General features: G+C 66.5%; 44 protein-coding genes and 2 pseudogenes. 23 read left to right on the top strand and 23 right to left on the bottom strand.

Going from position 1 to position 47,222, the window contains the following annotated elements:
• From A9W95_RS01705 to A9W95_RS28340, 3 genes and pseudogenes are all read right to left on the bottom strand, one after another.
• Positions 1-519: Ig-like domain-containing protein (locus tag A9W95_RS01705; RefSeq protein WP_253851523.1), on the bottom strand; the 519-nt coding region annotated here is incomplete at its 3' end.
• A gap of 121 nt (positions 520-640) precedes the next feature.
• Positions 641-1,222 (bottom strand): annotated as a pseudogene (locus A9W95_RS28335) (beta-xylosidase); the annotation flags it as partial.
• 171 nt (positions 1,223-1,393) lie between these two features.
• Positions 1,394-1,606: pseudogene (locus A9W95_RS28340) on the bottom strand (beta-xylosidase); the annotation flags it as partial.
• A gap of 451 nt (positions 1,607-2,057) precedes the next feature.
• Here A9W95_RS28340 and gap point away from each other — a divergent pair.
• Genes gap through tpiA form a run of 3 tightly spaced genes read left to right on the top strand, consistent with a single transcriptional unit; the run spans position 2,058 to position 5,107 of the window.
• Positions 2,058-3,077, top strand: coding sequence for a type I glyceraldehyde-3-phosphate dehydrogenase (gap, locus tag A9W95_RS01715; protein ID WP_067408924.1), 1,020 nt, complete (start codon positions 2,058-2,060; stop codon positions 3,075-3,077).
• A gap of 12 nt (positions 3,078-3,089) precedes the next feature.
• Positions 3,090-4,325: a phosphoglycerate kinase gene (gene pgk, locus A9W95_RS01720; protein ID WP_067408925.1), complete on the top strand. Its 1,236-nt coding sequence runs from the start codon at positions 3,090-3,092 to the stop codon at positions 4,323-4,325.
• Entirely contained in the window at positions 4,322-5,107 is a 786-nt protein-coding gene (gene tpiA / locus A9W95_RS01725; RefSeq protein WP_067408926.1) for a triose-phosphate isomerase, read from the top strand. The genes pgk and tpiA overlap by 4 nt, the downstream gene beginning before the upstream one ends.
• Positions 5,108-5,137: 30 nt before the next feature.
• Here the strand turns inward: tpiA and A9W95_RS27600 are convergent, their stop codons facing one another.
• The 5 genes from A9W95_RS27600 to A9W95_RS01750 form a co-directional block, all read right to left on the bottom strand.
• Positions 5,138-6,208, bottom strand: coding sequence for an MAP_0585 family protein (locus A9W95_RS27600; protein WP_253851524.1), 1,071 nt, complete (start codon positions 6,206-6,208; stop codon positions 5,138-5,140).
• A gap of 58 nt (positions 6,209-6,266) precedes the next feature.
• Positions 6,267-6,734, bottom strand: coding sequence for a lipoprotein LpqH (locus A9W95_RS01735; RefSeq protein ID WP_067408927.1), 468 nt, complete (start codon positions 6,732-6,734; stop codon positions 6,267-6,269).
• Positions 6,735-6,980: 246 nt separating this feature from the next.
• Positions 6,981-7,268, bottom strand: coding sequence for a hypothetical protein (locus A9W95_RS01740; protein ID WP_067408962.1), 288 nt, complete (start codon positions 7,266-7,268; stop codon positions 6,981-6,983).
• 47 nt (positions 7,269-7,315) lie between these two features.
• Positions 7,316-10,081, bottom strand: a complete 2,766-nt coding sequence (locus A9W95_RS01745; protein WP_067408928.1) for an AAA family ATPase — start codon at positions 10,079-10,081, stop codon at positions 7,316-7,318.
• Between the two features lie 542 nt (positions 10,082-10,623).
• On the bottom strand, positions 10,624-11,019 hold the full coding sequence (locus A9W95_RS01750) for a VOC family protein (protein WP_067408929.1): 396 nt from the start codon (positions 11,017-11,019) through the stop codon (positions 10,624-10,626).
• A 133-nt stretch (positions 11,020-11,152) separates the two neighbouring features.
• On the opposite strand from A9W95_RS01750, the gene A9W95_RS01755 reads away from it, so the two are divergent.
• Positions 11,153-11,719 carry an FKBP-type peptidyl-prolyl cis-trans isomerase gene (locus A9W95_RS01755; RefSeq protein WP_067408930.1) on the top strand — a complete coding sequence of 189 codons (567 nt, stop codon included), beginning with the start codon at positions 11,153-11,155 and terminating at the stop codon, positions 11,717-11,719.
• A gap of 13 nt (positions 11,720-11,732) precedes the next feature.
• On the opposite strand, the gene A9W95_RS01760 is transcribed toward A9W95_RS01755, so the two are convergent.
• Entirely contained in the window at positions 11,733-12,209 is a 477-nt protein-coding gene (locus tag A9W95_RS01760; protein WP_067408931.1) for a hypothetical protein, read from the bottom strand.
• A gap of 7 nt (positions 12,210-12,216) precedes the next feature.
• The gene (secG, locus tag A9W95_RS01765; RefSeq protein ID WP_067408932.1) at positions 12,217-12,450 is read right to left on the bottom strand and encodes a preprotein translocase subunit SecG; all 234 of its coding nucleotides are present in this window, start codon (positions 12,448-12,450) and stop codon (positions 12,217-12,219) included.
• Between the two features lie 70 nt (positions 12,451-12,520).
• On the opposite strand from secG, the gene ppc reads away from it, so the two are divergent.
• Positions 12,521-15,328 carry a phosphoenolpyruvate carboxylase gene (ppc, locus tag A9W95_RS01770; RefSeq protein ID WP_067408933.1) on the top strand — a complete coding sequence of 936 codons (2,808 nt, stop codon included), beginning with the start codon at positions 12,521-12,523 and terminating at the stop codon, positions 15,326-15,328.
• Positions 15,329-15,344: 16 nt separating this feature from the next.
• Complete coding sequence (locus A9W95_RS01775; protein WP_067408934.1) at positions 15,345-16,160, top strand: DUF1206 domain-containing protein; 816 nt, start codon at positions 15,345-15,347, stop codon at positions 16,158-16,160.
• Between the two features lie 6 nt (positions 16,161-16,166).
• On the opposite strand, the gene A9W95_RS01780 is transcribed toward A9W95_RS01775, so the two are convergent.
• The 6 genes from A9W95_RS01780 to tkt all read right to left on the bottom strand — a co-directional run bounded on the left by A9W95_RS01780 (position 16,167) and on the right by tkt (position 23,077).
• Positions 16,167-16,565, bottom strand: coding sequence for an ATPase (locus A9W95_RS01780; RefSeq protein WP_067408935.1), 399 nt, complete (start codon positions 16,563-16,565; stop codon positions 16,167-16,169).
• Positions 16,566-16,581: 16 nt separating this feature from the next.
• Entirely contained in the window at positions 16,582-17,325 is a 744-nt protein-coding gene (pgl, locus tag A9W95_RS01785) for a 6-phosphogluconolactonase (protein WP_067408936.1), read from the bottom strand.
• Positions 17,322-18,233 (bottom strand): glucose-6-phosphate dehydrogenase assembly protein OpcA, encoded by a 912-nt coding sequence (opcA, locus tag A9W95_RS01790; protein ID WP_067408937.1) that lies wholly within the window; start codon positions 18,231-18,233, stop codon positions 17,322-17,324. The genes pgl and opcA overlap by 4 nt, the downstream gene beginning before the upstream one ends.
• 78 nt (positions 18,234-18,311) lie before the next feature.
• Entirely contained in the window at positions 18,312-19,856 is a 1,545-nt protein-coding gene (zwf, locus tag A9W95_RS01795) for a glucose-6-phosphate dehydrogenase (protein ID WP_067408938.1), read from the bottom strand.
• Complete coding sequence (gene tal / locus A9W95_RS01800) at positions 19,853-20,971, bottom strand: transaldolase (protein ID WP_067408963.1); 1,119 nt, start codon at positions 20,969-20,971, stop codon at positions 19,853-19,855. Before tal ends, zwf begins: the two co-directional genes overlap by 4 nt.
• A gap of 15 nt (positions 20,972-20,986) precedes the next feature.
• Complete coding sequence (tkt, locus tag A9W95_RS01805; protein WP_067408939.1) at positions 20,987-23,077, bottom strand: transketolase; 2,091 nt, start codon at positions 23,075-23,077, stop codon at positions 20,987-20,989.
• A gap of 261 nt (positions 23,078-23,338) precedes the next feature.
• Between tkt and A9W95_RS01810 the strand changes: the two genes are divergently transcribed.
• Entirely contained in the window at positions 23,339-24,274 is a 936-nt protein-coding gene (locus A9W95_RS01810; RefSeq protein ID WP_067408940.1) for a heme o synthase, read from the top strand.
• 4 nt (positions 24,275-24,278) lie between these two features.
• Here A9W95_RS01810 and A9W95_RS01815 read toward each other — a convergent pair whose 3' ends face one another.
• Positions 24,279-25,256: a quinone oxidoreductase gene (locus A9W95_RS01815; RefSeq protein WP_067408964.1), complete on the bottom strand. Its 978-nt coding sequence runs from the start codon at positions 25,254-25,256 to the stop codon at positions 24,279-24,281.
• A 19-nt stretch (positions 25,257-25,275) separates the two neighbouring features.
• Between A9W95_RS01815 and A9W95_RS01820 the strand changes: the two genes are divergently transcribed.
• The 4 genes from A9W95_RS01820 (at position 25,276) to A9W95_RS01835 (ending at position 28,264) form a co-directional block, all read left to right on the top strand.
• Positions 25,276-26,130 carry a hypothetical protein gene (locus tag A9W95_RS01820; RefSeq protein WP_067408941.1) on the top strand — a complete coding sequence of 285 codons (855 nt, stop codon included), beginning with the start codon at positions 25,276-25,278 and terminating at the stop codon, positions 26,128-26,130.
• Positions 26,131-26,320: 190 nt separating this feature from the next.
• Positions 26,321-27,160, top strand: a complete 840-nt coding sequence (locus tag A9W95_RS01825; protein WP_067408942.1) for an SH3-like domain-containing protein — start codon at positions 26,321-26,323, stop codon at positions 27,158-27,160.
• Positions 27,161-27,177: 17 nt separating this feature from the next.
• Positions 27,178-27,882 (top strand): thiocyanate hydrolase subunit gamma, encoded by a 705-nt coding sequence (gene scnC, locus A9W95_RS01830; protein WP_067408943.1) that lies wholly within the window; start codon positions 27,178-27,180, stop codon positions 27,880-27,882.
• A 100-nt stretch (positions 27,883-27,982) separates the two neighbouring features.
• Positions 27,983-28,264: a thiocyanate hydrolase gene (locus A9W95_RS01835; RefSeq protein WP_253851527.1), complete on the top strand. Its 282-nt coding sequence runs from the start codon at positions 27,983-27,985 to the stop codon at positions 28,262-28,264.
• A gap of 21 nt (positions 28,265-28,285) precedes the next feature.
• On the opposite strand, the gene A9W95_RS01840 is transcribed toward A9W95_RS01835, so the two are convergent.
• Positions 28,286-29,203 (bottom strand): heme A synthase, encoded by a 918-nt coding sequence (locus A9W95_RS01840; protein ID WP_371328011.1) that lies wholly within the window; start codon positions 29,201-29,203, stop codon positions 28,286-28,288.
• Between the two features lie 196 nt (positions 29,204-29,399).
• Between A9W95_RS01840 and A9W95_RS01845 the strand changes: the two genes are divergently transcribed.
• Complete coding sequence (locus tag A9W95_RS01845; protein ID WP_067408946.1) at positions 29,400-30,248, top strand: aldo/keto reductase; 849 nt, start codon at positions 29,400-29,402, stop codon at positions 30,246-30,248.
• Positions 30,249-30,254: 6 nt separating this feature from the next.
• On the opposite strand, the gene A9W95_RS01850 is transcribed toward A9W95_RS01845, so the two are convergent.
• The 3 genes from A9W95_RS01850 to mptB are packed head-to-tail and all read right to left on the bottom strand — an operon-like array spanning position 30,255 to position 33,711.
• Entirely contained in the window at positions 30,255-31,037 is a 783-nt protein-coding gene (locus A9W95_RS01850) for an ABC transporter permease (RefSeq protein ID WP_067408947.1), read from the bottom strand.
• Positions 31,034-31,975, bottom strand: a complete 942-nt coding sequence (locus tag A9W95_RS01855; protein WP_067408948.1) for an ABC transporter ATP-binding protein — start codon at positions 31,973-31,975, stop codon at positions 31,034-31,036. Before A9W95_RS01855 ends, A9W95_RS01850 begins: the two co-directional genes overlap by 4 nt.
• Positions 31,972-33,711, bottom strand: coding sequence for a polyprenol phosphomannose-dependent alpha 1,6 mannosyltransferase MptB (gene mptB / locus A9W95_RS01860; RefSeq protein WP_067408949.1), 1,740 nt, complete (start codon positions 33,709-33,711; stop codon positions 31,972-31,974). The genes A9W95_RS01855 and mptB overlap by 4 nt, the downstream gene beginning before the upstream one ends.
• A gap of 81 nt (positions 33,712-33,792) precedes the next feature.
• Between mptB and A9W95_RS01865 the strand changes: the two genes are divergently transcribed.
• From A9W95_RS01865 to A9W95_RS01895, 7 genes are read left to right on the top strand one after another with little or no spacing between them, the layout of a single operon-like run.
• Positions 33,793-34,599: a metalloregulator ArsR/SmtB family transcription factor gene (locus A9W95_RS01865; protein ID WP_067408950.1), complete on the top strand. Its 807-nt coding sequence runs from the start codon at positions 33,793-33,795 to the stop codon at positions 34,597-34,599.
• Positions 34,596-36,044 (top strand): Fe-S cluster assembly protein SufB, encoded by a 1,449-nt coding sequence (sufB, locus tag A9W95_RS01870; RefSeq protein WP_067408951.1) that lies wholly within the window; start codon positions 34,596-34,598, stop codon positions 36,042-36,044. Before A9W95_RS01865 ends, sufB begins: the two co-directional genes overlap by 4 nt.
• Positions 36,041-37,213 (top strand): Fe-S cluster assembly protein SufD, encoded by a 1,173-nt coding sequence (sufD, locus tag A9W95_RS01875; protein ID WP_067408952.1) that lies wholly within the window; start codon positions 36,041-36,043, stop codon positions 37,211-37,213. Before sufB ends, sufD begins: the two co-directional genes overlap by 4 nt.
• A complete protein-coding gene (gene sufC, locus A9W95_RS01880) occupies positions 37,210-37,992 on the top strand; it encodes a Fe-S cluster assembly ATPase SufC (protein ID WP_067408953.1) in 783 nt (260 codons plus the stop codon). The genes sufD and sufC overlap by 4 nt, the downstream gene beginning before the upstream one ends.
• 1 nt (position 37,993) lies before the next feature.
• A complete protein-coding gene (locus A9W95_RS01885; RefSeq protein WP_172826525.1) occupies positions 37,994-39,247 on the top strand; it encodes a cysteine desulfurase in 1,254 nt (417 codons plus the stop codon).
• Positions 39,244-39,732, top strand: coding sequence for a Fe-S cluster assembly sulfur transfer protein SufU (sufU, locus tag A9W95_RS01890; RefSeq protein ID WP_067408954.1), 489 nt, complete (start codon positions 39,244-39,246; stop codon positions 39,730-39,732). Before A9W95_RS01885 ends, sufU begins: the two co-directional genes overlap by 4 nt.
• Positions 39,707-40,054, top strand: a complete 348-nt coding sequence (locus tag A9W95_RS01895) for a metal-sulfur cluster assembly factor (protein ID WP_067408955.1) — start codon at positions 39,707-39,709, stop codon at positions 40,052-40,054. The genes sufU and A9W95_RS01895 overlap by 26 nt, the downstream gene beginning before the upstream one ends.
• Positions 40,055-40,087: 33 nt before the next feature.
• Here A9W95_RS01895 and A9W95_RS01900 read toward each other — a convergent pair whose 3' ends face one another.
• Together A9W95_RS01900 and A9W95_RS01905 are read right to left on the bottom strand one after the other, a co-directional pair.
• Positions 40,088-40,831, bottom strand: a complete 744-nt coding sequence (locus tag A9W95_RS01900) for a DUF5666 domain-containing protein (protein ID WP_067408956.1) — start codon at positions 40,829-40,831, stop codon at positions 40,088-40,090.
• Positions 40,832-40,902: 71 nt separating this feature from the next.
• Positions 40,903-42,732 carry an acyl-CoA dehydrogenase gene (locus tag A9W95_RS01905; protein WP_067408957.1) on the bottom strand — a complete coding sequence of 610 codons (1,830 nt, stop codon included), beginning with the start codon at positions 42,730-42,732 and terminating at the stop codon, positions 40,903-40,905.
• A 242-nt stretch (positions 42,733-42,974) separates the two neighbouring features.
• Here A9W95_RS01905 and A9W95_RS01910 point away from each other — a divergent pair, with 242 nt between their 5' ends.
• The 4 genes from A9W95_RS01910 to A9W95_RS01925 all read left to right on the top strand — a co-directional run.
• Positions 42,975-44,939, top strand: a complete 1,965-nt coding sequence (locus tag A9W95_RS01910) for a heavy metal translocating P-type ATPase (RefSeq protein WP_067408958.1) — start codon at positions 42,975-42,977, stop codon at positions 44,937-44,939.
• 151 nt (positions 44,940-45,090) lie between these two features.
• Positions 45,091-45,462, top strand: coding sequence for a thioredoxin (gene trxA / locus A9W95_RS01915; RefSeq protein ID WP_067408959.1), 372 nt, complete (start codon positions 45,091-45,093; stop codon positions 45,460-45,462).
• A 10-nt stretch (positions 45,463-45,472) separates the two neighbouring features.
• Positions 45,473-46,300 (top strand): enoyl-CoA hydratase, encoded by an 828-nt coding sequence (locus A9W95_RS01920; RefSeq protein WP_256388881.1) that lies wholly within the window; start codon positions 45,473-45,475, stop codon positions 46,298-46,300.
• A gap of 19 nt (positions 46,301-46,319) precedes the next feature.
• The coding region (locus A9W95_RS01925; protein WP_156745953.1) for an ATP-binding cassette domain-containing protein at positions 46,320-47,222 on the top strand (903 nt) is incomplete at its 3' end.

The following is a 47,222-nucleotide window of genomic DNA, read 5'->3' on the forward strand; positions in this document are numbered from 1 at the left end:
GCCCATCGAAGCCGGCATCACGCCGTCTTCACCCCAATGCGGCCGGTGGTGCGGTGCAGGCAGCGAGGGCGGCGGACCCTCCGGTGCGCCGTCGACGCTCACGGTGAAGGTGTGATTGGAGATGCTGGCGACGCCGATGACCGCTGGACCGGTTTTGAAGTCCGTCGCCACGGTGCCCACCGAAAGAGCCACCGTGCCGTGTGCGGGCCAGAATCGGTCGGGAACCCACTGCACGACGTGGTTGTCCAGCCATTCGAACCTGCCGGTCAGCCCGGGCGAGGAGGTGACTTGGATGGCCCGCTCGGCAGCGCGACGGTTGGCCGGGTCGGTCATGGGCGCTTTGAACGTCACTATGACGGGGTGCGCCACCCCGACTGTCTCACCGCGCCTCGGTAGGACCGACGCGACGGCAAATGCGTACGGGTTACTTGCAGCCGTCAGGCTTACCCCGCCCTGACTCGAAAGCACCGTCGCAGCAATTGCGATGACCGTGAGAAAACATCGAATAACCGCACGCATGACTCCGATTCCTTTATTAACGAAGTGCTGAATAGGAAAGTGACCGGGGAGCGTCGACGACGCTTTCGGCGCGCCCGCCGGCGCAGTGCGTGCGGCAGACGTCGGTGCGGCGGCGGCTGGTTCAGCTCGCGCCACCGCCGGCCGGGCCGGGCCGGAACGGCTGGCCGGGCACCGGGCCGCCGGCCGGTGCCGGACCGGTGGGGTCACCCTTGCCCGTGTAGCTCCCCGACATGTCGGTGATGGGAGCACCGGCCGGTACCGGCGCACCCGCCGGCACAGGCCCCAGCGCGATCAACGGAACCCCAGCCGGCATCGGCGCGACGACCGGCGCACCCACCGGCACCGGAGCACCGACGGGAACGGGGGCACCGACGGGAACGGGGGCGCCGACCGGCACGGGGGCGCCGACCGGCACGGGGGCGCCGACTGGAACTGGGGCGCCGACGGGGACGGGGGCGCCGACCGGGACCGGGGCACCGACCGGCACGGGGGCGCCGACCGGGACGGGGGCGCCGACTGGGACCGGGGCGCCGACCGGGACCGGGGCGCCCACCGGGACCGGAGCGCCCACCGGGACCGGCCCGGCAAGGTCAATGAGTGGCGCACCGGCCGGCACCGCGGGAACCGGACCCGGCACCACCACGGGCACCCCGGCCATGTCATTGAGCAGAGCGCTGGCCGTGCATACCTGGCCGCTGGCAGCCGGTGCAGGACCACCGGACGGTGTCGAACCACCACCTGGAGCAGGTCCTCCCGCTGGTGCGGGTCCGCCGGCGCCTCCCGGCGTGCCGGGCCCGCCGGACGCCGGTGCGGTGGCGGTGTCGCACGGGTAGCAGCCCGGGTGTGCCGGTGCGCCCGCCGCTCCCGCGCCGCCCGCTGCTCCAGCGCCACCGGCGGCGGCCGGTGCGCCGGCCGCTCCGGGTCCGCCGGCTGCCGGCGCCAGCTCGCCTGACTGCCCCTGATAGCAGGCGTAGCCGCCGCCGGTTTTGAACGGGCTGGCCGCAGCTTCCGGGCTCAACGCTAAGGCGATCCCACATAACCCAACGGTGGCAACAACTTTGATGTGCAACCGATCAAAGACCGTCATCAGCGTTGACTCCTCTTTATTCGCGCTCGGGTATCCGCAGTCGGTGCAGCAAACACGCATATGCCTTACTGAACTCGTGTCTAGCCGACCGAGACGATTGTCAGGAGCAAATGTGGAAGACATGCCGCGGCGCACCGCGTCGTTTCAAATTGTTACGTTTGGCCGGCCTCGGCAGCGGATAGCGGGCGCGAAACAGCCCGCGACACAGCCCTGGATGTGGATGTGACGGAGGGCACTTCAAATCTGCCGCAATCGGCCCCGACGGTCCTTTAATCTTCCAGGTGGAAGGGCATCACGGATGGTTGTCACACACGTCCGTCGGTGCCCTTCAACCATTCCGCGGACGTGCGCCACGTCACCCCCGTTGACCGGCCCGGCAAGGGTTTGCCGTACTCAACTAGGCTGACCACGAGCGGTTCTTTAGCCGAGTAATACGACAAGGGAGAAAGACGTGACGGTCCGAGTAGGCATTAACGGCTTTGGTCGAATCGGACGCAACTTTTACCGGGCCTTGCTGGCCCAGAAAGAGCATGGCGGCGCCGACCTCGAGGTGGTGGCGGTCAACGACATCACCGACAACAACACCCTGGCGCACTTGCTCAAGTTCGACTCGATCCTGGGCCGGTTGCCCTTTGACGTCAGCCTCGACGGTGAGGACACCATCGTCGTGGGTAACAACAAGATCAAGGCGCTGGCGTTGAAAGAGGGCCCGTCGGCGCTGCCCTGGGGAGACCTCGGCGTCGACGTCGTCGTCGAATCCACCGGTCTGTTCACCAATGCGGCCAAGGCCAAGGGGCACTTGGAGGCCGGCGCCAAGAAGGTGATCATCTCCGCCCCGGCGACCGACGAAGACATCACCATCGTGCTGGGCGTCAACGACGACAAATACGACGGCAGCCAGAACATCATTTCCAACGCCTCGTGCACCACCAACTGTCTGGCGCCCCTGGCCAAAGTGCTCGACGACGAATTCGGCATCGTGCGCGGCCTGATGACCACGATCCACGCCTACACCCAGGACCAGAACCTGCAAGACGGCCCGCACAAGGATCTGCGCCGCGCTCGTGCCGCCGCGCTGAACATCGTGCCGACCTCGACCGGCGCGGCGAAAGCGATCGGCCTGGTGATGCCCAACCTCAAGGGCAAGCTGGACGGGTACGCGCTGCGCGTGCCGATCCCCACCGGCTCGGTCACCGACCTGACCGCCGATCTGTCCAAGTCGGCCAGCGTGGAAGACATCAACGCAGCGTTCAAGGCCGCCGCTGAGGGCAAGCTCAAAGGCATTCTGAAGTACTACGACGCGCCCATCGTCTCCAGCGACATCGTCACCGATCCGCACAGCTCGCTGTTCGACTCGGGCCTGACCAAGGTGATCGACAGCCAGGCCAAGGTGGTCTCCTGGTACGACAACGAGTGGGGTTACTCGAACCGCCTCGTTGACCTGGTCGAGCTGGTCGGCAAGTCCCTGTAGGACAGGGCAGCCGTGGCTATTCCGACGCTGGAAGACCTGCTGTCCGACGGTGTTTCGGGTCGCGGCGTGTTGGTGCGCTGCGACCTGAACGTCCCGCTCGACGACGGCAAGATCACCGATCCCGGCCGGATCACTGCATCGGTCCCGACGCTGCGGGCGCTGGTGGAAGCCGGCGCCAAGGTGGTCGTCACCGCGCACTTGGGCCGCCCGAAGGACGGGCCAGACCCGAAGCTGTCGCTGGCACCGGTCGCCGCGGCGCTGGGGGAGCAGCTGGGTCGGCATGTGCAGTTGGCCGGTGACGTCGTCGGCGGCGACGCGTTGGCCCGCTCCGAGGGTTTGACCGACGGTGACGTCCTGTTGCTGGAGAACGTCCGCTTCGATGCGCGAGAAACCAGCAAGGACGACGGGGAACGCTTGGCACTGGCCCGGCAGCTGGCCGAATTGGTCAGTCCTGGTGGCGCATTCGTATCCGACGGCTTCGGTGTCGTGCACCGCAAGCAGGCGTCGGTGTACGACGTCGCCACTTTGTTGCCGCACTATGCCGGCACCTTGGTCGCCGACGAGGTGCGGGTGCTCGAGCAGTTGACCAGCTCGACCGAGCGGCCGTATGCGGTGGTGCTCGGCGGATCGAAGGTGTCGGACAAGCTGGGCGTCATCGAGTCCCTGGCGACCAAGGCCGACAGCATCGTCATAGGCGGCGGAATGTGCTTCACATTCCTTGCCGCACAGGGACATTCGGTCGGCAAGTCGCTGCTGGAAGAGGAGATGATCGACACCTGCCGCCAGCTGCTGGAGACTTACCACGACGTGCTGCGGTTGCCTGTCGACATTGTCGCGACCGAGAAGTTCGCCGCCGACTCCCCGCCCCGGACGGTGGACGCCGACGCCATCCCGGACGACTTGATGGGATTGGACATCGGGCCGGGCTCGGTCAAGCGGTTCACCAACCTGTTGTCCAATGCCAGGACCGTCTTCTGGAATGGGCCGATGGGCGTCTTCGAATTCCCGGCTTACGCCGCGGGCACCAAGGGGGTCGCGGAGGCCATCGTCGCCGCCACCGGCAAGGGTGCGTTCAGCGTGGTCGGCGGGGGAGACTCGGCGGCCGCGGTACGCGCGCTCAATATCGGCGAGGACGCGTTCTCCCACATCTCCACCGGAGGTGGCGCGTCGCTGGAATACCTTGAGGGCAAGACACTTCCGGGCATCGCAGTGCTCGGGGAGCCGCAGCCGACCGGAGGAGACTCGTGACGCGCAAGCCGTTGATCGCCGGCAACTGGAAGATGAATCTCAACCACTTCGAGGCGATCGCGCTGGTGCAGAAGATCGCGTTCTCGCTGCCGGACAAGTACTACGACAAGGTCGACGTCGCGGTGATCCCGCCGTTCACCGATCTGCGCAGCGTGCAGACCCTGGTGGACGGGGACAAGCTACGCCTGACCTATGGCGCACAAGACGTCTCGCAACACGACTCCGGTGCCTACACCGGTGAGATCAGTGGGGCATTTTTGGCCAAGCTCGGCTGCACCTACGCCGTGGTCGGCCACTCCGAGCGGCGCACCTATCACCACGAATCCGACTCCCTGGTCGCCGCCAAGGCCGCCGCGGCGCTCAAGCACGAACTGACCCCGATCGTCTGCATCGGCGAGCACCTCGAGGTCCGGGAAGCCGGAAATCACTTAGAGCACAACCTCGAACAGCTACGCGGCTCGCTGGGCGGCCTGTCCGCCGAGCAGATCGGCCACGTCGTCATCGCCTACGAACCGGTCTGGGCCATCGGCACCGGACGGGTAGCCAGCTCCGCCGACGCCCAAGAGGTGTGTGCGGCGATCCGCAAGGAACTGGGCTCGCTGGCCTCACCGCAGATCGCCGACAGTGTCCGGGTGCTCTACGGCGGCTCGGTGAACGCCAAGAACGTCGGCGACCTGGTGGCCCAAGAAGACGTCGACGGCGGCCTCGTCGGTGGTGCGTCCCTGGACGGGGAGCAGTTCGCGACGCTGGCGGCTATCGCCGCCGGGGGGCCCCTGCCCTAGCGCGACCGGAGCCCGACCGGCCCTTCCCGTTCAGTACAGCGGGGCCCAAATGCCGTCGAACCAGTAGCCCCAACCACCGTATTGCCAGTTAAACACCGGAATCACGGTGTAGGTGTTGTAGGTGAACGGTGCGAAGAAGCGCTGTCCGTAGCTCACGTCGCGCGGCGGTCCGACCCAGGGACGGTTCCAACCACCGGGAGGCGGCGGGCCGTTCCAGCCACCAGCGGGCGGCGGACCTTCCCAGTTGGGCGGGGGATAGCCAGGCGGCGGGCCGTCGTTCCAGCCGTAGCCACTCGGCCGCGGTGGGGTGGGTGCTCCGCGCCCCGGGATCCAGAAGCCGGTTGGCAAGTCGACGGGGCCGCCATACTGCGGGTTGCCGCGAGGGATGTCACCGCGCGGCGGATAGTACGGCGGGTGGTCCGGCTGCTTGGGCGGCGCGTCGAGCACCGGTGTCCCATAGCCGCCCTGGCCGGTGGGTTGCGGTGTGCCGCCGCCCCATGGTCCGGCTCCGGTGGGTTGCGGTGTGCCGCCGCCCCATGGTCCGGCTCCGGTGGGTTGTGGCGTGCCGCCACCCCACGGTCCGGCTCCGGTCGGCTGCGGCGCGCCGCTGCCCCACGGCCCGGTCGGCGACGGTTGCGGCGTGCTGCCGCCCCATTGCCCGGTAGGCGATGGCTGGGGCGTGCTGCCACCCCATTGCCCAGTCGGCGACGGTTGCGGCGTGCTGCCGCCCCAGGTTGAGGTCGCCGTCGGCTGCGGCGCCATCGTCGTCGTCCACCCGGTCGTCGGGGGAGTGGTGGGTTGCGGCGCGCCGCTCCACGTCGTCGGCGGTGCCGAGGCGGTCGGCTTTGGCGCCGGACTGGTAACTGTCGCTGTCGCCGAGGGTCTGCCCGCTCCGGGAACACTCGAACTCGGCGGCGGCACGGTACCGGTACCTCCGTAACCCGGGCCGGGATTGGCCGGACTGGTGCCGCCGCTACAGGCTTTGTTCCAGTTCGGGCAGGGCGACGGGTCGGAGCTGGCGAAGCCCGCATCCAACGCCGTCGCATACATCCCCAGGCCCGCGGCAACGGCCGCCGCTGCGGCCAGGCGTTTCATGGTCATTGGTTACATCCCCCTCTAGGGCTTCTACCCGAACGCTGTGTGTGGGCGTGCGCTCCCACTACGGGCACGTGACGGAAAACTCGAACGACTTCGATACCTGCTTTGGCTCCTGCGGATTGCTCAAGTCGGGCCCCACTGCGGTGCCCTTGATCTGCAACGACTTGCCGCTGGCCGCGGCTCCGGCGTTGCCGCCTTGGCCTGGCGCGGCGTCGGAGAAACCGAGCGTGACGCCGTCGACGGTCCCCAGTCCGACCGCATGCACGATCGGCGGGTTGTCCTTGCTGACCACCGCGCCAATACCGTTGGCCGCGTCGCCGATACCGACGTTGATGTTGTCGCCGTTCGGGTTGCAAGTCACCGGACCGGTGACGTTCAGGTTCTTGCCGTCGACGATGACCTGCGGTGGGGCGGCCGCCGGCGCCGGCGGGTTCGATGCTCCCTGGTTCGACTTGTTACTCGAACAACCGGCACAGCTCGCCACCACGATGCCTACGCTGGCTACGCCGACGACGATCCCACGCTTCACCGCTGCTCTCCTCTGTATCGGGGGTGTCTGCTCTCGCGACACCTCAACATCGGCAAAAGTCACTTGCGGTCCGACCCTTTTTGTTCCGGATGAATGTCGCCACCTCGACGTCGATCTCACGCGCCGACGACGCCACACCACCCGCACGATGGCTATCAGCTAAGGCCCGGACGGCCAGCCGATCAATTAGGGATTTCCCTACACTTTCGGTAACGCGGGTCTTGTCTGCGTTTGCAGCCGTGCCGGCTACGTGTGCACCCAGCCGATGGCTTTGCTGATGCGTTCGGCTGGCGCGTTGGCGTCGTTGCATACCTGCGCGACAGTGTTCGCCGATTCCGCGGCGAAGACGCCGAATGCGTATTCGTCTGCCGGTATGGCCATGGCCATCAGCAGTCGCACCTCGGCGCCGCGGGCCGAGATCGCGGTGGCATGGTCGGCGAGGAGTCCGGCGATGTCGACGATGGTCTGCACGGGCGCTTGCGGTCCGTACCATTCGACCAGGAACTGCTCCGGGTGCGCGCCACTGTTCGCCATCGTCATGACGTTAACCAGGTCGGTGGGCCCTCACATCAGGGATTTTCCTACTCATATGGAATCTCAACCTCCGCACGGAGCACTCGGTGCAATTCCGTACGGGAGCGGATCTTCAGTTTGCGATAGACGTGAGTGAGGTTGACCTCGACGGTTTTCGGACTGATGAACATCGCCGCGGCGATGTCCTGGTTGGTCATGCCGGAAAGCGCCAGATCGGCGACCCGCTTCTCGGTCGGCGTGAGCGAGGTGGAAGGGCGTTTACCCGAGCGACATCGCGCCAGTTCGGCTTGGGCGCGCTCAGACCATGCCCGCGTGCCGAGTTGCTCGAAAGTTCGTAGCGCCTCTTGCAAGGTGGCAACGGCATTGTCGCGCTGGCGTTGTCGTCGTTGCAGTTGGCCCAGCAGCAGTTGGGTCCGGGCGTGTTCGAACGGCATGGGCAAGCGCTGGTGTTCGGCCAGCGCGACCTCGGCGGTCGCGGTTGCTGCGGCGAGTTCGCCGCGACCGGCTTGCAGCATGGCTCGGCAACGCGCAGCCAGCGCCAGTGTCCAGGCGCGGTCCAGCCGGCGGCCATTGCGTTCCAGCGTGTCAATCAGCGGCTCGGCGTCGTCGAGCCGACCCAGGCCGACCATCGCCTCAACGGCTTCCGGCACGAACGAGGAGGTGATCACTTCGCTGGCGTCCGGGAATATCTGCACCATCGGCAGCAGGGGTTCGAGTGCACTGAGCGCTTCGTGGTAGTCCCCACAGGACACACCGATGAATCCGGCGAGGGTGGCGGGCCATTCCGCCAGCCGCCTAGAGCCGCAGCGTTGAGCAGCCGCAATGGCATCGTCGAGGTCGCGGCGAGCCTCGTCGAAGCGACCGGCGTGCGCGGCCACCGCGGCCCGCAGGGTCAGTGCGATGAACAAAGGCAAGTCCCCGCCGAGCTGCGTTGCCCGTTCCATCGTCTCGTCGGCGAGTTGGGCCGCGCTGGGCAGATCGCCGAGCCAGATGTCGATCAAGGTGCGGTGGAACCCGACGAAGATCAACTCGCCTTCTTCACCGGAAATGGTGCATTGGTGGTGCAGCGCCGCAAGCCCCTCGCGTCCGGCGTGAAGTTCACCCGTCCACGCGCGCAACAGAATCACTTGCACCTGCGGTCGAAAAGGCACCGGAAGCCGGCGGTTGGGGACCCCTGCGGATACGGCGCGTTCCAAGGCCGCATGATCGACGCCGCGGCCGGCCATGAAATCCATCATCGCCCGCATCCCAAGGGCGGAGCTGCACAATTCTGCCAGGTCGAGCTCATCGGCCTCGGCGACGGCGCGCTGCACGTGCTCATAACCTTGAGCGAGCTGTCCGGCATTGAGCAGTGCGTAGGACGATGAGATCAGGGTGCGCACCCGCAGGCTGGGGTCGAGGTCGGCGTCGGCCAGCGCCGACGCGAAGATCTCCGCCGCTTCGGGGAAGCTGTCGTCGTAGAGGCGAACCAGACCCAGTTGATGCAGAGCCTCGGCACGCGCGGCGCCCTGCGGGAGCCCGTCGAGCACCTCTTCGAGCATCTGCCGTGCCGAACCGGGGTTGCTCGCATCGAAATGGTCAGTGGCGCAACGAATCCGGCGCGCCGGATCATCGGCGCCCAGTGCGATGGCGAGCTCGAGCAGTTCGGCGGCGGCGGCGGGCGCTCCGCGTCGGCGCGCGATGTCGGCGGCCATGTCGAGCGCCGCCACGGTCGCTGGTTCGGCGGTGGTGCTGGACAGGGCCAAGTGCCGAGCCTTCAATTCGGGATCGTCGACCAGCTCGGCCAGCCGGCGATGCATGTCGCGACGGCGACGCGGCGACGCCTCGCTGTAGACGCCGTGCGACAGGATCGGGTGGGTGAAGCGCAACCGGTGGCCGTCGATGGCCACCACGCGGTGGGCTTCGGCTTCACTGAGGGATTCGGCGAGGCGGTCCGGGGTGGTGCGGGCGGCGCGGGCCACCACCGAGGTCGTGGGATCAGGCAAGCTGGCCATGGCCAGCAGCGCTTCTTCCGCGCCGGCACTGACTCGCCGGACCCGCCCGCTCACCACCTCGTCGAGACTGTGCGGCAAGCCCGCTGCCGAACTGTCGAGTGCCGGACCCATTTGTCGCGCCAGCTCCAAGGCGAACAGCGGATTGCCATCAGAGATCTGGTGCAGACGCAGCAGCGTGGGCCGTGGGAAAGACGTACCCAGGCGAACCAGCAACACCTGCCGCAGCTCGGCTAAGGTCAACGGCTGCAAACGAATCCGATGTACGTCGTCGAGTTTTGGCAGCCGCAGCTGCGGTCCAGGCTCTTCGGTACGAACGGTGCACAAGAGGGCGGCTCCCACGGGAAGTCGTCGCGCCGCGAAGGACACCGCGTTCGCGCTGGAGGCATCCACCCATTGCAGGTCGTCGATCGCAATCAACACGGGTCGGTCAGCGGCAAGGTGGCGGATGACGGACACAAACGCCGCTGCCACCGCTCGCGGGTCGATGTCGTCACCGTCGAGGCGGCGACGCAGCAGCGCACCGTCCAAGGCATGTTGTTGTGGCTCAGGCAGGTTCGCCCAACTAGATTCGTCGATTTCGCTCAGCAAATCCGCTAGCACGCTGTAAGCCATTACCGACTCGGCGCCGGCGGCTCGACAACTCAGGGTTTGAATGCCGTTCCGTCGGGCGCATTCCAGGGCTTCCAGCCACAACGTTGTCTTTCCGATGCCTGCGTCGCCTTCGAGGATCAGCGCCCGAGGCTCGCGTGGGACTGCGCCGATGAACTCGCGTAGCGCCTGCTCTTCTGCTTGCCGGCCGACGACGTGTCCCAGCACCATCCCGAACCCCCGGTCCCCTCTTAGCCGGCCGCATCGGGCAAAGGCCCGCTCAGGCCGCCAGTAACCGGTAGGTTGAGCGCGCCCGACACCCTTGTACTGTGACATCTTTCCCGGCCACCGGCAATAATTGCGGCGCAGTACGTCCGCTATTGACGATTCGCACTGGTATGGCACCGGCCGGCCGAACCGCCGTCACCGACTTCGGGCAAACATAGAAATCCGTCCGGGAATGACGCGAGCAAAGTTGCGCGGCCTGTCGAACGGGCGGTTGGACGCACAGTTGGCATCGCCGAGAGGGCTGGCGCCGCACCGCAGCACTCCCATGATCCGGTCAACGGTCCTGCGGCAGACGGGGCTTGCCTTGGGTGAATCGGACGCCACGGGATCCGCGAATCTCAAGATCAAGGGTCACCGGAACCGACCAGCGTGAGACCAGCACCCCGCGGCGAGCCAAGTCACTCCCGAACTGGTGTCAGAGCTACTTGATCAACCTTCGCCAACGTTTCGACTCTTGTTAGCCGGAATGCACCTGTGCGGGGGTTCTAGGCGGCTTGCGGGTCCATCCAGAAGATCTGCCAAGAGTGGCCATCCGGGTCGTCGTAACTGCGGCCGTACATGAACCCCTCATCCTCGGTGTCACCGGCGGTGCCGCCGGCGGCAATAGCGCGGTCCACCAGTGCGTCCACCGCGGCACGGCTTTCGACGCTCAGACACACGACGCACTCTTTGGCCTTGGACGCGTCGGTGGTTTCGACGGGATGGAAGCTGTCGAAGAATGCGGTCTGAGTCAGCAAGGCGAACTGATTCTCGCCCAGCACCAGCGCGAGGGCTCGTTCGTCGCAGAACGCCTCGTTGAACGTGTAACCGAGGTCGGTGAAGAAGGTTCGCGAGCGCTCGATGTCGGCGACGGGCAGGTGGACGAAGATGGTGGCGTGCATCGGTGGCTCCTGTGGTCCGCGGCACTCGCTCTCGACTGCCGTCCCACGGTTGGACCGGCCAGGCCGCCGAAACTCATCGGCTGAGCGGCGACAGACCGGCCGCCATCAGAGGAAGGCAATCGGCATCTGTAGCGTGACGGCCGTGACTTTCTCGCGGAACTACTCCTTCGTCGCGCTGGCAGCCTGTGTCGCGGCAACCTTGCTGCCTTTCGCCGCGCCGGGCCCGGCGGCCGCGGCCGGTTCCTGCCCAACGGCGGCACCACAGAACGGCGCAGCGCCGGACTGGACGCTGAACGGCACCACCGGCAGCGTCGCGATCACCGGGTCCACCGACACGACAGCACCGCGGGTAAACGTCACCACCCCGTTCAGCGTCAACCAGACCCAAGTGCACACCTTGCAGGCCGGAAACGGGCCGATCGTCTCGAACATCGCCCGGGTCTCCGTCTGCTACATGGGCGTCAACGGACGCGACGGATCGATCTTCGACAACAGCTACGAACGGGGCGCCCCGGTCGACTTCCCGCTCACCGGCGTCATCACCGGCTTCCAGAAGGCCATCGCCGGACAGAAGGTCGGGTCCACGGTCGGGGTTGCAATGACGCCGGCGGACGGCTACCCCGAAGGCCAGCCCAGCGCCGGAATCCGACCGGGCGACTCGCTCGTGTTCGCGATCAAAATCCTCAGCGCCGCCGGCTGAGCGGCGCCATCGGTCAGATGGCGATCAGCACCAGCAAGAACAGCAAGAGGAACGGCACGGCCACCAAGATCGCCAGCACCGCGAGCAGGATGCTCACGCCGTTGTAGGGCTGCGGTGGATAACCCAGCGCGCCGGGGCTGAAAGCCCACACCGGCGCCTTGTACTCCAGTTCGGTCAGACGACCCGGATAGACGTCCACCACGGTGTCGGCCGCCCCGATTTTCGAAGGCAGCAGATACGGCACATGCACGTGGACGCGGTGTCGGCCAGGCTGGGCCGGCAGCACGGCGCGGCCCCAGCCGGTGACCGGTGCCTCGTAGCCGTCAATCAAAACCTTGGGCTTGAACAGCGCCAGCATGAAGGACAGCGGCGAAAAATGCGTGGTGACGGCGATGCCGGGGTGCGGCTGCCCAAACTGCTGCGGTCCGGGAACCCGCGCGCCGAAGGGCTGCTGGGGCCGGTACGGCTGGCCGTACAGCGGGTAGTTCAAGAGCCGATCAGCGGTACTTGATCAGCAGGGCCATGCCGATGATGGACACCAGCCAGATACCAGTGATGAACAGCGTCAACCGGTCCAGGTTCTTCTCCACCACCGTCGACCCGGACAGGCTGGACTGCACCCCACCGCCGAACAGCGTCGAGAGGCCGCCACCCTTCGCCCGGTGGAGCAGCACCAGCAACACGACCAGCACGCTGGTGACCACCAAGGTGATCTGCAGGGCCAATTCCATGACCGGCAGCCTACCGAACGCGAAGGGAGACGACAGGCGCCGGGCAGGAAGGTCGCTAATACTGGGACGCATGGTTGAGGTATCCGACACCGCACTCGAGCCCATCGGCGACGTCCATCGGACCAAGCTGGGCCGTGATGCGACCGAGCCGATGCGGGCCGACATCAGGCTGCTGGGCGCCATCCTGGGTGACACCGTGCGCGAACAGAACGGCGACGAGGTGTTCGAGCTTGTCGAGCGCGCGCGGGTGGAGTCGTTCCGGGTGCGGCGGTCGGAGATCGACCGCTCCGAGGTGTCACGCATGTTCGAAGGTATCGACATCCACCAAGCCATCCCGGTCATCCGGGCGTTCAGCCACTTCGCGCTGCTGGCCAACGTCGCCGAAGACATCCACCGGGAGCGGCGCCGCGCCATTCATGTCGCCGCCGGTGAACCGCCGCAGGACAGCAGCCTGGCCGCGACCTACCGCAAACTCGACGCCGCGCAGCTGGATCCGGCCACGGTGGCCGAGGCGCTGACCGGTGCCGTGGTGTCCCCGGTCATCACCGCTCACCCCACCGAAACCCGTCGGCGCACCGTGTTCGTCACCCAGCGCCGCATCACCGAGTTGATGCGGCTGCACGCCGAAGGGCACACCCAAACCGACAACGGCCGCAGCATCGAATCGGAGTTGCGCCGCCAGGTCCTGACCCTGTGGCAGACCGCGCTGATCCGGTTGTCGCGCCTGCAGATCGACGACGAGATCGCCGTCGGGCTGCGGTTGTACTCATCGGCTTTTTTCGAGGTGCTTCCGATAGTCAACGCCGAAGTCCGCCAAGCGCTGCGGCAGCGGTGGCCCGATGCCGATCTGCTTTCCGAGCCCATCCTGCAGCCCGGCTCCTGGATCGGTGGGGACCGCGATGGCAACCCCAACGTGACCGCCGAGGTGGTGCGGCTGGCCACCGGCGGCGCCGCCTACACCGCCTTGGCGCACTACCTGGCCGAACTCACCGCCCTGGAGCAGGAGCTGTCCATGTCGTCCCGGCTGCTCAGCGTCACCCCTGAGCTGGAGGCGCTGGCCGAGGCCTGCCAGGAGAAGGCTCGCTCCGACGAACCGTATCGACGGGCGGTCCGGGTCATCCGGTCCAGGCTCAGCGCGACGGCCGCCGCCATCCTCGACGAAGAACCCCAGCACACACTTGACCTCGGTCTGCCGGCTTACGACACCCCGGCCGAGCTCCGAGCCGACCTCGACACCATCGATGCGTCGCTGCGGACCCACGGCAGCGCGCTGCTGGCCGATGACCGGCTCGCGTTGCTGCGCGAAGGGGTGCACATCTTCGGTTTCCACCTGTCCGGCCTGGACCTGCGGCAGAACTCCGATGTGCACGAGGAAGTCGTCGCCGAGCTGCTGGCCTGGGCAGGTGTGCACCACGACTACACCTCGTTGCCCGAAGACCAACGGGTCGAGCTGTTGGCCGCCGAACTCGCCACCCGACGCCCCTTGGTGCGAGCCGGGGCGAAACTCTCCGACCTGGCCCGCAAAGAGCTGGACATCGTCAAGGCCGCCGCCCACGCGGTGCACAGGTACGGCCCGGCCGCGGTGCCCAACTACGTCATCTCCATGTGCCGGTCGGTGTCCGACATGTTGGAGGCCGCGATCTTGCTCAAGGAAGCCGGGCTGCTGGACGCCTCCGGCGACGAGCCGTACTGCCCGGTCGGTATCTCGCCGTTGTTCGAGACGATCGACGACCTACACAACGGTGCGGCGATCGTGCAGGCGATGCTCGATCTCCCGGTGTATCGCGGCATGATCACCGCCCGCGGTGACATCCAGGAAGTGATGCTCGGCTACTCCGACTCCAATAAGGACGGTGGCTATCTGGCTTCCAGCTGGGCGGTCTACCGCGCCGAGCTGGCCCTGGTCGAGGCGGCCCGCAAGGCCGGGATTCGGTTGCGGCTGTTCCACGGTCGCGGCGGTACCGTGGGGCGCGGCGGCGGGCCAAGCTACCAGGCCATCCTCGCCCAGCCGCCCGGGGCGGTGAACGGCTCGTTGCGGCTGACCGAACAGGGCGAAGTGATCGCCGCCAAGTATGCCGAACCCCAGATGGCCCGTCGCAACCTGGAGAGCCTGCTGGCCGCCACCCTGGAATCGACCCTGCTCGATGTCGAGGGCCTCGGTGACGAAGCCGAGCCGGCCTACGCGGTGCTCGACGAGGTGGCCGGCCTGGCGCAGCGCGCCTACGCCGAATTGGTGCACGACACACCGGGATTCGTGGAGTACTTCAAGGCGTCCACACCGGTCAGTGAGATCGGCTCGCTCAACATCGGCAGCCGCCCGAGCTCACGCAAACCCACCGAGTCGATCTCCGACCTGCGGGCCATCCCATGGGTCCTGGCGTGGAGCCAATCGCGGGTGATGCTGCCTGGCTGGTATGGCACCGGCACGGCCTTCGAGCAGTGGATCGCGGCGGGGCCGGAAAGCCGTGAGGAGCGCCAGCAGACCCTGCATGACCTGTATCAGCGCTGGCCGTTTTTCCGCAGCGTGCTGTCCAACATGGCGCAAGTGCTGGCCAAGAGCGACTTGGGCCTGGCCGCCCGGTACGCCGAGTTGGTGGACGATGAGTCGTTGCGGCACAGGGTTTTTGACAAGATCGTCGACGAGCACCACCGCACCATCACCATGTACAAGCTGATCACCGGTCAAGACGATCTGCTTGCCGACAATCCGGCGCTGGCCCGCTCGGTGTTCAACCGGTTTCCTTACCTGGAGCCGTTGAACCATTTGCAGGTCGAGTTGTTGCGCCGGTACCGCTCGGGTGAGGACGACGAGTTGGTGCAGCGCGGCATCCTGTTGACGATGAATGGGTTGGCCAGCGCGTTACGCAACAGCGGATAACGGGCATCCGGGCCAGATGTCCGACAACGCGACGTCTGTCTCCCCGGCCGACTTGGCCCAGAACAGGGTCTTCGAACGATTGGCTCGGGCGGGCTTTGTCGCGAGCGGGCTGTTGCACCTGATCGTCGGCTACCTGGCCATCCGGGTCGCCTTCGGTGACAGAAGCAGTGCGGATCAGTCCGGGGCGCTGGCGGCCTTGGCGACCAAACCGGGCGGGACCTTCGCCTTATGGATCGCCGCCATCACACTCCTGACGTTGGGTATGTGGCGATTGATCGAAACCTTTCTGGGCCGCGCGACCGATCGAGCGCGCGACGGCTCGTCGTCGTCGGGAGTGCTGGACCGGGCGAAGGCGTTCGGGGTCGCGGCGGTCTATCTGGCATTCGCCTACTCCACGTTCGGATTCGCCCGCGGCACAGGCAAGTCCGCCAGTGAGCAGAATTCGACGGTCAGTGCGCGGCTGATGCAGAACACCGCGGGCACTGTCGCGCTCATCGCCTGCGGCTTGATCGTCGTCGGCGTCGGCGTCTACCACATCCACAAGGGCGCCAGCCGCAACTTCCTCGACGACTTGCACGGCCGGTCCGGAAACCTGGTGCGACGACTGGGCACGGTCGGTTATATCGGTAAGGGTGCAGTGATCGCCGCCGCCGGTGCGCTGGTCGTGGTCGCCGCGCTGCGCTCGGAGCCCAAGAAGGCCACCGGACTCGATGGCGCCCTGAAAACGCTTGGCGCACAACCGTACGGAGTGGCGCTGTTGATTGTCGCCGGACTAGGGATCATCACCTACGGGCTGTACTGCTTTGCGTTGGCCCGGCGCACCAAGATGTGAGGCGGACTACCGCACGGTGCGATTACGCAACCGGTCCAGCACGCCCCGGACCGCATGCTCGGTGACCGAGATCGGCGACATCAACGTCTCGCTCATGGTCACGATGTCGTCGATGCGCGCGACAATCGCTTCCACCGGCTCGACGAGGACGATCAGCCGCTTGGCCAGGTCGTCCAGGCTCGACAGTGTTCCGTCCAGGTGATCCAGGCCGGTCTCCATCCGCTCGACCGTGGCGTTGAGGTTCGACAGTGACTGGTTGAGCTGCTGCATGGTGCTGCTCAGACCGTCGAGCACGTCTTCAACCTGCTCCACCGTCTTGTCAGCGTTCAACGCGGCCTGAGTCAGAGTCTTGAGTCGGCTTCGCTCGGGCCCGCCGCGCATGGTTCTGTCTGCCATGGGGGTCATTATGACCCCGACGCGTTCAGCCAGGAAGCTTGGCCGCGGCGTCCTGGTCGAGCAGCCACAGCGTCGCCTCGCGGCCCACCGCTCCGGCCGCCGGCAACGACACCGGGTCGGCCCCGCCGATCGCGGCGGCCACCGCGTCGGCTTTGCCGCCGCCGGACACCAACAGCCATACCTGTCGAGACCGCTGAACAGCGGGCAGCGTCAATGTAATTCGCTGGGGCGGCGGCTTGGGCGAGTCGTCGACTGACACCACCATGCGGGTGGTCTCGCGCACCGCCGCGGTGTCGGGGAACAACGAATTGATATGACCTTCCGGGCCCACACCCAGTAGGTGCACGTCGAAGTTCGGGACCGGTTCGCCGCCGTCGGCGTTGGCGGCCAGCAATTGCTCGTAGGCCAGCGCCGCCGCATCGAGGTCGCCGCCGAACTCACCGTCGCTGGCGGCCATCGGGTGCACCTGGCTGGCGGGAATGTCCACGTGATCCAGCAACGCCTCCCGGGCCTGCTTTTCGTTGCGCTCGTCGTCGTCTTCGGAGACGTAACGTTCGTCCCCCCAGAACAAGTGCACCCTCGACCAGTCGATGTCGGTCGACCGGGAGCGCAGGTACTTCATCAGGGCGTTGCCGTTGCCGCCGCCGGTCAGCACGATGAGCGCCCGCCCCCGATCCGCGATGGCGGACCGGATGACTTCGATCAGGCGGTCGCCGGCCGCCGATACCAAGGCGTCGCTGTCCGGGAACACTTGCACGTCGGGGCTCACACGTACTCCACTTTCTTGATGCCTTCGAGCGCGTCGTGGTAGATCTCGTCGGCGTCGAGCCGACGCAGGTCCTCGGCCAGGCACTCGCCGGTTTCCCTGCGCGCCAACGGAACCAGGGCGTCTGGCCGGGCCGTACGGCTCAGGGTGGCCGTCACCCCCTCCTGGGGGCGGCTCAACACGATGGTTTCGCTCTTGCGCGCCAGTTCGACCTTCAGGTCTCCGACCGCCCGGCGCACCGGACCGTCGATCCGGCTGGCCAGCCAGCCGGCCAACACGTCAAGCGCCGGTTCGGTTTTCAAGCCCGACACCAGTGCGGATTCGATCGGCTCGTGCGGCGGCTGGTCGACGGCAGAGGTCAGCAACGCCCGCCAGTACGTGATACGGCTCCAGGCCAGATCGGTGTCCCCGTCGGTGTAACCGGGCAACCGGCTCTTGATCGCCGACAACGGGTCGGTGCCGTTGGTGGCATCGGTTATCCGGCGAATAGCCAACTTGCCCAGGGGATCCTCGGCTGGTTTCGCTGGGGCGATGTCGGGCCACCACGCCACCACCGGGATGTCCGGCAGCAGGAAGGGGATGACGACGCTGTCGGCGTGATTGGCCAGCGGCCCGGACAGTTGCAGAATGACGACTTCGCCCGCGCCCGCGTCGGCGCCGACGCGCAGCTGGGCGTCCAGGCGCGCCTGGTCGGCGTAGGGGTCACCGCGCATTGCGACGATGATGCGACTGGGGTGTTCGTGGCTGGCGTCGTTGGCGGCCTTGATGGATTCTTCGAGGACGGCGTCGCTGTCGGGCACGATGATCAGCGTCAGCACCCGCCCCATCGTGACGGCGCCGATCTCGTCACGCAGCTTGTCGAGCTTCTTGTTGATCGCCGTCGTGGTGGTTTCCGGCAGGTCGACAATCATGTGCGCCGCTCCTCCTCATCGCTTCGCTCTGCATCGTCGCCGGCGGGAATCATCTGCGCCGCTCCTCCTTACGCGCAATCACGGCCGCCGCCATTCGCGACCGGTGCGGCGCAGCATCTCAAATGCGGACTCCGGGCCCCACGTCCCCGCCTCGTAGGGATCCGGTTTGCCGTGCGACGCCCAGTTGTCCAACGCCGGATCCAGTATCTCCCAAGCCAATTCGACCTCCGCGTTGACCGGGAACAGTGACGGTTCACCGAGCAGCACGTCGAGGATGAGCCGCTCGTAGGCCTCCGGCGAGTCCTCGGCGAACGCCGACCCGTAGGAGAAGTCCATGTTGACGTCGCGGACTTCCATCGCGCTGCCGGGCACCTTGGAGCCAAACCGCAGGGTGATGCCCTCGTCGGGCTGCACCCGAATGACCATGGCGTTGGCGCCGAGCTCATCGGTCATGGTGGCGTCGAACGGCAGGTGCGGTGCGCGCTTGAACACCATGGCGATTTCGGTGACCCTGCGGCCCAACCGTTTTCCGGTGCGCAGGTAGAACGGCACCCCGGCCCACCGGCGAGTGTCTACCTCCAACGTGATGGCCGCGAACGTCTCGGTGGTGGAGTCTTTGGCGAACCCCTCTTCGTCGAGCAGGCCGACCACCTTCTCCCCGCCCTGCCAGCCGGCGGCATATTGGCCCCGGCTGGTGGTCTCATCGAGCGGCTCGGCCAGCCGGGTCGCCGACAGCACCTTGATCTTCTCGGTCTGCAGCGCCTGTGGATTGAAGCTGACCGGTTCTTCCATGGCCGTCAGCGCCAGCAACTGCATCAGGTGGTTCTGGATGACGTCGCGGGCCGCGCCGATGCCGTCGTAGTAGCCGGCCCGGCCGCCGAGGCCGATGTCTTCGGCCATGGTGATCTGCACGTGGTCTACATAATGCGAATTCCAGATCGGGTCGAAGAACTGATTGGCGAATCGCAGCGCCAGGATGTTTTGGACCGTCTCTTTGCCCAAGTAGTGGTCGATGCGAAAGACGGCCTCTTCGGGGAACACCGCGTTGACCGACTTGTTGAGGTCCTGGGCGCTGTCCAGGTCGTGACCGAACGGCTTCTCGATGACCACTCGGCTCCACCGGTCGCCCTGCGGGCGGGCCAGTCCGGACCGGTGCAGCTGGTCGCAGACCACCGGGAACGACTTGGGCGGGATCGCCAGATAGAAGGCGTGATTGCCGCCGGTTCCGCGCTCGGCGTCGAGTTTGTCCAGCGTCTCGGCGAGCCGTTCGAACGCGTCGTCGTCGTCGAAAGCCCCTGGCACGAACCGGAATCCCTCGGCCAGCCGATCCCAGTTCTCCTGCCGGAATGGTGTGCGGCAGTTTTCCTTGACGGCTTGGTACACCACCTTTTGGAAATCCTGGGTCTCCCAATCCCGGCGGGCGAAGCCGACCAGGCCGAACGTGGGTGGCAGCAGCCCGCGGTTGGCCAGGTCGTAGATGGCGGGCATCACCTTTTTGCGGGCCAGGTCGCCGGTGACGCCGAAGATCACCATCGCGCACGAGCCCGCGATCCGGGGAAGTCGTTTATCCAGTTTGTCCCGTAACGGGTTCTGCCAGTCGGCAGCGGCGGAGTGTGGACTCATTTGTCCGCGGAGTCGAGCTGCGCCTGGGTTTCCTTGAGCAGCTCGCTCCAAGACTCCTCGAACTTCTCCACGCCCTCGTTCTCCAGCACGATGAACACGTCGTCCAGGTCGATGCCGATGTCCTGCAACTTGTCAAAGACCTGTTGCGCCTCGGAGGCCGTGCCGCTGACGGTGTCGCCCTTGATCTCACCGTGGTCGGCGACGGCATCAAGAGTCTTCTCCGGCATGGTGTTCACGGTGTTCGGGGCCACCAGCTCGGTGACGTAGAGGGTGTCGGAGTAGTCGGGGTTCTTCACGCCGGTCGACGCCCACAGCGGTCGCTGCGCCCGGGCGCCGTCGCCCTTGAGCGCCTCGAACCGCTCACCGCCCTCGAAGACCTCCTGGTACGCCGCATAGGCCAGCCGCGCATTGGCGACAGCGGCCTGGCCGAGCAGTGCCCGCGCCTCGTCGGAGTCGATCTTCTCCAGCCTCTTGTCCACCTCGCTGTCCACCCGGGACACGAAGAACGAAGCGACGGAATGGATCTTGGACAGGTCGTGGCCGGCTTCGCGCGCCTTCTCCAGCCCCTCCAGGTAGGCGTCCATGACGGCGCGGTAACGCTCGACGGAGAAGATCAACGTGACATTGACCGAAATACCCTCCGCCAGAACAGAACTGATGGCCGGGATGCCGTCTTCGGTGGCCGGGATCTTGATGAAGAGGTTGGGCCGGTCAACTATCTTCCACAACTCGACGGCCTGCTGAATGGTTTTGTCCGCGTCATGCGCCATGCGGGGGTCGACCTCGATCGACACTCGGCCGTCGACGCCGTCGGAGGACTCCCACTGCGGGCGCAGTACGTCGCACCCGTTGCGGACGTCGTCGGTGGTCACCGTGCGGATGGTGGCCTCCACGTCGGCACCGCGCTCGGCCAGTTCGGCGATCTGGTCGTTGTAGGTGTCGCTGTCCGCCAACGCCTTCTGAAAAATCGAGGGGTTGGTGGTCACCCCGACGACACTCTTGGTGTCGATCAACTCTTGCAGATTGCCGGACTTCAACCGGTCGCGGGACAGGTCGTCAAGCCACACGGATACTCCGGCCTTGCTCAATGCGGCAAGGTTAGGGTTCTGGGTCATCTGGATCACCCTTTCTCAGTTGTCCAGTGCTCGTTCCGCCGCGTCGGCGACGGCTTCCGGGGTGAAGCCGTACTCACGGAACAAGGTCTTGTAATCGGCGGATTCGCCATAGTGCTCGATCGAGACGATCTCGCCGGTGTCGCCGACCAGCTTGTGCCAGGACTGCCCGACGGCGGCTTCCACGGCCACCCGCGCCGACACCGACGGCGGCAGGATGCTGTCGCGGTATTCCTGCGGCTGGGTCTCGAACCACTCCACGCACGGCATCGACACCACCCGGGCGACAATGTCCTTGTCGGCCAACAACTTCTGGGCCGCGACGGCGAGTTGCACTTCAGACCCGGTGGCGATCAGCACGACGTCAGGATCCTCACCGCCGTCGTCGCCCAGGATGTAGCCGCCGCGAGCAACACCGTCGGCGTTGGTGCCTTCCAGCACCGGCACGTTCTGTCGGGTCAGGATCAGCCCGACCGGTCCGCTGCCGTTGCCGCGGGCCAACACGGTGCGCCAGGCGTAGGCCGTCTCGTTGGCGTCGGCCGGGCGCACCACCGACAGGTTGGGGATGGCGCGCAGAGCTGACAGGTGCTCGATCGGCTGGTGGGTAGGGCCGTCTTCGCCCAGACCCACCGAGTCATGGGTCCACACATAGATCGTGTCGATGTCCATCAACGACGCCAACCGCACCGCCGGACGCATGTAGTCGGAGAACTGCAAGAAGGTGCCACCATAGGCGCGGGTGGGGCCATGCAGCACGATGCCGGACAGGATCGCGCCCATGGCGTGTTCCCGGACACCGAAATGCAGTGTGCGGCCGTACCAATGCGCGGTGTAGTCCTTGGTCGAGATGGACGGCGGCCCGAACGAGTCAGCACCCTTGATGGTGGTGTTGTTGCTGCCCGCCAGGTCGGCCGAACCTCCCCACAACTCGGGCAGGTTGGGGCCGATCTTGTTCAGCACTTCATTGGACGCCTTACGCGTGGCGATCTCATCGGATCCTGGCTCCCAGTGCGGCAGCTCGTCGTCCCAGCCGTCGGGCAACTCCTCGGCCGTCAACCGGTCCAGCAGCGCTTTGCGCTCGGGTTCGCGTTGTGCCCAGGCGTCGAACTCCGTTTGCCACTTCTCGTGGGCTTCCTTGCCCCGGTCCACCAGCTTGCGGGTGTGTGCGAGCACCTCGTCACGCACCTCGAACGTCTTGTCCGGGTCGAAGCCGAGGATCTTCTTGACCTCGGCAACCTCTTCGTCGCCCAGGGCCGCGCCGTGCGCCTTCCCGGTATTCATCAGGTTGGGCGCCGGATAGCCGATGATGGTGCGCACCGAGATGAACGACGGCCGGTCGGTGACTGCCTTGGCGTTGGCGATGGCTTCCTCGATGGCGACGACGTTTTCGCCGCCTTCGACCTCCTGCACGTGCCAGCCGTAAGCCCGGTACCGGGCGGCGGTGTCCTCGCACAGCGCGATGTTGGTGTCGTCCTCGATGGAGATCTGGTTGCGGTCGTAGAAGACGATCAGATTGCCCAGCTCCTGCACGCCGGCCAGCGAGGACGCCTCCGAAGTGACGCCTTCCTGGATGTCGCCGTCGGAGGCGATGACGTAGATGAAGTGGTCGAACGGGCTGGTGCCCGGCTCGGCGTCGGGGTCGAACAGGCCGCGCTCGTAGCGCGATGCCATGGCCATCCCGACCGCCGAGGCAAGTCCTTGACCCAGCGGGCCGGTGGTGATCTCCACACCCTTGGTGTGCCGGAACTCCGGGTGGCCGGGCGTCTTGGACCCGAAGGTGCGCAGCGACTCGATGTCGGACAGCTCGAGGCCGAATCCGCCGAGGTAGAGCTGCAAGTACAGGGTCAGGCTGCTGTGCCCGGCCGACAGCACGAACCGGTCGCGGCCCAGCCAGTACGTGTCGCTGGGATCGTGGCGCATGGTGCGCTGGAACAAGGTGTAGGCCAGCGGGGCCAGGCTCATCGCCGTCCCGGGGTGGCCGTTACCGACCTTCTGGACGGCATCGGCGGCCAGCACCCGGATCGTGTCGACCGCAGCCGAATCGATCTCGGTCCAGTCGTCGGGGTGGCGCGGTTGAGTGAGGGCGGAGATCTCTTCGGTAGTGGTCAAAGTTCAGTCCTCAGTACTAGGTCATCAAACTGATCAATCCCACCCTAGTGCCGGATGGGGGGCTGGTGCAGGCCCAGAATGGGGTGTACCCAACGCGCGCGATGTGAAAAATGGATGTTGGCGATTCCCGCTTTGCATTCCGGGTGCCGAACCCGGTTCAATCTCCTGAACCGACCCTGCGGCGCTGCCCCGGTGGTCATCCGGTCTACCATCGTGCGTAGTAGAAGCCGCGCGCGGCTGCAATCCCTGAGGAGTTGATGCGTGAGCGTTCGCGGGCGCGTCGCGCCGAGCCGAAGGACTGGCACCGCCCGCCGGGCTCTCGCGAGTGTCTTGGCGTATGTGGCCTTGACCAAGCCGCGGGTGATCGAGCTGCTGCTGGTCACCGCGATTCCGGCGATGCTGCTCGCCAACCGCGGCACGGTGCATCCGCTGCTGATCCTCGACACGCTGATCGGCGGCATGATGGCCGCCGCCGGCGCCAACACGCTCAACTGTGTAGCCGACGCCGACATCGACAAGGTGATGAAACGCACGGCGCGCCGGCCGCTGGCCCGCGCGGCGGTCCCCACCAGGAATGCCCTGGTCCTGGGGCTGGTGCTGAGCGTCGGCTCATTCTTCTGGTTGTGGTGGACGGCGAACCTGCTGTCCGGTCTGTTGGCCGTGGCCACCATCGCGTTCTACGTCTTCGTCTACACCCTGCTGCTGAAGCGCCGCACCTCCCAGAACGTCGTGTGGGGCGGCGCGGCCGGATGCATGCCGGTGATGATCGGATGGTCGGCCATCACCGGGACGATCACGTGGCCGGCGCTGGTGATGTTCGCGATCATCTTCTTCTGGACACCTCCGCACACCTGGGCATTGGCGATGCGGTACAAGGAGGACTACAAAGCGGCCGGGGTGCCGATGTTGCCCGCGGTGGCCACCGAGCAGAAGGTCACCAAGCAGATCCTCATCTACACCTGGCTGACCGTGCTGGCGACGCTGGCCCTGGCCTTGGCGACGGGCTGGTTGTACGCCGCCGTGGCGCTGGTGGCCGGAGTGTGGTTCCTGGCGATGGCGCACCAGCTCTACGCCGGGGTACGCGCGGGGGAGCCGGTGAAACCGCTCCGGCTGTTCTTGCAGTCGAACAACTACCTGGCGGTGGTGTTCTGCGCGCTGGCGGTCGACTCGGTCATCGCGCTGCCGACCTTGCTCTGAGGACTCACGGCAAGAGCACGATCGAGCCGGTTGTCTTTCGGCCCTGTAGATCCTGGTGAGCCCGAGCCGCTTCGGCCAAGGGATAGCGTCCACCGACTTCGACGCTGATGGCGCCGCTGCCGATCACGTCGAACAGTTCACCGGCGCGCCAGCTGAACTCCTGGCCGCTGCGGATGAAGTGCGCGAGCGACGGCCGGGTGAGATACACCGATCCCGCGGCGTTGAGCCGCTGCGGATCGAACGGCGGAACCGGTCCGCTGGCGGCGCCGAACAGCGCCAGGGTGCCGCGCACGGCCAGGCTGGCCAGGCTGGCGTCGAAGGTGCTGGCCCCAACGCCGTCGTAAACGACGGCCACGCCCTCCCCGTCGGTCAGCGCGCGCACCTTGTCGCCGAACTGGGCGGGGTCTTCGGGGTAGGGAAGCACTTCGTCGGCGCCGGCCTGTTTGGACCGGCGAGCCTTCTCGTCGGTGGAGACGGTGGTGATCACCCGCGCGCCGAGATGGTGGGCCCACTGCGTCAAGATCAGCCCCACCCCGCCGGCGCCGGCGTGCACCAGCACATTGTCGCCGCCTTGCACGCGGTATACCGACGTCAGCAGGTAATGCGCGGTCAAACCCTTCAGCAGGACCGAAGCGGCCACTTCGGCGGTGACATCGTCAGGCAGCTTGGTCGTCAACGTTGTTGGCGCGGTGGAGAATTCGGCATAGGCGCCCGATGCCGACGCGCTCACCACCCGGTCGCCGACGGCGAAACCCGAGCCGTCACCCGCGCCCAGCGCCGCAACCGTCCCGGCGACCTCCGAACCGAGGATGAACGGTAACGGGCGAGGGTAATTGCCGGAGCGGAAGTAGGTGTCGATGTAGTTGACGCCGATGGCTTCGGCCTGGATCAACAGCTCGCCGTCACCCGGTTCGGGCGTGGGCTGCTCGACGTAGTTCAGGACCTCGGGACCGCCGGTTTGGCTGACTTCGATTGCGTGCACGTGGATATCATGCCCGAGCATGAAGCTGGCCCGACCGGACGTGTTCCACCCGCACATCGTCTTGGCTGGATGTCCACACCAACTCGCCGGTGACGGCGACGACGCCGGGCTGGTCGCCGCGCTACGCGGGCGGGGCCTGCACGCCCGCTGGCTGTCGTGGCACGACCCGGACATCGCCGACGCACATCTGGTGATCCTGCGAGCCACTTCGGATTACAGTGAGCGGCTCGACCGATTCCTGGCGTGGACCACAACCGTGCCCCACCTGCTCAACCCCGCGGCGGTGGTGGCCTGGAACGCCGAACGCCACTATCTGCGGGACCTGGCGGACCGCGGAGTCCCGATCGTGCCGGGTCATGCGTACCGTCCAGGGGATCCGGTGGTGCTGCAGGGCGTGGGGCAGGCGTTCATTAGTCCGTCGGTCGGCACCGGAACGCGGCGTTTCACGGACCGGTCCGCGGCCGAGAGCCATATCGCCCAACTGCATGCCGCCGGCCGCACTGTGCTGGTGCAGCCGGTGGAATCCGCGCCGCACACGGTGCTGATCTTCGTCGGCGGCCGGCCGTCGCACGCGTTCGTCTCAGTGGAGGACGCGTTGCATCAGCAGGAGCCGGACTTCGAAGTGTGGGATGTCGGGGCCGCCGCGCTGGCCGCGGCGGCGGCCTCCACGGGTGTGGGTGTCGACGAATTGCTCTATGCGCGAGTCGATCTGGTAGGTGCCCGGGTGCTCGAGGTGCAGTTGATCGACCCGTCACTGGGTTGGGCGTACTTGGATACGCGTACCCGCGGCCTGGCCGAGCGGGAATTCGCGTTGTCCGTGGAGTCTGCTTTGGAGCGGTTCGGGCTTGGCCCGTTCTCGCATCGGCCCACGTGAAACGGCGCTTTGCGCGTCCGGATTCTTTTCATACTTGTTCACTTGCAGAGCTTGTCCGTCGCGCGTTGAGCAGGAATGCTATGAGCAGCACCACATTCTGCCGACATCCACGCCAGGTGATCCGACAGCTGCCGATGTCGACGCAAGACGACAGCCCGCGTCTTGATCTTGCACAACGAAGGGGGCCTGGGTGAGCACTGCCGCAGAGCGCGCGACTCAGCTGGATCTGGTGGCTCGACTCAAATCTGCTTATCCAGAGCTGCCCGACGCGCCCACGCCCGATTTGATCGATCACGATCGCTTCTGGGCGTATATGAAGACCAACCATGACGTCGGCGGCGAGCCGGATGTGCCGATGAAGTACGAGAACAAGCAGTACGAGCTGTGGGAACACATGACCTATGTGATCTGCGAAGTGCTTGCGGCGCGCGGAATCTGGTTGTCCGAAGAGCGACGTCGAATCGGCAACGTCGATGTCGGGCGGGCGATTTACCTGGGAATGCCGTATTACGGCCGGTGGCTGTGGGCCGTCGCCCGCGTTCTTGTGGAGAAACACCACATCAGCCTGGGCGAGCTCAGTCAGCGAATGGTTGAGGTGAAAGCTCGTTACAGCGACGGACTCGCGGGGAAAAAGCTTGAGGCGAAGCCAAAGTGTGAGGGCGACGGGACGCAGGTCAAGCGCAACGAACACCACAAGCGCGCGGTGGGCAAGGGTGACCCGCAGGTGTATGCCGGACAAGCCGGCGAGCCGAAATTCACAGTCGGTAACCCCGTCGTGGTGCGCGATCTGCCCGCCCTGCTCTACACCCGCACCCCGGAATATTGCCGCGGCGCCCGGGGCGAGATCGCGTCAGTGGCTTATGAGAGCCCCGCGGCTGAGGACGAGACCTGGGACCGCCCTGACGCGAAACCGGAGTGGTTCTACGTCGTCCGGTTCAGGCTCTGCGCGCTGTGGGACGCCTATACCGGGACCGCGACCGACACATTGCAGACCGAGCTTCCCGAGCGCTGGCTCGAAGCAGCTAGCTGAACCCACGAAGGATTTCTATGACCGACCACGACCACGACCACGCACGCACTGTCGCCCCGATGGTCGACGAGATCACCGACTTCGAGGTGCTGGAGATCGCGCTGCGCGAATTATGCATCGAGAAGGGCATTTTCACCGCCGAAGAGCATCGACACTTCACCGAGTTCGCCGAACAGATCGGTCCGACTCCGGCCGCCCATCTGGTGGCTCGGGCGTGGCTGGATCCCGAATTCAAACAGCTCGCCCTCGCCGAGCCCATGGCCGCCAGTAAAGCGGTAGGAGTCGACTGGCTCGAGCCCACCGGCTTTGGCACCCCCAGTGACTTCACCGCATTCCAAATCCTCGAAGACACACCGACTTTGCACTACGTGATCGTCTGTGCGTTGTGCTCGTGCTATCCGCGGCCAATCCTGGGCAATTCTCCTGAGTGGTATCGCACCCCCAACTACCGTCGCCGCTTGGTCCGCTGGCCGCGGCAAGTGCTCGCGGAGTTCGGGCTCTATCTTCCCGACGACGTCGAAGTCCGGGTGGAAGATTCCAACCAGAAACACCGCTTCATGGTGATGCCCATGCGTCCCGAGGGCACCGACGGCTGGGATGAAGAACAGTTGGCCGAGATCATCACGCGCGACTGTTTGATCGGTGTCGCCCTGCCCAAGCCCGGTGTCACCACCAACGTCATCACCGACACCCGGCCGGCCGTCCATCCAGTCACCGGCTGAGGCAACTTCGGTGAGTACGACGGAGGAACCGCGCCCGATCGAGCGGGCCGCGATCAGCTCGTTGCGCAACATCGTGGAACGCAATCAGGTCTGGTCTCAAATGGCTGCGAAATACGGCGTCGAGAACCCCGTGCCGCCGTGGAAGAGCAGTCTGGACGGGCTCTGTGACGCGTTGGACCATGCCACTTGTTGCACCGACATCCCGAGCTTCAAAGAGCGGCGGGACGAGGAGGACGTCCTTTCAGCGACGCTGTACTCGAGCCTGCCGTATCCCGAAAACCAATTGGTCTCTCTTGCCCACTCTCTGGTGGCCCGCGGCATCATCGACGAAGCAGAGCTGGAACAACGGCTCGCCACAATCCGGGCCCGGCTCGAAGCCTGACCACCGCCAAGTGCAGGCCTGCTATGCCCGTTCTCGCATCGAGGCCCATAAGGCGGCGGTGGCCGCCGTGCACGCCGCGGCGCCGGCCACATGCACGGCAACCAGCGCGGCCGGCACCCCGGTGAAGTACTGCGCCGTCCCGACGCCGGCCTGGGCGAACACCAGCGCCAGCAGGACGCCCAGTCGCAGCAGGACGGCACGGCTGGCCTGCACCGCCAGCAGCCCGAACCCGAGGCCGACCAGCAGCGCCAGGTAGGACACCAGCAGTGACGAATGCATGTGCACCAGCGTGGTGATCTCGACCTTGAGCCGGGGCACTGTGCGGCTGGGACTCTTGTCACCCGCATGCGGCCCCGCGGCGGTCACCAGCGTGCCCGTCACCAGCACCGCCGCCAGGTTGAGCGCGCTCAACGCCGTGAGCAGCCGCAGTGGCCGAGGGGCGCCGTCACTGACCATCCCGTCGTCGGGTTCCCCGACCTTCACGTAGAGCAGCACCGACAGCCACACCATCGTCATCGAGGTCAGCAGGTGGATGGCCACCGTCCACCACAGCAGCCCGGTGCGCACGGTGATGCCGCCGATGACCGCCTGCACCACCGTCGAGGCCGGCATCAGCCACGCATACACCAACACCTCCGTGCGCCGGCGCGCCTGGATGACCGCCAGCACGGCCAGCGCCGCGGTGACCACCACGGCAAACGTGATCATCCGATTGCCGAACTCGACCGCCTGGTGGATGCGCGGTACTTCGGAGACCGCTACCGGGGTGAAGCTGCCCGGGAAGCACTGCGGCCAGGTGGGGCAGCCCAGACCTGACGCGGTGACCCGGACGATGGCGCCGGTGACGGCGATGCCGCCTTGGGTGAGAATCACGGCGAACGCGATGACCCGCTGGACACGCAGGCTCGGGTCGGGCAGCAGGTCGACCCACCGCCTCAGCGTTCGTTTGACGGGCACCGCCCGATGGTATCGACCACTACGAGGCGTAGTAGAAGCGGGCGGCTGCATCGAGATTGCTGTGGGGGCTGTGCCACCCGGCGTTGCCGCGACGGTGACGGCAATCTCGTCGTGAGTAGCCGAGCGGATCGGTGGGCACTATGGACGAGGACGCTCAGGACGGCCCAGGAAGGCAGACATGACCACAATTCCGACGATCGAGCTCAACGACGGCGCGCACATTCCGCAATTGGGTTTCGGTGTCTTCCAGATCGAGCCCGCGGACACCCCCACGGCGGTGGCTGCGGCGTTGGAGATCGGTTACCGGCACATCGACACCGCCCAGATGTACGGCAACGAAAAGGAAGTCGGTCAGGGCATCCGCAAGGCCGGTGTGGACCGCGCCGACGTCTTCATCACCAGCAAGCTCAACAACGGCTTCCACCGTCCCGACGAGGCCCGTCGTGCGTTCGCCGACACGCTGAGCGCCCTGGAATCCGACTACGTCGACCTGTTCCTCATCCACTGGCCGCTGCCGACGCTTTACGACGGCGACTTCGTCTCAACCTGGCGGGTGCTCGAAGAGTTCGCCAAAGACGGGCGGGCGCGCAGCATCGGGGTGTCGAACTTCCAGCCGGCCCACCTCGAGCGGCTAGCGCAGGAAACCGACACGGTGCCCGCGGTCAACCAGGTCGAGGTTCACCCCTACTTCCTCAACGACCAGGTGCGCTCCTACGGGCAGCAGCACGGCATCGTGACCGAGGCGTGGTCGCCGATCGCTCAGGGCAAGGTCCTCGACGACCCGGTCATCGGCCGGATCGCGGAGAACCACGGTAAATCCCCGGCACAGGCGGTGTTGCGTTGGCACATCCAGCGTGGTGACGTCGTCTTCCCCAAGTCGATCTCGCCGGAGCGGATGAAGTCGAATTTCGAGTTGTTCGATTTCGAACTCGACGGCTCGGAGATGGACGCCATTTCCGCGCTCGACCGCGGTGAAGCCGGACGGACCGGCGGCAATCCGGACACGTTCGACTACGTCCCCGACTGACCAGGTTCAGGTGAAGCGGAACCAGCGCCGCGCCGCCAGCGCCGCCAGCGCGCCCCACACCGCCAGGACGACGATCCCGAACCAGTCCACCGACAGGATCATCGCCCGCGACAGCGCCTCGGTCAGCGCGCCGGACGGCGTCAACCGCGAGAGCCACTTCACCGACGCCGGGATCATGTCCGTTTCCAGGGTCAGGGCGCCGAATCCGGCGAAGACGAACCACATGAGGTTGGCGACGGCAAGCACGATCTCGGCCCGCAGGGTGCCGCCGAGCAGCAGCCCCAGCGCCGCGAAACCGGCGGTGCCCAACGCGATCACGGCCGCACCCAGCGCCAGCGCCGCCAACGCCGGTCGCCACCCCAACGTGAATCCGATGACACCCAGAATCAAAGCCTGCAGAAAAACCACGGCAACCACAGCCAACGACTTGCCGGCGATGATGCCCCACACCGGCAGCGGCGTCGCACCGAGCCGCTTCAGCGCCCCGTAGCGGCGGTCGAACGCGACGGCGATGGCCTGCCCGGTAAACGCGGTCGACACCACCGCCAGCGCCATGATGACCGGCACGAAAGTGGCGGCGCGGTGCTGGCCGAAGGACCCCAGGGGCAACAGGGTCAACCCGACCAGCAGCGTGATCGGAATGAACATGGTCAACAGCAGTTGCTCGCCGTTGCGCAGCAGCAGTTTGAGCTCCAGCCCGAATTGCGCGGCCAGCATGCGGGATACCGCGTTGGGGCGCGGGTCGGGGGAGAAGGTGCCCGCCGGGAACACCGGGTCCGTCTGGGTCATTGCCGCAACTTCCTGCCGGTCAGATCGAGGAACACGTCTTCGAGGCTGCGCTGCTCGACGCGCATGTCGGTGGCCAGCACGTCGATCTGCGCGCACCACGCGGTGACCGTCGCCAACACCTGCGGATCGACCGGGCCCTCGACCAGGTACTCGCCCGGCGTCACCTCGCTGGCCTGATAGTCCTCGGGCAGCGCGGACGCCAGCAATGACAGATCCAGCCGCGGCGGCGCGGTGAAGCGCAGCTGGTCCTTGGCGCCGGCGCGCATCAACTCCGTCGGCGTGCCTTCGGCCACCTTGACGCCGTTGTCGATGATGACCAGCCGATCGGCAAGCTCTTCGGCCTCCTTGAGCTGATGAGTGGTCAGCACCACGGTCACGCCGTCGCGGCGCAGCGCATCGATCAGCTCCCACACCAGCAGCCGGGCGTGCGCGTCCATACCGGCGGTGGGTTCGTCGAGAAAGACCAGTTCCGGGCGCCCGACCAGCGCGCAGGCCAGCGCCAGCCGCTGTTGCTGCCCACCGGAAAGCCGCCGGTAGGTGGTGCGCGCCGACTCGGTCAGACCCAACGTCGACAACAGCCATTGCGGGTCCAGCGGGTCGGCGGCATAGGACGCCACCAAGTGCAACATCTCACCGGCGCGGGCGGCCGGATAGCCGCCGCCGCCCTGGAGCATGACCCCGATCCGTGCCCGCAGCCGCGCGTTGTCGGTGATCGGGTTGAGCCCGAGTACCTCGATAGAGCCCGTGTCGGGGCGCACGAAGCCTTCGCACATCTCGACGGTCGTGGTCTTGCCCGCTCCATTGGGCCCGAGCAACGCCATCACCTCGGCCGCACGCACGTCCAGATCAAGATTGTCGACGGCGGCCACGGACCCGTAGCGCTTGCTGACGCCGCGCAGTCGCAGCACGACCGGGCGGTCTTGCGGGTCCGAGCTCACGTGGAATCAGCGTAGGCGTCGGTTGCCGCCTCAGCGGAAGGGGTGGCAGCAGGCCTGACCCGCCCAGCCCCCGCGGTCACCGCGACAGGTTCCGGTTGCGGCGCCGACGCGGCCCCATGCTCCCGGTTGGCGGTGTCGGTGACGAATGGCAGCGCACGCCAGGGCAGTTGGTGGTAGGTCAGCGCGATCAGCACTACCACGATCAGCGCGCTGGCCAACGTGGCGTCGACGATTTGGAACAGCGCGAATCGGTCCCCGTTGGCGGTCGGACCGAAGATACCGACGATCAGCGTGATGATAATCACGGCGACCCGGAAGCCCGTTCTGGTGGCCCACGCTGCCAACGGAATGATGGCCCAGAGCAGATACCAGGGCTGCACGACGGGGAACAGCAACACCGTCAGGCCCAGCGCGACGCCGAGGCCGCCGATCGGGTGCAACCGGCCGCGGAAGACGGCCAGCAAGAGCCAACACACCATCACCATGATGATCAGCACGCCGATGCCACGGGTAAGCGACAGCACGGCGGTGGTGTGATCGCCCAGGCCCAGCAGGATGCCGACCTGGCCGGTACCCAAGGCGAGCAGCGTCGGCGGGGACATCCAGCTGCGCACCACGTTGGCGGTGCCCAGCGTGAAAATCCAGCCAAATCCCAGTCCGCTGGCCCACCCGACCAGGGCCATCACGGCCACCGACAAACCCGCCATCAGCCCGCCGACCTGCGCCAGCGCACGCAGATTGGCACCACGACGGTAGGCCAGCGCCGTACCGACAAAGCCCAGCGCCAGCAGCGACGGCAGCTTCACCTGAGAGGACAGGATGATCAGCGTCGACCCCGCCAGCAGCATGCCCAGCGGTTGCCAGTCGGGGCCGTGCCAGGACGCCGGCTTCAACGGGCGCTCCGCGTTGACGCCGCGCAACGCGAACTCCGCCCCGGCCAGCATCAGGCCCAGCATCAGCGCCTCGTTGTGGATGCCCGCCACCAGATGCATGATCAGCAGCGGGTTGGCCGCTCCTAGCCACAGGGCGCTGACTTCGGCGACTCCACAGCGCCGGGCCAGCCGCGGTGTGGCCCACACGATCAGTGCCACGCCGACCAACACCACCAGCCGGTGGCACAGCACGGCCGCGACGATGTTCTCCCCGGTCAACGCCGAGATGCCGCGCCCCATCCACAAGAACAGCGGACCGTAGGGGGCCGGGGTCTCCCGCCACAGGCTGGGCACCGACAGGGTGAACACGTGACCCAGACCCAGGCCGGACGCCGGGCCCACCCGATACGGGTCCAGCCCTTGCAGCGAAATCTGACTCTGTGCCAGATAGGAGTAGACGTCCTTGCTGTACATCGGCGGCGCGATCAGTAGCGGGAGGATCCACAGCAGCAGCGTGCGGTCCAGATCGCCCCGCGACATCCGCCGCTGCCCCATCGCAAAGCGGCCGAGCATCAACCACGCCAGTGCCATCATGACCGCCCCGGTGGTGGTCATGGTCAACGACACCGTCTGGATACGGGAGGGCAGGTTGAGCAAGCGCACCCCGAACGTCGGGTCCTGGACCACCGGACGCGCGCCCGCCCCCAAAGCGCCGATCGCCATCAAAACCGTGCCGGTCGCGCCGAACAAGCGCGTGCGCCGCAGCGTGGTGAGCTCAGCGGCATTCAGCGGTGAGCCGACCGCCTGCTCGTCGCCGTGCAGACTGGCGATCGACGAGCTCAACGTGTGGTGGCGGGCTGCCATTTCAGCAGCCTAACGGCAGGCTGCGCACCGCCCCGCAGTCCCACGGGGTGTGACCGATGCGACCCGTTAGCCAGGGCACCCTTGGTGGACCGCCCGCCGGAATTGCGTCACACTGGTGTTGTGAAAATCCAATCGCAGGATGCTGCTGCGCGTGCGGCCGCCGCTGCGGGTTCGGATGGCCACACTCGCCGCGCGATCGTGCGCCTGTTGGTGGAGTCCGGATCGATCACCGCTGGTGAAATCGGCGACCGGCTCGGCCTGTCTGCCGCCGGGGTGCGGCGCCACCTCGACGCGCTGATCGACGCCGGCGACGCCGAGTCGGTACCGGCCGCCGCGTGGCAGCAGGTAGGCCGCGGACGACCGGCCAAGCGCTACCGCCTGACCGCCGCCGGCCGGACCAAGCTCGACCATGCCTACGACGACCTGGCCGCCGCAGCCATTCGCCAACTGCGCGAGATCGGCGGCGACGAGGCCGTCCGGACCTTCGCGCGCCGGCGCATCGACGGCATCTTGTCCGGGGTATCCGGCGCCGACGGGCCCGACGAAGGCGCGGTGGAAGACGCCGCCGAGCGCATCGCCGGGGCACTGAGCAAAGCCGGCTACATCGCCACCACCACCAGGGTGGGCGGGCCAATCCACGGTGTGCAAATCTGCCAGCACCACTGCCCGGTGTCGCACGTCGCCCAGGAATTCCCCGAGTTGTGCGAAGCCGAGCAGCAAGCCATGGCCGAGGTGCTCGGAACGCACGTGCAGCGGTTGGCGACCATCGTCAACGGCGACTGCGCCTGCACCACCCATGTGCCACTTACCGTCCCAAATTCGACGGAGGCGCCCAGCCCGCGCCGCGACATGACTGACCCCACGAGCAACAAAGGAGCGTCCGTATGACCCTCACACCCGAGGCAAGCAAGGTTCCGGCCGCGCCGCTCACCCAGGAAGAGGCCATCGCCTCCCTGGGCAAGTACGGCTACGGCTGGGCGGACTCCGACGTCGCCGGCGCCAGCGCGCAGCGCGGTCTGTCCGAGGCGGTGGTCCGCGACATCTCGGCGAAGAAGAACGAGCCGGAATGGATGCTGGACATCCGGCTGAAGGCGCTGCGCATCTTCGACAAGAAGCCGATGCCGAACTGGGGCTCGAACCTTCAGGGCATCGACTTCGACAACATCAAGTACTTCGTGCGCTCCACCGAGAAGCAAGCCGCGACGTGGGACGACCTGCCCGAAGACATCCGCAACACCTACGACAAGCTGGGCATCCCGGAAGCCGAGAAGCAGCGGCTGGTGTCCGGCGTGGCCGCGCAGTACGAGTCTGAGGTGGTGTACCACCAGATCCGGGAGGACCTGGAGGCCCAGGGCGTCATCTTCCTCGACACCGACTCCGGTCTGCGGCAACACCCGGAGATCTTCAAGGAGTACTTCGGCACCGTCATCCCGGCGGGCGACAACAAGTTCTCCGCGCTCAACACCGCGGTGTGGAGCGGCGGCTCGTTCATCTACGTCCCGCCCGGTGTGCACGTCGACATCCCACTGCAGGCCTACTTCCGGATCAACACCGAGAACATGGGCCAGTTCGAGCGCACGCTGATCATCGCCGACGAGGGCTCCTACGTGCACTACGTCGAAGGTTGCACCGCGCCGATCTACAAGTCGGACTCGCTGCACTCCGCGGTCGTCGAGATCATCGTCAAACCCCATGCGCGCGTGCGCTACACGACCATCCAGAACTGGTCGAACAACGTCTACAACCTGGTCACCAAACGGGCCCGCGCCGAGGCCGGCGCCACCATGGAGTGGATCGACGGCAACATCGGATCCAAGGTCACCATGAAGTACCCGGCGGTCTGGATGACCGGCGAGCACGCCAAGGGCGAGGTGCTGTCGGTGGCGTTCGCCGGTGAGGACCAGCACCAGGACACCGGCGCCAAGATGCTGCACCTGGCGCCGAACACGTCGAGCAACATCGTCTCCAAGTCGGTGGCGCGCGGCGGTGGCCGCACCTCCTACCGCGGTCTGGTGCAGGTGAACAAGGGCGCGCACGGATCCCGCTCCAGCGTGAAATGCGATGCGCTGCTGGTCGACACCATCAGCCGCAGCGACACCTACCCGTATGTCGACATCCGCGAGGACGACGTGACGATGGGCCACGAGGCCACCGTGTCCAAGGTCAGCGACAACCAGCTGTTCTACCTGATGAGCCGCGGGTTGACCGAGGACGAGGCCATGGCGATGGTGGTGCGCGGCTTCGTCGAGCCGATCGCCAAGGAACTGCCCATGGAATACGCCCTGGAGCTCAACCGGCTGATCGAGCTGCAGATGGAGGGTGCGGTCGGATGACCGCACCAGCTGGATCGTCGATAGCCGCACTGAACAAGGGAGAGCTGTTCGCCTCCTTCGACGTCGACGCCTTCGAAGTCCCGCACGGCCGCGACGAGCTGTGGCGGTTCACCCCGCTACGGCGGCTGCGGGGATTGCACGACGGATCGGCGCGCGCCACCGGCAGCGCACAGATCACCGTCAGCGAGCACCCGGGCGTGCAGGTCGAATCCGTGCGTCGCGGCGACGAGCGGCTCGGGCAGGGTGGCGTACCGACCGATCGCGTTGCAGCACAGGCATTCTCGTCGTTCAACGCGGCGACGGTGGTGACCGTCGGGCGTGACACGCAGGTCGGTGAACCGGTGAACATCGTCGTAACTGGGCCCGGCGCGGGAGCGGTCGCCTACGGCCACGTGCAGATCCGGGTCGCCGAACTCGGTGAAGCCGTCGTCGTCATCGACAACCGGGGGAGCGGAACCTACGCCGAGAACGTCGAATTCGTCGTCGCGGACGCCGCGCGGCTCACCGTTGTGTGGCTCGCCGACTGGGCCGACGACGCCGTGCACGTCAGTGCGCACCACGCCCGGCTGGGCAAGGACGCGGTGCTGCGGCACGTCACGGTCACCCTGGGCGGCGAGGTGGTGCGGTTGACCGCCAACGTGCGGTTCACCGCCTCCGGCGGCGACGCGGAACTGTTGGGGCTCTACTTCGCCGACGACGGCCAGCATCTGGAGTCGCGGCTGCTCGTCGATCACGCACAGCCCGACTGCAGATCCAACGTGCTGTATAAGGGTGCGCTGCAAGGAGATCCGGACTCATCGCGGCCCGACGCGCACACCGTCTGGGTGGGTGACGTGCTGATCCGCGCCGAGGCCACCGGCACCGACACGTTCGAAGTGAACCGCAACCTGGTCCTCACCGACGGTGCCCGTGCGGACTCGGTGCCCAACCTGGAAATCGAGACCGGCGAGATCGTCGGTGCCGGACACGCCAGCGCCACCGGGCGATTCGACGACGAGCAACTGTTCTACCTGCGCTCGCGCGGCATACCCGAAGACCAGGCACGCCGGCTGGTGGTGCGCGGCTTCTTCGGCGAGATCATTTCTCGCATCGGGGTGCCCGAGTTACGCGAGCGCCTGACCACCGCCATCGAACACGAACTAGAGATCACGGAAAAGACGGCTTTATGACGACTCTGGAAATCAAGGACCTGCACGTCAGCGTCGACAACCCCAACGCGGCCGACGGGGAACGGGAAATCCCGATCCTCAAAGGCGTCGACCTCACCGTGAAATCCGGTGAGACGCACGCCTTGATGGGGCCCAACGGTTCGGGCAAGTCCACGTTGTCCTATGCCATCGCCGGCCATCCGAAATACCGGGTGACGTCGGGATCGATCACGCTGGACGGCGCCGACGTACTGGCCATGAGCGTCGACGAGCGGGCTCGGGCCGGGATCTTCCTGGCCATGCAATACCCCGTCGAGGTGCCCGGCGTCTCGGTGTCGAACTTCCTGCGTTCGGCGGCCACCGCCATCCGCGGGGAGGCGCCGAAGTTGCGGCACTGGGTCAAAGAAGTCAAGGGCGCGATGAGCGGCCTGGACATCGACCCCGCTTTCGCCGAACGCAACGTCAACGAAGGATTCTCCGGGGGCGAGAAGAAGCGCCACGAGATCTTGCAACTCGAACTGCTCAAGCCGAAGATCGCGATTCTGGACGAAACCGACTCCGGCTTGGACGTCGACGCGTTGCGGGTGGTCAGCGAGGGGGTGAACCGCTACGCCCAAGCCGAGCACGGCGGCATCCTGCTGATCACCCACTACACCCGCATTCTGCGCTACATCCAGCCCGAATACGTACACGTCTTCGTCGGTGGTCGCATCGCCGAATCCGGCGGCTCGGAGCTCGCCGACGAGCTAGAGGAAAACGGCTACGTCCGCTTCACTCAAGCGGCGGCCACCGGAGCCTGACGTGACGCTCTCGGTGAGCCGGCCCGACATCGCGGCTATCCGTGCCGATTTCCCGATCCTCAAGCGCAACATGCGCAGCGGAAATCAGTTGGCGTACTTGGACTCTGGTGCCACGTCGCAACGGCCGCTGCAGGTACTCGATGCCGAGCGGGAATTCCTGCTCAGCTGCAACGGCGCGGTGCACCGCGGCGCGCATCAGTTGATGGAAGAGGCAACCGACGCCTACGAGCAGGGCCGCGCCGACATCGCGGCGTTCGTCGGAGCTCACGCCGATGAGTTGGTGTTTACCAAGAACGCGACCGAGGCGCTCAACCTGGTGTCCTACGTGTTGGGGGACAGTCGCTTCGAGCGCGCGGTCGGCCCCGGTGACGTCATCGTCACCACCGAACTCGAGCACCACGCCAACCTCATCCCGTGGCAGGAGCTGGCCCGGCGTACCGGCGCCACATTGCGCTGGTACGGCGTGACCGACGACGGCCGCATCGACCTGGACAGCTTGCAGCTCGATGAGCGCGTGAAAGTCGTTGCGTTCAACCACCATTCGAATGTGACCGGTGCCGTCGCGCCGGTGGGTGAACTGGTCAGCCGCGCTCGGGCCGTCGGGGCGCTGACGGTACTGGACGCTTGCCAATCGGTGCCGCACCAGCCGGTGGACTTCCACGCCCTCGACGTCGACTTCGCCGCCTTCTCTGGCCACAAGATGCTGGGGCCCAACGGGATTGGCGTGCTGTATGGCCGTCGTGACTTGCTGAGCAAGATGCCGCCGTTTCTCACCGGCGGTTCGATGATCGAAACGGTCACCATGGAATCCGCCACCTACGCCGCGGCGCCGCAGCGGTTCGAGGCCGGAACACCGATGACCTCGCAGGTGGTCGGTCTGGCCGCCGCCGCACGGTATCTCGGCGGCATCGGCATGGAGGCGGTCGAAGCCCACGAGCGTGAACTGGTCGCGGCGGCCCTCGACGGCCTGTCCGGCATCTACGCGGTCCGGGTCATCGGGCCCGCCGACATGGAGAATCGTGGATCACCGGTGTCGTTCGTGGTCGACGGGGTGCACGCGCACGACGTCGGGCAGGTGCTCGACGACGAAGGCGTCGCCGTTCGGGTCGGGCATCACTGTGCCCTGCCGCTGCACCGCAGATTCGGCGTGGCGGCCACCGCTCGGGCGTCGTTCGCCGTATACAACACCGCCGACGAGGTAGACCGGTTGGTGGCCGGGGTGCGTCGCGCGGTCGACTTCTTCGGGAGACCGTGACTGTGCGGATCGAGCAGATGTATCAAGACGTGATCCTCGATCACTACAAACACCCGCAGCACCGGGGTCTGCGCGAGCCGTATGGCGCGCAGGTCCACCACGTCAATCCGGTGTGCGGTGACGAGGTCACGCTGCGGGTGGCCTTGTCGGAGGACGGGGCCAGCGTGGCCGACATCTCCTATGACGGCCAGGGTTGTTCAATCAGCCAGGCGGCGACCTCGGTGCTCACCCAGCAGGTCATCGGGCAAAGCGTCCCAGAGGCGCTCAAGACCCTGGACGCTTTCACCGAGATGGTGTCTTCGCGCGGGACCGTGCCGGGCGACGAGGAAGTCTTGGGTGACGGAGTAGCGTTTGCGGGAGTGGCCAAGTATCCCGCACGGGTGAAATGCGCACTACTTGGCTGGATGGCGTTCAAAGATGCGTTGGCCCAAGCTAGCTACGCCTTGGAGGAGGTGACCGATGAGCGAAACCACCGCACCGGATGAGGAATTGCTCGCCGACGTCGAAGAGGCGATGCGTGACGTCGTCGACCCCGAACTCGGCATCAATGTCGTCGACCTCGGGCTGGTCTACGGCTTGAACCTGGAAGAGGCCGAGGAGGGGACCGTCGCGCTGATCGACATGACCCTGACGTCGGCTGCCTGCCCGCTCACCGACGTCATCGAAGACCAGTCGCGCAGTGCGCTGGTGGGCAGCGGTCTGGTCGACGAGATCCGCATCAACTGGGTGTGGAATCCGCCGTGGGGCCCGGACAAGATCACCGAGGACGGGCGCGAGCAACTGCGCGCCCTGGGCTTCACCGTCTGACGTCTTTCAGCGCGGCCGCTTCATAGGTCCCGCTCAGCCGCCATGGCCGTGCGGCTTTCCGCTGGGCCCGCATTTGCCGTCGTTCGCCGGACGCAGGTTGATCGCCGTTGCCTGCAGCGCGCCGCCGTTGTCTTGAGTGCCTTGCGCGGTCAGGCATTTGCCGACCGTGATGGCTTGGGCAGTGGCGGCGTTCTGCTTGGTGTAGCGGGTTTTGTCGTTGACCGTCACCGGAGTCTGGGTGTTGTCATTGCTGGTGACGTTGATGGTGTTTCCCGCCACCGACGCGACGGTGCCCGTGATGGCGGGACGCTTCGCGGGGGATCCGGGTGCGGGTTGTTTGGCCTGCGGGCACTTGCCGTCGACCGCCTGGCTGATGCGCACCGCTGCCGCCGTGACGGGTTGGTTGCCTTGGGTTTCCGTGGCCCGCACGGTGACACAACTGCCGGCCGCGACATCGGTCAGCGCGGCCGGGGTGACATCGGTGACCTTGGTGGACGGCGTGAAATCGACTGTCGCGTTACCGTTTTCCTGGGTGACTTGGGCGGCGTTGCCCGATACCGATGCGATGAGACCGCTGATCCGCGCTTGGCCGTGGGCGGGCGGTGGTGCAGCGGTGGTCGAGGTGCTCGGCGCCGAACTCTGGGTAGCGCTTGGTGATGTGGTCGGGCCTGCCTTGTTCGACGATGAACCACAGGCGGCAACCGACAGTGCGGTGGCCGCGGCGACCGCCAGGACGGCGAACCGGGTAGGCCGGGAAGTGTGGGTACTGCAAGACATCACGCTGCTCCAATCGTGGGCGGGTTCCAACGAACGGGTCTACCCGCGGCAGCTTTGTACTTGCTGTGTATTCAGAATGCGTCTTCGGGGAGGCGCATGATTTCGTCGTCGATCGACTCGATGACGGCGCGCACGCCGGTCAGCTTCGGCAGCATGTTCTTGGCGAAGAAGGCAGCGACTGCCACCTTGCCCTCGTAGAACGCCTGGTCCGCCTTCGACGGGCTGTCGGTCAACGCGGCTTGTGCGATATCGGCTTGCACCAGCAACCGCCAGCCGATGAGCAGGTCGCCCACGGCGAGCAGGAAGCGCACCGACGCCAGACCCACCTTGTAGATGTCGGTGGCGTGCTGCGCCGCCGACATCAGATAACCGGTGAGCGCGCCGGTCATCGCGGTCACGTCGTCCAGCGCGGTCTGCAGTAGCTCGGCTTGCGGTTTCAGCGCCGGGGCGATGTTCTCGATGCTCTCGGTGATCTGGCCGGTCACAAATTGCAGCGCCTTGCCGTGGTCGCGCACGATCTTGCGGAAGAAGAAGTCCAGCGCCTGAATGGCCGTGGTGCCCTCGTAGAGCGAGTCGATCTTGGCGTCGCGGATGTACTGCTCGATGGGGTAGTCCATCAAGAAGCCCGAACCACCCAGCGTCTGCAACGATTCGGTCAAGATCTCGTAGGCCCGTTCCGAGCCCACGCCTTTGACGATGGGCAACAACAGGTCGTCGACACGGTGCGCCATGTCCGGTGCGGCGCCGGAAACACGTTGCGCCACAGCGTCGTCCTGATGTGCGGCCGCATACATGTACAGCGCGCGCAGGCCTTCGGCGTAGGCCTTCTGTGTCATCAGGCTGCGGCGCACGTCCGGGTGATGCATGATCGTCACTCGCGGCGCTGTCTTGTCCGTCATCTGGGTCAGGTCGGCGCCCTGCACGCGCTCTTTGGCGAAAGCCAGTGCGTTGAGATATCCGGTGGACAGCGTGCCTGAGGACTTCACCCCGATGGTCATGCGGGCGTGCTCGATCACCGTGAACATCTGCGCAATGCCGTTGTGCACGCCGCCGACCAGGTAGCCGACTGCGGGCACGTCGGTGGCTCCGAACGTCAGCTCGCACGTCGGTGAGGACTTCAGGCCCATCTTGTGTTCCAGGCCGGTCACGTACACGCCGTTGCGAGGACCCAACTCGCCGGTGTCGGGGTCGAAGAGATGGTTGGGGACGTAGAACAGGCTCAGCCCTTTGGTGCCGGGACCGGCGCCTTCCGGGCGGGCCAGCACCAAGTGGAAGATGTTTTCCGCCGTGTCGCCGACGTCGCCGCCAGAGATGAACCGCTTCACACCCTCGATATGCCAGGTGCCGTCCGGTTGTTCGACGGCCTTGGTGCGACCCGCACCGACGTCGGAACCCGCATCCGGCTCGGTCAGCACCATGGTGGCCTGCCAACCGCGCTCCACCCCGAGGGCCGCCCAACGCCGCTGCTGCTCGTTGCCCTCGATGAAGAGCGACTGAGACAGCGTGGGGCCCAGGTTAAAGAAGCAGGCGGACGGGTTGGCGCAGTAGATCATTTCGTTGACCGCCCACACCAGCGGCGCCGGCGCGGGCATGCCACCGATCTCCTCAGCCAGGCCCAGTCGCCACCAGCCCGCTTCTTTGATCGCATCCACGGTCTTGACCAGCTCGGCGGACACGCTGATGGTGTGGGTTTTGGGGTCGAAAACGGGGGGATTGCGGTCGGCGAATGCGAAAGACTCGGCGATCGGGCCCTCGGCCAGCCGAGCCGCTTCGGCCAAGATCGTGCGCACCGTGTCGGCGTCGAGATCGCTGTAGGGTCCGCTACCCAGGACGGCGCCCACATCCAGGACTTCGAACAGGTTGAACTCGAGATCGCGCACATTGGCGATGTAGTGGCCCAACGTGGTTCCCTCCCTCCGGCGAATCAGGACCTCAGTGTGGCCGACGCCGGAAAACGTACGCAACCGTAACCTCGACGCAGGCGCTAGGACGGTGGAACGCCCGCGTTCGGCGGGGCCGGCGCATACCTCCGGCAAGCGGCCAATCCAGTCACATACCGCAACAAAACCGAGACTTCCCAACATCTTTGCGTCGATAGACTCGGCCGGGTCTACCCCTCCGACCCGCTGCGAGGCCCTTCGGCATGAGCACGCCTACGCTCGAAACCACGACTGCTACAGGCGGTTTGGCAAGTCCTGCCCCGCCCAACCGCTACCCGGCTCGGTGGGGCGGCGCGCTGTGGTCGGCGATCTCTGTGCGTTGGGCCGCAATCGCTTTGACGCTCTTCCTCGCCGGCGCGGCGGCACAGCTCGGCGGCGCCCCGCGCTTGGTCTGGTGGACGTTGTATCTGGCGTGTTACCTCGCCGGCGGCTGGGGTCCGGCATGGGCAGGAGTGCAGGCGTTGCGTGGCAGGGCACTCGACGTGGATCTGTTGATGATCATTGCCGCGGTCGGCGCGGTCGCCATCGGTCAGATCTTCGACGGTGCATTATTGATCGTCATCTTCGCCACCTCCGGCGCGCTCGACGAGGTGGCGACCAAACACACCGCGAACTCGGTCAGCGGCTTGCTGGACCTCGCACCCGAGGTCGCGGTGGTGATGGCAGCCGACGGTGCCGAACGGGTCGTGCCCGCCAGTGAGCTTGCGGTGGGTGACCGGGTCGTGGTCCGGCCGGGTGAGCGGATCGCCGCCGACGGAGTGGTTGCCTGCGGGGCTTCGGAGGTCGATCAGTGCACCATCACCGGTGAACCGATGCCGGTGGCGAAAACTTGCGGCGATGACGTCTTCGCGGGCACCGTCAATGGCTCGGGCGCACTGCAACTGGTGGTCACCCGGGACGCGGCGCAAACCGTCGTCGCGCGCATCGTCGAATTGGTGACCGATGCCTCCGCGACCAAGGCCAGAACTCAACTGTTCGTCGAGAAGATCGAGCGACACTATTCGGCGGGCCTGGTCGCGGCCACGATCGCACTGATCACCGTCCCGCTGCTGTTGGGCGCGGCGGTGCAACCGGTGTTGTTGCGCGCGATGACATTCATGATCGTCGCGTCGCCGTGCGCGGTGGTGCTGGCCACCATGCCGCCGCTGCTGTCAACCATCGCCAACGCCGGCCGGCACGGGGTGCTGCTCAAATCCGCCGCGGTGGTCGAACGCCTCGCCGAGACCACCATCGTCGCGCTGGACAAGACCGGCACACTGACCAGCGGGCACCCCGAGGTGACCATCGTCGAGCCAGTGTGTCCCGATCAATACAGTGAGCTTCGGATAATCGAATTAGCCGCCGCAGCAGAACAATTCAGCGAACATCCGATTGGACGAGCCATCGTCGAGGAAGCCGGCCGCCGCGGCATCAGCATCCCGGGGGCTGAAGATTTCCGCGCGTTGCCGGGTCGCGGGGTGCGCGCAGAGGTAGCCCGCGAATTCGTCGAAGTCTGCAGCCCGCACAGCTATACCGGCGAACCGCTGCCCCAGCTGGCGCCGCTCGTCGCGGCCGGCGCGATGGCGGCCATCGTGCTGGTGAACGGCGTGGCGATCGGGCTTCTCGGCCTGACCGACCAGCTTCGTCCCGACGCGGCGCAGTCCGTCGCATCGCTGGCCGCGGTGACGTCACCACCGATACTGCTGACCGGCGACAACGCTCACTCGGCCGGCCGAATCGCCGAATCCGCCGGGATCGTCGATGTGCGGGCCGCGCTGCTCCCGGAGCACAAGGTCGAGGCGGTCCGCGCCCTGCAGGGCAGGGGACACCGGGTGCTGGTCGTCGGTGACGGCGTGAACGACGCACCGGCCATGGCAGCGGCGCGCAGCTCGATCGCGATGGGCGCCGGCACCGACCTCACCTTGCAGACCGCCGACGCTGTCATCGTCCGCAACGAACTGCACACCATCCCCACCATCATCGGATTGGCCCGACAAGCGCGCCGGGTCCTGACCGCCAACCTGATCTTGGCCGCGACGATCATCGCCGCGCTGGTGCTCTGGGACCTGTTCGGTGACTTGCCGCTGCCGCTCGGCGTGGCCGGCCACGAGGGGTCGACCGTGCTGGTCGCGCTCAACGGCATGCGCTTGTTGACCGAGCGATCCTGGCGGTCGGCGGCGACCCCCTGAAGCGTCCACCGTGCGGCCGCGGCTTTCACCGGGTAGCCACGGCGGCTCGTAGGCGATTGGGGCGCCCGAGGAGCACACTGAGCGCCGCCACCGCACACTGGCCAGTGACCGGTGTCGGAACAACCGGCCGCTCCGGGGCGTTAGCGCAAACGTGAGTACCCAAGACATCACCGCCGCGCAATTCAACGACACCATCAACGACAACGACATGGTTCTCGTCGACTTCTGGGCCTCCTGGTGCGGCCCGTGTCGGGCGTTCGCGCCGACCTTCAAGGCCTCATCCGAAAAACACCCTGATGTGGTGTTTGCCAAGGTGGACACCGAAGCCGAACAAGAACTGGCCGCCGCCGCGCAGATCCGGTCGATCCCCACGCTGATGGCGTTCAAGAAGGGCAAACTGCTGTTCAACCAGCCCGGCGCCCTGCCGCCTGCGGCGTTGGAAGACCTGATCGAGCAGCTCAAGGCCTTCGACGTGGACGCCGGAGACGCCGGAGCCCAGCCCGGAGACGCCGAACAAGCCTGATTCGCCGGCGGTGGGCTACCGTCGACAGGTGAGTTTGGTCCTCGTCGAGCACCCCCGGTCCGAAATAGCGCTGATCACCCTCAACCGGCCGGAGCGGATGAATTCCATGGCCTTCGACGTCATGGTGCCGCTCAAGGAAGCCCTCGAGCAGGTGACCTACGACAACTCCGTTCGAGTCGTGGTGCTGACTGGTGCGGGACGAGGATTCTCCTCAGGCGCGGACCACAAATCCGCCGGCTCGGTACCCCACGTCGAGGACCTCACCCGGCCGACCTACGCGCTGCGCTCCATGGAGTTGCTCGACGACGTCATCTTGGCGCTGCGACGGATGCACCAACCGGTCATCGCCGCGGTCAACGGACCGGCCATCGGGGGCGGCCTGTGCCTGGCCCTGGCCGCCGACATCCGGGTGGCCTCCACCAGCGCTTATTTCCGCGCTGCCGGCATCAACAACGGCCTGACCGCCAGCGAACTGGGGCTGAGCTACCTGCTGCCGCGCGCCATCGGGTCGTCGCGGGCATTCGAGATCATGCTGACCGGCCGTGACGTCAGCGCCGAGGAAGCCGAGCGCATCGGGCTGGTGTCCTGTCAAGCGCCGCCCGATCAGTTGCTGGACACCTGTTATGCCATCGCAGCCCGGATGGCGGCGTTCTCGCGGCCTGGAATCGAGTTGACCAAACGCACACTATGGAGTGGACTGGACGCTGGCAGTCTGGAGGGGCACATGCAGGCCGAAGGCCTGGGCCAGCTTTTCGTCCGTCTGCTCACCGCCAACTTCGAAGAGGCGGTCGCCGCGCGCGCAGAGAAGCGGCCGGCGGTTTTCACCGACGACAAGTAGTCAAACCTAGGAGAGCATCGTGATCACGGCTACGGACCTCGAGGTCCGCGCTGGAGCGCGCATTCTGCTCTCACCCGACGGCCCCGACCTGCGGGTGCAACCGGGCGACCGCATCGGGCTGGTCGGACGCAACGGCGCCGGCAAGACGACGACGCTGCGCATCCTGGCCGGCGAGAGCGAACCCTACGCCGGAACTGTGCTGCGCAACGGCGAAATCGGCTATCTGCCACAAGATCCCAAAGAGGGTGACCTCGACGTGCTGGCCCGTGACCGGGTGCTGTCGGCCCGCGGTCTTGACGCGTTGCTCACCGACCTGGAGAAGCAGCAGGCGTTGATGGCCGAGGTCGCCGACGACGACGCCCGCGACCGCGCCATCCGCCGCTACGGCCAACTCGAGGAGCGCTTCGTCGCACTGGGCGGTTACGGCGCCGAAAGCGAAGCGGCCCGCATCTGCGCGAGTCTGGGCTTGCCGGAACGGGTTTTGACGCAGAAACTCCGCACGCTCTCCGGCGGTCAGCGCCGCCGCGTGGAACTGGCGCGGATCTTGTTCGCGGCCTCTGAGTCCGGGGCGGGCTCGTCCACCACGCTGCTGCTCGACGAGCCCACCAACCACCTCGACGCCGACTCGGTCGGCTGGCTGCGGGATTTCCTGCGGTCGCATACCGGCGGCCTGATCATGATCAGCCACAACGTCGACCTGATCTCCGACGTGGTCAACCGGGTCTGGTTCCTCGACGCGGTGCGCGGCGAGATGGACGTCTACAACATGGGCTGGCAGAAGTATCTCGACGCGCGCGCCACCGACGAGCAGCGTCGCCGCCGGGAACGCTCCAATGCCGAACGCAAGGCCGCCGCGCTGCGCAGCCAAGCCGCCAAGCTCGGCGCCAAAGCCACCAAAGCCGTTGCTGCGCAGAACATGTTG

The sequence above is a fragment of the Mycobacterium sp. 1423905.2 genome (genome assembly GCF_001673155.1).
In the GTDB taxonomy this organism is placed as follows: domain Bacteria; phylum Actinomycetota; class Actinomycetes; order Mycobacteriales; family Mycobacteriaceae; genus Mycobacterium.

Excerpts from the sequence above, each read along its gene's own strand:
- A9W95_RS01745 (WP_067408928.1), bottom strand. The coding sequence starts at position 10,081 with ATGGTGCTGGGACACGTCGTCGGCCGGCAAGCAGAAGAGCAGGCGCTA.
- A9W95_RS01850 (WP_067408947.1), bottom strand. The coding sequence starts at position 31,037 with ATGACCCAGACGGACCCGGTGTTCCCGGCGGGCACCTTCTCCCCCGAC.
- ppc (WP_067408933.1), top strand. The coding sequence starts at position 12,521 with ATGGTTGAGGTATCCGACACCGCACTCGAGCCCATCGGCGACGTCCAT.
- opcA (WP_067408937.1), bottom strand. The coding sequence starts at position 18,233 with ATGATTGTCGACCTGCCGGAAACCACCACGACGGCGATCAACAAGAAG.
- secG (WP_067408932.1), bottom strand. The coding sequence starts at position 12,450 with ATGGAATTGGCCCTGCAGATCACCTTGGTGGTCACCAGCGTGCTGGTC.
- scnC (WP_067408943.1), top strand. The coding sequence starts at position 27,178 with ATGACCGACCACGACCACGACCACGCACGCACTGTCGCCCCGATGGTC.
- A9W95_RS01845 (WP_067408946.1), top strand. The coding sequence starts at position 29,400 with ATGACCACAATTCCGACGATCGAGCTCAACGACGGCGCGCACATTCCG.
- A9W95_RS01775 (WP_067408934.1), top strand. The coding sequence starts at position 15,345 with ATGTCCGACAACGCGACGTCTGTCTCCCCGGCCGACTTGGCCCAGAAC.
- sufD (WP_067408952.1), top strand. The coding sequence starts at position 36,041 with ATGACCGCACCAGCTGGATCGTCGATAGCCGCACTGAACAAGGGAGAG.
- A9W95_RS01780 (WP_067408935.1), bottom strand. The coding sequence starts at position 16,565 with ATGACCCCCATGGCAGACAGAACCATGCGCGGCGGGCCCGAGCGAAGC.
- A9W95_RS01835 (WP_253851527.1), top strand. The coding sequence starts at position 27,983 with ATGGCTGCGAAATACGGCGTCGAGAACCCCGTGCCGCCGTGGAAGAGC.
- A9W95_RS01900 (WP_067408956.1), bottom strand. The coding sequence starts at position 40,831 with ATGTCTTGCAGTACCCACACTTCCCGGCCTACCCGGTTCGCCGTCCTG.
- zwf (WP_067408938.1), bottom strand. The coding sequence starts at position 19,856 with ATGAGTCCACACTCCGCCGCTGCCGACTGGCAGAACCCGTTACGGGAC.
- A9W95_RS01820 (WP_067408941.1), top strand. The coding sequence starts at position 25,276 with ATGAAGCTGGCCCGACCGGACGTGTTCCACCCGCACATCGTCTTGGCT.
- tal (WP_067408963.1), bottom strand. The coding sequence starts at position 20,971 with ATGACCCAGAACCCTAACCTTGCCGCATTGAGCAAGGCCGGAGTATCC.
- A9W95_RS01740 (WP_067408962.1), bottom strand. The coding sequence starts at position 7,268 with ATGGCGAACAGTGGCGCGCACCCGGAGCAGTTCCTGGTCGAATGGTAC.
- sufB (WP_067408951.1), top strand. The coding sequence starts at position 34,596 with ATGACCCTCACACCCGAGGCAAGCAAGGTTCCGGCCGCGCCGCTCACC.
- A9W95_RS01910 (WP_067408958.1), top strand. The coding sequence starts at position 42,975 with ATGAGCACGCCTACGCTCGAAACCACGACTGCTACAGGCGGTTTGGCA.
- A9W95_RS27600 (WP_253851524.1), bottom strand. The coding sequence starts at position 6,208 with ATGACCATGAAACGCCTGGCCGCAGCGGCGGCCGTTGCCGCGGGCCTG.
- A9W95_RS01895 (WP_067408955.1), top strand. The coding sequence starts at position 39,707 with ATGAGCGAAACCACCGCACCGGATGAGGAATTGCTCGCCGACGTCGAA.
- mptB (WP_067408949.1), bottom strand. The coding sequence starts at position 33,711 with ATGGCAGCCCGCCACCACACGTTGAGCTCGTCGATCGCCAGTCTGCAC.
- sufC (WP_067408953.1), top strand. The coding sequence starts at position 37,210 with ATGACGACTCTGGAAATCAAGGACCTGCACGTCAGCGTCGACAACCCC.
- A9W95_RS01750 (WP_067408929.1), bottom strand. The coding sequence starts at position 11,019 with ATGCACGCCACCATCTTCGTCCACCTGCCCGTCGCCGACATCGAGCGC.